The sequence below is a fragment of the Nostoc sp. genome, assembly GCF_036917975.1.
Classification (GTDB): domain Bacteria; phylum Cyanobacteriota; class Cyanobacteriia; order Cyanobacteriales; family Nostocaceae; genus Nostoc.
The window spans coordinates 173,015-217,765 of sequence record NZ_JBALEJ010000009.1 but is presented as its reverse complement, the minus strand read 5'-3'; the positions used below and the strand labels follow the sequence as shown (position 1 = coordinate 217,765).

The window sequence follows — 44,751 nt, the reverse complement described above, 5'->3', positions numbered from 1 at the left end:
TGGCGACCTTCCTGGCGACCTTCCTGGCGACCTTCCTGGCGACCTTCCTGGCGACCTTCCTGGCGACCTTCCTGGCGACCTTCCTGGCGACCTTCCTGGCGACCTTCTTGGCGACCTTCCTCTAAGCCATCTTCTTTAATTGATTGATACATCCTTGTGTTTTTGAATTCGTCATCTATACCCAACATTTCTGCTAACTCCTCTCGGCTTAACCGGGTAAATTTGTACAACAGAATAGTCTCTATCAATTCTACAATTTGCTTGCTGGTAGATTCATCTGCCAGTTGTTGCCTAGCCTGTAAAATCAATTCTCTACCTTTATCAATGGCTGTCTCTTCCCTTTCGATAATTAATTTAACGATCGCAACTTGCAGTGAGTCCTCTCTTGTATCCAATTCATCTAGATAAATGCGTTGCACTTGTGAACTGTCTAGAAGCAACTCATACGGTAGGCGATCGCTTGGATCTAAACTCCTTTGCGGATAGATAACCACAGCACGCCAAAAATTGACTGATTCGTTTTGACGAAAGTAAGTGAAGATTTCAGCAAAGAAGCGTCTATAAAAAGTTGAGTCTAATTGAAACTGGACTTCAACAAAGTAAAGTGGCTGATTTGTAGTTTCACTTGTGGGGATAAATACCCCATCAATCCTAAAAGCATTTTCTTTTACTTCAACTGAAACAAATTTGTAGGCGTTGGCATCAACAGTATTATCGCCAATTATTGCAAAAAATATGCTAGGGAAAGCTTGAAATAAGCTATAAAATATTTTGTCAGTTTTCACCTGGATTTAGTAAAGCAAAAATTGGATATTGAAAGTCTATCAAAAATTGTGTAGACGCGTCTGATTCAGGATTAAAAAAAGCAGATGGAACCATCTGCTTTCATAAAAGATTTATTATCTTATTTACTTGGATACCAACTGATTAACTGGAGCAACCCCAGCTAAATCTAAAATTGGCGCGATCGCATCTTCCCGCTTCACTGCCATCATGTGAACTCCTTGACACAATTGCCGTGCTATTTGCACTTGCTCGGCGGCAATTTTCATCCCTTCCTCAAAAGGGTCTTTGGCTTTTGCCAATCTATCAATAATATGTTGGGGAATCTTTACACCCGGAACACACCTATTAATAAACTGGGCATTTTTTGCCGATTTCAACAGAAATATTCCTGCCAAAATCGGTTTTTTATAACCAGCAGCGATTGTGTCCATAAACTTTTCTAGCAGATCAAAATCGGTAATCAACTGACTTTGAAAAAACTGCGCCCCGGCTTCGATTTTGCGTTCAAATCGACTTTGCAAACCCGACCAACTTTTACATTGCGGATCTACTGCTGCACCAACAAATAAATCTAATGCTCCATCAGTTAAAGGTTTCTCATTAAAATCAACACCTTGATTCATCTTCCGAATCAGTTGCAGCAGTCGCACAGCTTCTAAGTCAAACACTGCTTTAGCATCTGGATGATCGCCTGCTTTTACTGGGTCGCCAGTCAAAGCTAAAATATTACGAATGCCCAAAGCATGAGCGCCCATCAAATCAGCTTGTAAACTGATGCGGTTGCGATCGCGGCAAGCAATTTGACAAATCGGCTCTATACCATTTTGTGATAAAACCACCGACGCGATTAACGAAGACATCCGTAACACGGCGCGGCTACCATCAGTAACATTGACGGCATGAACCCTCCCCTTAAGAGTCGCCGCCATTTGAATCATGTGCGTTGGATCTCCCCCTTTCGGCGGTGCTACCTCAGCAGTAACTAGAAACTCACCTGCTTGTACAGCTCTCTGGAAAGCCGTGGGGCTATGGGTGTGGTGCATAAAATTAAGAATCTCAATTTCTTAAATGGTATAGCAAATCACACCTCAAGGTGAAAACTTATAGAGGCAGAGAATAGCCTAAAGCAGCTTTGACTTGTGATAAAGTTTGGTTGGCGATCGCTCTGGCTTTTTCCCCCCCATCCCGCAAAACAGACTCCAAATAACTTTTATCGCCCGTTATCGCCTGATATTTTTCTTGGATTGGTTTCAGAGACTCAATAATTGTGTCCGTCAGCAATGGCTTGAATTGTCCCCAGCCCATATCTTGACACTCAACTGCTACATCTTCCTTTCTCTGCCCAGAAAGCAATGTATACAGTGTTAACAAATTATTGCACTCTGGACGCGCTGGATCATCAAAAGTCAGCCCACGAATCGGATCGGTTTTACAACGCTTAATCTTGTATTGAATCTGTTCCGGTGAATCTAGCAAACTGATCCGGCTTAAATCGGAAGGATCGGACTTCGACATTTTGCGTGTACCGTCCGCCAAACTCATCACCCTTGCCCCTTCCTTGCGAATCAAAGGGTCTGGTAACTTCAAAACTGGTTGATCTGGTTTACCAAATTGGTGATTTAACCGGGCTGCAATATCCCGTGTCAATTCCAAATGTTGCTTTTGGTCTTCACCCACTGGCACTTTATCAGCTTGGTAAAGCAAAATATCAGCTGCCATCAGCACAGGGTAATCCAATAAGCCTGCACTGACATTTTCTCCCTGCTTGACAGCCTTTTCCTTGAACTGGATCATATCTTGCAGCCAGTTTAGAGGTGTAATGCAGTTAAGCAGCCAGGTGAGTTCACTGTGGGCCGAAACGTGGGATTGTACAAAGATGGTGGAGTGATTTAAATCAAGACCACAAGCTAGATAGAGAGCAGCAAGAGTGTAGGTATCAGCTGCCAACTGTTTGGGATCATGTGGCACTGTAATCGCGTGCAAATCAGCCACAAAAAGGTAATTTTCGTATTCGCTCTGACCTTCTACCCAGTTGCGAATGGCTCCCAAATAGTTACCTAGATGGTAATTGCCGGTTGGTTGAACTCCAGAAAGAACACGTTGCTTGCCCATAAATTTCAAGTTAGTTATCTCAAATCCGCGCTATGTCAAGTTGCTTGCGCCTACGCAAAACTCATTTAATTTTGACATTTTCCAGCGCAACTCGCTGTTTAAATATTGGAGTTGACTCTGCTACATAAAACCTAGATAATCCTAGACATTACTTGGCGTTTCAACGGGAGCATAGCAGCAATAAGTGCCTAAAATTACAGCCAGCTACTTTTCAAACAACTTCTTAGCAACGGTGAGAGTCGAACCTATCTTTGTGCAATCTCTTGGTGAGTAGTGCTTACCACATAATAGCAAACATCAATTTATATAATTTTGTAATTCTCGATGATAGCGCAAGAAACAGACTTTTCTCCTGCCCAATCAGTAAAGGTATCTTCATTTTTGTAATGTCTTGGCGTTTGCATAAGCAAGTGCCAAGCATCTTTGGCATCTAATAAATTTAAACGTTTAGGATAGTGGATCTTCAACAATTCTTGCACTAGGGGATAATAGTCAGAGTTGATTCCCGGAAAAATATGATGTTCTGTATGATAAGAAAAATTTAAATGCAATTTGTCAAATATTTTAGGAACACGCAGCGAAATACTATTAACGAGTGGATCGTTGACGCTTGTCATCTGACAAAGCATGTGGTTTGTATAGACGTAAAATATTGCTCCAGCGTAACCAATCCCAATAGGCAGAAAGTAACTCAACGCGATTTTTAGGAAATTAAATTGTAAATATACCAAGATACTCAAATGAATCATGACAATTACAAAAAGTTCACCTGCGATTAACCAACGCTCTTTAGTTTTGACTGTAAAGGCAGCAGGAACAAAACTCACAGATTTACTATTAAAGAATAGTACAGATGCCAAATTTCTAAGATTATGTGTTCCCCATGCAGTTGCCATTCCCACTATTAAACTGATGGGATTAACCTCCGCAGAAGGTACGCATACATTTTGAATCCATTTACCCCAAGTTTTCGGCTGCTTGTATAAGTAATTGCGATCAGGATCTGCTAAGGAATTAGTTTTATTATGATGTTCTCGATTATGTACTGCTTTCCACAAGGTGGGTGGCATCCATAACATTGCTAGCCCTAGCAAGCTAATAATTCTGAGTAGTATATGAGAGTTTCTAATTACGCTACCATGCATCAGATCGTGGGAGCTAAATAGCAAGACAATAACACTATTACCCATCACTATAGCTAAAGGCAAATAAAGCCATAAAAGATATAAATTCCACCGATCTAGATAAGATGCGATCGCCCAGCCTAGAATTAAAATTGCCCAATTAATTAATAGAATCACTAATTTACTTGGATCGGGAAGAAATGCTTCCGCAGGAAGTAGGGGACGCAATGTTTTTGCATATTCTGCTTGGCGAATTAACTTTTGGGCGTTACAAACTTCCATAAATATTGATTATTGAACTTTGTTTAAGTTTTATTAGAAGAAAAAGTTTCAAAAATTAATGTAATTTCTACCCTAATTTTGCTATTGCTATTATAGCTGAATGCTGAAAGTAAATTAGGAGTTTAAACATGGTTTCTCTCAACACACTACAATCTCTAGAAAAGTATATACCTTTAGTAGGAGATTTGAATATTAAAACCCCACTAGCATATACAGCAACGCGTGGGGCGGTAGAGGTAGTTAACACAATACAAATGGCAATAGCCGAGGCTTATATCAATGGGTTAGAAGTTCCCGATTCAGTATTAGTATCTCTTTTCGATACTTGTATGCCTGTCTTTTTTAAGTACTTTCCAGGACTTTTGGCACCTTATGAATGGGTATTAAAAGAAACTGATCATCTTGCTGAAGGGCCACGGGATCTGATGAAAATTCAGTATGATTTGCCTCAAGGGATGCTGAATAAGATGTTGGGCGATGGGAAACTCATTTATCCTAAATACAGCATGGGATTGTGGGAAAAAGGAGCATTAAACCTTGAGCAATCTCAGATAGATATGATCGATGATGTGATTCAGAAGTTAGACATTAAAGATGGAGACAATATCTTAGACTTTGGCTGTGGTTGGGGATGTGTGCCAAATTACATTCTTTCCAAGTTCCCCAATGTCAAATTTGTCGGTCTGAATTTGAGCCACGAGCAATGTGAATATATGCGCCAGAAGATGCAAGATCCTGAAAGCTACCTCAGTTCCGGTCGATTCACGCTGTATGAAGGAGATTTAAATGATGCAACATTTGAGACAAAATTTGATAAAATCCTTACGATTGGGGTTTTTTGTCATGTTGGTAATTTAACTAACTCTTTTCAAAAATTAGCTAGTTTGCTGAAAGATAATGGCAAGGTTTTTATTCATATCATTACAGTTCGTACCCCTAATAATATATCCAGTGCTTTCACGCACAAATACATTTTTCCCCACGGGAGGTATTGGAATTACGATGCAGTTCCCAGCCGGAATAAAGACCTAAAAACAATTGAGAGATGGTATCTAAACGGTTCCAATTACTCTAAAACATTTGCCAACTGGCTAGATAATTTTGACGAAAATCAGGTAACAATTAAAGACTTGAATTATGGTATGGATTATGCCAAGTTTCGTCGGATATGGAGGTTTTATTTAATATGGCTTGGTCGGAATTTCGCTAGTTGCGATGGTGAATACAATGGGAACGGTCAGTACTTAATGGTTCATGCTTAATAGATTAAGAGTAGTAGCATAGGCGTAGCCCGTCGTAGACATCGCCCTCCAAAAACCGCATTTATTGTAGATTACCTCGCAATACGGTTCGGTTAAGCTCTAAGTGGTGTTATGTACAGAGAAGTTGAGTGTCTCAATTTTGGCTCCGGCTCCCTTGTGTATAGGTTTCTTGGAGGGAAATTTAGCTCTAATTTTTTTTACAACTCGCGGGTTACTTCTTCCTTCACGTTCTGGTATCTGTTCGTCCAGAATTTCTGTCATAAGCCAAGTTAAAAAAAAGGTATTTCTTCTAGTTCGATACGCTGAAACTTGGGTATAGCACGACGTACTACATTAAGCGTTCCGGTAAAACTTAATCGTAAAGGAGATATTTGAGCGCGATCGGCAACTTCAAAACATAAGCGATGTCTACGACGGGCATTAGTGTCAACTTAAGCTGGAAATAGCTTATCTGTTGGCTTCCATGCCCGCCAGGGAATGAATAAATGAGTAATGAGTAATAAGTAATACTCATTACTCATTTATTACTTATTACTTCAAAAATAAATTCCCGGCGGACGAGCGGTTTCACGTTAAGTTGACACCAATGGTAAAAGCCCCGCCCCTCTCTACGAGACGCTGCGCGAACGTGGGCGGTCTTTTAACTCAGCACTCTTCATTTCACTATTCCTGACAGTCTCAGAACCTCACCCGAATGGGTGAGAAACAATTCAACCAATCGGGTGAATTAAACGCAGGAGGTTAACGTTTATAACAAAAGAGACACTGTTAATAAAAGAAAAAATTAATTCAATCGCACCTACCTAAATTAGGTTAAGTAAGGATAAACCTATGAAACTTGCAACTTTGATCAATTCTGGAATTCTGATTGCTTCAGTTGCCCTCACATCTGGAATTGCTAACGCTCAACCAGCCACAAATAACAACTACGGTAGTGCTAGTGTTACCAGTGATGCAAAGAATGAGCCAATAAAAACTGCGATCAATTCTAACACTTTACTCAGTAATTCCACGAGTAATCGTTATCTTGAACCCTTCAATCTTGTTTCTCTTGCTTACCAAGGTGGTTTAGAGCAGCAGGGCATTCCCAGTGCAGGAACTCTAATCTTTGAACGCCAGAACCGAAAGATTCTTGCGGAAGATTTAGTTAAGGCTGCTGTCAGTGCTAACAAATTACCACCGCAATTTTTGAACGATCAAAATTACCTGAGTGCTGTCAGGTCAGAGTTAACCTCCTTATCTAGAGATTCCTCTAACTAAGTACATGTCACTGTAAGAGGATGTTTGAAAAGTTTTGAGCGAATATAATTCGCTACTACACTGGCATTGTCCGCCTCCGCTGACTAACACAAAATCAAGTTCTTCAACCCACGGAGGTGGGTTTTGTCTGTGTAGCCACGATTTCTAATCGCCAGGGCTGGTATTAAATTAGACTTTTCAAACAGCCTCTAAAAGGTGTTTGGAAATATCGAGGGTTGATGTTGGGTTTTACTACATTCCACCCAACCCTTTGTGTATAAGGTAAAATAACCCCATTCCCGATAAAGGAATGGGGTTTTGATTGATGTATATGCGTCGGTGTAGTCTGCCGCAGGCATCGAAGATTTTAACCAAACATTTCAAATGGAGGTTAGCGGACTCGAACCGCTGACATCCTGCTTGCAAAGCAGGCGCTCTACCAACTGAGCTAAACCCCCATAAAATTAAAATAGTAGATAGCTTTTATTGTCGTTGCTATTCTAACTTATATTGTGCAATTACCAAAGGGATGAAGCCAGAAAAGCTCCAAGTTGTCGCAACACTGTATAAATTTGTCAAACTGCCAGATTTTGCCGAGAAACGAGATCCTCTACTATCTTACTGCCAAGAGCAAGGTGTCAAGGGGACAATTTTGCTGGCACTAGAGGGGATTAACGGTACAATTGCTGGTTCGCGCCAGGCCATTGACTCTGTTCTCTGGTTTCTGCGTTCTGACCCTCGTCTAGCAGATATAGAATCCAAAGAGTCCTATACTGAAACCCCACCCTTTGAGCGGATGAAGGTGCGGTTAAAGCAAGAAATTGTGACTTTGGGGTTGCCGGAAATTGATCCAAGTGAGCAAGTTGGGATTTATGTCAATCCCCAAGAATGGAATGATTTAATTTCCGACCCAGAAGTAACCGTGATTGACACCCGCAATGATTATGAGGTGAATATCGGTACTTTCCAAGGGGCGGAAAATCCCCAAACTGAATTATTCCGAGAATTTCCCGATTATGTGCTAAATAATCTCGACCCAACTAAACACAAAAAGGTTGCTCTCTTTTGTACAGGGGGCATTCGCTGTGAAAAAGCCTCATCTTTCATGCTTGCCCACGGCTTTGCAGAAGTTTATCATCTCAAAGGTGGTATTCTGAAGTATTTGGAGGAAGTTCCAGCACAAGAAAGTTTGTGGGAAGGGGAATGCTTTGTTTTTGATGAGCGGGTAGCTGTGAGTCATGGGTTAGAGGAAGGGAGTTGTGAGCGGTGTTTTTGTTGTGGGCGTCCGATTTCTGAGGAAGATAAAGCGTCTTTCAAATATGAGCAAGGTATCTCTTGTCCCTATTGTTTCGACAATCTCACCGAAGAGAAAAGAGCGCGTCAGCAGCAAAAATGGCGGCACTACCAAACCCAAATTGGTAACAAAAATCAGGATTTGAGTTGAAGAATAATTCATAATTCAGAAGTTTCCGTCAAGGATAATTCGGAATTTAAAGGCAAAGTTACTGTAAATATGGTACCGACTTCAACTTGGCTGGTGACACTGATTTGACCCCTATGGGCATCAACGCACCTTTTAACGATTACTAATCCTAATCCAGTACCCTTAATTGATTTGACATTTGAGCCTCGGTAGAATGATTCAAATAGTCGAGGTTGGTCTGCTTCGGGAATGCCCATACCTTGATCTTGAATATGGAAAATTGCTACTTTCTCAATTGGATCGCATATTAAGTCAAACTGAATCTTGCCACCTCTGGGAGAATATTTAAGCGCGTTTGAGAGAATATTGGTAAACAGGTAATGCAAGAGTACTTCATCCATGACAGCAGACGTATTTTCACTATGACAGGTAAAAATAATTTCATACACGTTGCTTTCAATAATTGAAAAATCTTCGATTAAGTCTAGACAGAATTGCTCTAAATTAAGGGGAGTAGGGTTGTATATGAGTTTTTCTGCTTCCACTCGACCCATAAACAACACTTCTTCCATGAGCTTTTCCATAGATTGCACAGCACCTTGAATTCGCTTTAAATAAATGCCTCTTTTTGCATCGGTCAAATTTGCTCCTTGCATTTCTATGAGTTCTACTGCCGTTTGAACAACAGTCAGGGGATTACGAAATTCATGAGATACAGTGGAGATAAATAATGACTTGAGACGGTTAAGTTCTTGCTCCTTCTCCAATGCTTGCTCTAGCAATTTGGTTTGCCGTCGTTCGCTAAGATCCCAGAAAACAACGACTACACCATTTATCTGGTCAGGTCGTCCCTTTAGTGGTGAAGCACTATCACCAATTGGAACTCTTTTGCCGTTTTTTGTAATTAGAGATGTGAATTCCCCTAAATAAACAACTTGTTGTTCGCGCAGCACTTTTGTTACAGGGCTTTCTAATGTCGTCTCTGTCACTTCATCGACAATATGAAAAATTTTCGCTGCTTCATTTCCTAAAGCATCTTTTTGCTGCCAGCCAGTCAGTGCCTCAGCAGCAGGATTCATAAATGTTACTTTTCCCTGCCCATTTGCGGCAATTACAGCATCACTCATTGAGTTTAAAAGGGTTGCTAACTGATCTCGATTCTCCCGTAGTTCGCGTTCTAACTGGTGTTTTAAAAGACCGATTTCGATCGCTATTCTTAAATCTTTTGTAGTAAATGGTTTAACGATATATCCGAAAGGTTGGGTAATTTTCGCTCTTTCTAAAGTATGCTCATCGCCATAAGCGGTTAAATAAATTATAGGTACATCTAACTGCTCGCGAATCTGAATAGCAGTAGCAATCCCATCCATCTCACCTTTAAGAATAATATCCATTAATACTAGTTCTGGTTTAATTTCCCGTGCTTTAGCAATGGCAACTTTTCCAGATGAGGCGGTACCTGTAACAATGTATCCTAGTTGACTCAGTTGGCTGGCAATAGTTCTAGCCACAATCACTTCATCTTCAACGACTAAAATCCTAGCTTGACCCATTTGATATTTACTAATGCAAAGTTAACTGCGTGAATTTGATTTTGAATACTGTTCCATGATTGCGTTCTAGAGTGATATCGCCTTCCAGTTGTTCTGTAACCAAGTCATGTACTAACGATAGACCTAAAGAATCAGTATTTCTCCAATCTAAATTATCTGGTAAACCAATTCCATTGTCTCGGATAGTCATTTCGATAATATTGCCAGCATTACGTAAAGCAATACTGATTGTGCCTACTTGTTGGTTGGGAAAAGCGTGCTTGAGAGCATTAGAGATTAATTCGTTTATCACCAATCCACAGGCAATAGCTTGGTCAACGTTCAAATTTAATGGATCTATATCAGTTTCTAAAGCGATTTTATTAGGCCATATTTGATAGGAGATTAGTAAGCTTGCAGCCAAATTATGGATATAATCAGCAACATCAATTTGTCCAATATTCGCTGAAGTATACAAATTTTTATGAATTAGAGATATTGACTCAATTCGATTTTGACTTTCTCGCAGAACTTTGATGACTTCTGGATCTTTGAGTGTTTGTGACTGAAGTTGTAATAAACTAGAGACAATTTGCAAATTATTTTTAACTCGATGATGAACTTCTTTTAAGAGAACTTCTTTTTCAGCTAAGGCAGCTTTTAACTTGACTTGAGCTTTTTGTCTTTGAACAAGTTCAGTTTGAGCTTGCTCTAAGATGCTAGATTGTTGAATTGCGATCGCTAATTGCACTGTGAGATGATCGAGCAAATCTAATTGATTTTCTTCCCACTCACGAAAACCAGAGCATTGGTGAGCAACCAGTAAACCCCAAAGGTGAGAGCCAGGGTTTTGAGAGCCTGCTTCTAGTAAAATAGGCACAACTAAATTTGCTTTCACCTCAAACCGTTCTAGCAGGCGAATATGGCAATCAGTTAGTCCAGCTTCATAAATATTAGCGATCGCTCGCTTGCGTCCCTGATAATACTCTACTCCTGTACCTGTTTGAAAACACGTATCATGAATTTCTACACCCAAAGAAACTGTCCATCCATCTTCCACTGATTCCGCCATAATTGTGCCGATCATCTCTGAGTCAAACTGATAAACTACTACTCGATCGACACCAAGTAAATCTCGTACTTCTTGAACTGTTGCATTCAGAATATCTTGAAGATTCAAAGATTGACGAATTCGTTGAGCAACAGTTCGCATTAATTGCTCCCGCTCGGCTTGAGCTTTTAGAGTTAGTTCAGTTTGCTTACGTTCTGTGATGTCTTGCCCAATACCGATAATTTGACCATTTGAAAGATAAACATTAGTCCAAGATGTATCGAGTAAACGACCATCGCGCACCTGAGTTTTAAAGTCACCCCAATTACGTTGTGCAGACTGAATAAAATTAATTACATACTGTCGATATTCAAGATTAGGATATAACACTTCCAAGACATCACGAGTTTGGAAATCTTGAAATTTCCAACCAAGAATATTTTCCCATTCTTGGTTCACCCACTGAAGTTTACCATTAGCGTCAAAAAGGGCAATCATTAAAGGTATACTCTCGAAAATTGTCCGCAAAAACTCATTTTGCTCTTGTAGTTTTGTCTCAACATTTTTGCGGTCATTAATATCATTAAATACTGTTAAAATTGCTGATTCATTATTAAAGGTTAAATATTGCAATGAAGCGATCGCCCAGAAATGAGTTCCATCTGCCCTTTTTAATTGGAGTTCATAATTATGAATAAAGCCCTGTTGATTAAGAATCTTTAAAAGTGCTTCTAAATCTGCCAAGTTATGATATAAATCTAAAAAAAATTTACGATTAACTAAATACTCTGGAGAAAGCCGAAATGTTTGAAGCAATTGTGTATTAGCGTATAATATCAATCCATCAGACACACGTGAAATAGTGAATGGAACAGGAATAGCTTCAGAAATAACTCGAAACCTAGCTTCACTTTCCTGAAGAGTTCTTTCTATTTGTTTGTGTTCTGTGATGTCTCGTATATTAACTAAGCGAGCATTATAAGTGCCATAGTCTATTGTCTGTGTGAAAATTTCAACATCAATAATCTGTCCGTCTTTTCGCCGATGTCGCCATTGTTTCGCAAAATGTAAGTTAGAGTAATTTTGTCGTAAATATTCCAGCAATAAAGAAACATCTTCTGAAGGGCGAATGTCAGTTATTCGCATTTGCAAAAACTCTTCTCGTGAGTAACCGTAATGGAGAACAGCAGCTTCATTCACATCTAAAAATTGTAGATTATTCTGGTCATATACCCACATTGGGTTAGGATTTTTAGAGAAAAGGAAATTAAAACTCTTTTGACTTTCATTCTCAGGAAATAGCATTGGTGATTCTGTGACAAAATTTTTGTTAAATGCCAGATTTAATTTGTTGAAATTTAAAAAATTGAGTTTTTGTAAAATCTGCAAAATAAAAATCGTATTTTTCTTAACGTTTGTAATACAACATTAGATTAGCTAGTACAACATGGCGTAAATAAACCACCCATTTAAAATAGCCAGAATTCTTACAAAAGAAGCATTCTTTCTTTTTACTTCTGCCTTTTTACTTTTGCCTTCTTGTACTAGTACCGATTACCTGTGAGGTTCCATAGAACAGGTTGCTTAAGTAACTTGTCTCATCAAGCCTGATATTGTAGAGTTTCACAAAGAATTGCTCTAAAGCATAGACTGAAATGAAGCAATGTTTTTACTTTGTGAGATTGTTAAGATATTTATTTTTTCGTAGGAAAAGTTTACTCCATTTGAATGAGTACTTGGGGTTGCTTAAGGGTGGGTTTTAAAGAAAAACTATATTCATCATCAGTATTCTTAGCAAACTATGGGCAGTTTTTGCAACCTCATCGATTGAAAAAATGCAAATAGCGCATACTCTCATGGAGAAGCTACGCACAGCTTATCGCAAAGAAAAACGCAAAGAATCTTTGTGGAATTTGTATTATTTGCGGTAGCCTGCGCGATCTTTTATCTAGGGCGTCCCAATGTAGTTATATATAAAACAGCTTCATCAGCAGGAATACCTAAAACTTCATTTACTTGATCGTCAAAGAATCCACCGATACCACTGACGCCTACATTCAGGTGCATTGCGGCTAAATTCAGGCGTTGCCCCAAATGACCGGCATCCATGTGTAAGTAACGGTAAACGCGATCGCCATATTGTGCGATCGCAGATTTCAAATCGGCTGTATGAAACAATACTGCTGCTGCATCCCGCCCTAATTCTTGTCCTAAACAGAGAAAATGTAACTCTCGGCGAAAGTTTTTAAACCGAATTTGGCGTAATTCTTGGGCTTTCGGTGCATAATAATAACAACCCGCCTCCAATCCTTTGACTCCGCAAACAGCAATGAATGTTTCGATTAAATTTAGATCGAAGTAGTCTGGAGAAATATCTAAACTTTGGTCGATATAATTTTGTGGCTGGTAAGTGAAATCGAGTAAACTTTTCAATTCATCGAAGCTTAAATCATCACCATTGTAAGCGCGGGTAGAGCGTCGCTTGTACATAGTGATTTCCAGTTCTGACAGCTTTTTTCCCCAATCTATAGGTGCAGTATTGGTGGGAATTTTTAAACAGAAAGGAAAATTGTATTTATCCTCCAAAGATTTTTCTTGTTTAATAGTTGGTAGATTGAGATTGCCAGTTACACCTGATTGGATCTGGGTGTGTCGATGGAAATATGTTAGTAGTTCGCCATCGGGGATTTGGGGATAACTAGTTTCGGTAGCGGAAGGTAAAGCAGTACATCCCAATGGTAAATTTTGATTAATATCTAACAAGTCTGCCAGAGGTAAGACCGCGATCGCACCTTCTTGTTGCGGATCAACATAAAGTAGATCGTTAACCGATTCATCTACAAAGCCACCGATTAGATGGGGGCGATAGTCAGTAATCGCACCAGCCAATTCGATATTACCCAGCAGGTGTCCCGTATCCAGAAAAATCCGACGGTAAGCCCGATCTTCATAGCGCCACGCAGAACGATAGAAAACCGCAGTCACAATAATTGCTAATTGGGTATTTTCTAAAGAAGGATGCCAAAAACAAGCTACTTGGAGATTTTGCCAAACATCATTTTCCCAATAATGCATGAGAGAATGAGTCCGACACTGGTAGTTATACAGACCAGGTGGTAATAACGACGTACCACGGGAAACCACATACACCTCAGCAGGGTATAATCCGCCTGCACTGGGAGCAGCACGTAAATACACCGCACTGCCCATAGAAGGCATTTTCGCCGTTAATCCATAACTGCGAAACAACAGCCGCGAAAGTCTTTGCCACCATTGAGCATCCGGGTTATTAGCATAAGCCTCTGGTTTTTCTTGGATATAGGGTTTGAGATCAAAAGTAGAGCCAATTTTGTACTCTTTAAAGGGCACTGGCTGCTTAGTCAAGTCTAACCGTTGACTTTTAGAGGCGAGAGTCTCAGGGTTGTATTTAGTCCGTTCGTGATAATGCTGGGCAATTGATTGGTGTAATTCTGGCATAGTACTTTTAATATCCTTGGGGCATCCTTTTCTTGATCTTGGCATTCATTAGCCTCATTGTTTCGTGTCAATTGCTACAATCCTCAGAGTCATAAAGTGGTATTTGGTAACAATTGGATTGGGGATTGGGGATTAGGGATTGGGGATTGGGGATTAGGTATTGGGGATTAGGGATTAGGGATTAGGTATTGGGGATTAGGGATTAGTTATTCTCCCTTGTCTCCCAGTCCCCACTCCCAAGTTCCAAGTTCCAAGTTCCCCAGTCCCTAGTCCCCAGTCCCCAGCCCCCAGTCCCCAGCCCCCAGTCCCCAGTCCCCAATCCCCAGTCCCCCAGTCCCATCTTCCGCGATACGATATAAGCGCAAAAGTATACTACGGCTGAATGTGCAATGATGCCTGTACGTCAAACTTTATCAAAGCCTGATATCCAACTTTCTTATTTAGAGTGGAATCAAGGTCAAGAACCTTTATTACTGTTGCATGGCTTAGGCGACCATGCCCTGGTATGGTCTAGTTTAGGAGATTACTTGGCGGCAGACTACCACATCGTTGCGCCAGATATGCGCGGACATGGCCAAAGTAGTAAACCAGAAATAGATTATGGCTTTGAGAGTGCGATCGCAGACCTTGAAGCACTCATGGATCATCTTGGATGGAATTTTGCCCACATTGTAAGTCACTCATGGACAGGCAAATTAGCGGCCATCTGGGCAAGACAAAACCCAAAGCGTTTACGGAGTATAATTCTAGTCGATCCGATTTTCATCTGGAAAATGCCCAGCCTTTTCAGGTTAACTTTTCCAATGTTGTATCGCTTCTTGCCTTTTCTCAAAAGTATGGGCCCCTTCCCTAGTCGTGAAGAAGCTGAACAACAAGCACGGCAATTAAAGCAATATGAAGGATGGAGTTCCTTACAGCAGCAAGTCTTCCAAGCAGGAATAGAACAAAAACCTGATGGGAGTTGGGGCAGCAAATTTACCATAGCCGCCCGCGACGGGATTTTTGAGGCAGTAATGCAAGTGCCCGGTTTTACAATTCCCCTTAACACCCCTGCCCTATTCGTCCAGCCAAAACAAGGACTGAACCGCCAAAATTGGCAAATCCAACCCTACAAAACCTATCTTCAAAACTTACGTATCTGCCAAGTTCCCGGCAATCATTGGCCATTTTTGACACAGCCAGAGGCTTTTAATCAAACAGTGGCAGCTTTCTTGGCAGAACACAGATAAAAAATCTCATCATTATTGGACGGGATTATCATACACCAACCGAAGAATTAATAGGGGCATTGGGCATTGGGCATCGCTTATTCCCCCTCATCTCCCCCATCTCCTCCACTCCCAAATCCCCATTCCCGACTCATGAGCCTTTGTATCAATCCCATTTGCCCCAAACCAAATCACCCGAATAATCATCAAAACCGCTTCTGTCAAAGTTGTGGTTCCCATCTGGAATTGTTAGGGCGTTATCGGGTGAAGTCTCTGTTGAGTGACAAAACAGGTTTTAGTAAAGTTTATGAGGCATACGAAAAAGATACCCCCAAGATTCTCAAGATACTCCAAGAGGATTTATCAGGCGACGCCAAAGCAGTAGAACTATTTCAGCAAGAAGTAACCGTGTTGGGACAATTCAAACATCCCGGCATTCCCAAAGAAGATAGTTACTTCCAGTATCAAACCCGAAATGGTTTAGTACTGCATTGCATCGCAATGGAAAAAATCGATGGCTACAACTTAGAACAGTGGCTAAATCAGCAACAGAATAGCCCCATATCCCAAGAACAAGCCATAGACTGGTTAAGACAGTTAATAGAAATTTTGAATGTAGTACATAGCAAACAGTACCTACATCGAGATATTAAGCCATCTAACATCATGATTAGATCCTCCCATGAGAAGAGTTGGGCAAATCTAGTACTGATTGATTTTGGCACCGCCAGTGAAATTACTAAAACCTACCAAGACCAACTTAGCAATGGCGACAAGATGACAGCACTGATGTCATCTGGCTACAGCGCCCCAGAACAAATGAATGGTCAAGCAGTACCGCAATCAGATTTCTTTGCTTTGGGACGCACCTTTGTATTTTTGCTCACAGGATACCATCCTTTAGAAATGTATGATGTCCAGCACAATTTATTGCACTGGCAAAATCATGCTATCCATATTTCACCCTTACTATTGAATTTAATTGATTGGCTAACAGCAACTGATATAGAAAAACGCCCTGTTAATGCCCAAGAAATTTTGCTTTACCTAGAAGAAATAGAAAGTCAACTAATAAAAGCTAATCCTATAAATATTAATATAAAAAATTTTTCTGAAATAGAAAGTTCACCTGTACCGATTAATGACAACTTATTACCTCCAAATAAGCAACCAGAAAAAGTGCCACTAATAGCATTTTTTGCGGCACTACTATTAGTGTTAGGATTACTGAGTATAGTAGCTTTAGCAATGCGAAACTCAGAAGTTTCTGAAGTCTCAAATTATAGACAATATCCAGAAAAAAAAGGTAATATAGACTATTTTTCTTACAAAGAAGGTAGAGATAGTCAGGGAAGAATCGCTGAGTTTAATATAGCAGTCTTATCACCAGAATATAAATGGCTTTTAGATAGTAACTTTCAAATAAAATATAATGATGAAATTATTAGTCTTGACCTTTTAAAATTGAACCTAGAGCAAGAAGGTATAGAGAAGATAATGGAAGCTCCTAGCGAAATCATCTCTGTAGGCACAGCTTCTTGTAAAAGTGATATAGCAGTTCAAGAACGTGTAGCTTTAGAACGTTCTAAGCAAATACAACTTTTAGTGAAAAAAATATTTACTAATACACCAAATGTCAAAAAATATCGCTTATTGAATTTGGGTCAATTTCAGCGAAGTAATTGTCAAACAAGTCAGGATTTAACTGCATATCAGAGAAATGTTGTAATCATTGGCGTCAAAAAAAAATCAGCAGGTGTGATTCTTGACGAGGCGCTAAGAAATAGGTTAGAGAAGAAGCCTTTTGCTGATTTTAAATTAGAAGATTATTCTTTAGGGTCAGCACAGAAGTTTAAGACAATACCGAGCGACTTGTAATACAATTTATTTTATTTCACTGGTTTTCAGGTTTTATATAGGGTGTATTTTTCCAAAGGTAAAGCTTCCTCAATCAACTCCCATACTATGAGTATAAACGATAACAAGATGTCGAAATATTAGAAGCCTCTGATTAGGAGTTTCGTAAGTAAATTCACTTGACATAATAAATAAGATATCACCTTGTTATTAGAGACAAAAAATTTTGAGCTAGCGGTAACACAATCAACTTTTTCCACTATAGTTCAAGCTGCTGTAAGCACCCGATATCAATTGCAGTATACTTTTTGTGATTAATCACGTTATGGCTTTTTTTGCTACCTTCGTATTAGACAGTGCTTTAGTTCAGCAAATCATGAGGTGGGATATGGCAATATTACGCGAATCTCCCTGGTATCAGCAAATTTTGAGATAAGGGGAAGAACGAGGACGGCGAGAAGAGATACTGTCAGGTATTTAACTCGCTTTGCAGATAAAATTCGGCACTGAGGGATTGCAAGTGATGCCAGAAATATCTCAAATTTCCGATTTAGATAGATTAAGAGCAATTCAGCAGGGAATTAAGAGCGTGAATACTCTAGATGAATTACGGCAATTCATTTGAAGAAGAATTCAGGAGTCAGAATCAATAGGTGAGGGTCTTGAACCCGTTTATTCATTTGCCAGTTGTACAAAATTAATTCTGTTAGCGGTAGCGGGGCGTTTAGCCCATTCTGACTCCTGACTCCTGAATTCTATTTCGATAAATTGTTCATGCTCCCATCCCAGAATACCGCTTCAAACCCATACGCCAAAGCCAGCGATTCGCACCCAAAAATACTAATATCCAACCCACCATTGACCAAAAGCCCCGCCCTATATCCACAGGTAGCCCTATCAAAAGACTCGCAGGAAAATCAATTAAATAGGGAAAAGGTGTAAACATAACTATTTTTCGCACTGGTTCTGGAAAGACCTCTAAAGGTGCTATCAAACCAGATAAAAATAGATAAAATAACAACCAGAAATTTTCTAATGCGCTAGCGCGTTCTGTCCAAAAGGCGAACATAGCAAAGGTATACTGAATCAAAAATCGCAAAGCAAAAGCTAGCGCTACCGCCAATATAAAGAGCAAAAATCTATCTAAACTTGGTATCCAAAAAGCTTGGGGATAGAGAATAAAAAATAATCCCACTAATAAAAAAGCAAAGCTTAAACGAGCAAATCTTTCAGAAATATGCCCTGCAACGTGATGCCATACTGGGTCGAGCGGTTGTAGTAACTTGGGCGAAAGCTTGCCTTCCACAACCTCTTTTTCAAAGTCCCAAATTACCCAAACAACAGTTAATTGTCTGACAATAAAAACTGTAATGAAATAACGAGCAAAATCCACAGGTGATAGCCCAAACTGTCCTCCTTGTGCTGCCTGTATCCAGACACCCATGAGGATAATCGGTAAAGACCCAGCTAAAACCCATAAGATTAGTTCCGCCCGATACTCAACCATATAGGCGTAGTATACTGATAGAAAAGTTAGGGCTTTTCTGATTATCTGCTTCATTTATTCACTTCCCACTACAACAATTATCCAGACATTCTCCACTCTTATAAAGATATAAAGACGCGATAAATCGCGTCTCTACAAGAGATTAATCATGTCTCTACTCCACAACACCTGCCTGAAAAACTCGTCCAATTACTTCTTCCACAGGCGGTTCGGTGACAGTTAAATCAATTACCTCCAAATCCGCTAAAATCTGAGATACTGTGCGGGTGAGTGCCTCTCGCGATACCATAAAACGCACTGCTCGCCCTTCTAAAAGTTTCACATCACCATAGGTCATAAGTTTTTCTATTGGTAGAGGTTGGGCTAACTCTATGTAGACTTCTCGGTAAGGAGCAAAACGTTCCAGCAGTCTATCTAAGCTGCCGTCATACATCAGCCTTCCTTGGTGAATCAACAGCACCCGTTGACACAAAGCTGTGATGTCAGCCATGTAGTGACTTGTTAATAGCACTGTAGCCTGATAACGCTGATTGTATTCGCGCAAGAACTCGCGTACTGCTGCCTGAGCGTTTACATCTAATCCTAGCGTCGGTTCATCTAGGAATAATACGTGGGGATGATGCAAAAGTGCTGCTAACAATTCTGCCTTCATCCGCTCGCCCAAAGACAGCTTCCGTACTGGTTGGGTAAGTTTGCCTTCTAAGGAAAGCATCTCTGTTAATTCTCCCACCCGCCGCTGGAATTCTTTATCAGAGATGTTGTATACAGCGGCATTAATTTTAAAAGAATCGAGTGCTGGTAAGTCCCAAATTAGCTGCTGTTTTTGCCCCATTACCAAGGTAATTTTTTGCAAAAATGCTTCTTTACGCTGAAACGGAATTTGTCCAGCGACTCTAACTCTACCGCCAGAGGGATGAATCAGCCCTGTAAGCATTTTTAGTGTGGTGGTTTTGCCAGCACCATTTGGGCCTAAAAATCCTACTATTTCACCAGGGGCAATTTCAAAAGAAACATCCTGAACTGCTTTAATTGAGCGGTAGGTGCGGCGAAATAAGTGTGTAATCGTACCTTTAATTCCCGGATTTTTAACTGCTACTGGATAAGATTTACTCAGTTTTTCTGCAATGATGATTGACATATTTTTGATATTAGAATCGCAGATGTAAGACTAATTAGCTATGAGGATGCAATTTAATTAAGCATATACTGGGCAGGCAAGATGCCCACCCCACAAGATTTATGTTTAATTTGATTATGCCAATTAGATTTTTTTAGCTTATTAAACGAACCGCAAATTACACTAATATTAAGTGCAAGTTTAGGGTAAATTAGTACAAATAAATCGTCAAGAATAAATCAAACGATGTTATGTAATACAGTATTAATTAAATGAGTTTGTAGTAAACGGCTTTAAACCTATTTTAAGAGCTAGGACAGCTTACTACAGACCTTTAATTATTTTTAGATTTTAGATTTTTCTTCAATCCAAAATCCAAAATGGTTTTACCGTAAGCGTCCCGATCGCAGTGTACTGATAATTAACCACAAACCCAGTAAACTAGCGACTGCAAACAGGATAGTGCTTAAAAAAGATAGCTGAGTTGTCTGCGCTCTGGTGGAAATAATTGCCGCACCCATAATCAGCGAACCCACTAAAATACTAAAAGATAGGCGGTTAGCGGCATCGTCCATAGTGCGCCGCACACCATCTAAACCCCGCAGCGATAGATTCCACTGTAAGGTTTCTGAGGTAACACGGTCTAATAACAGTTCGATTTGGCGGGGAGATTGGAGAGATAGACTTTTTAGATCCAATGCTGTCCGTAGGAGCGATCGCACTGGATTATCCCCTATTAACTGGCGACGAAACAAGTCTGTAATTAATGGTTTGATTTCATCAATCAGATTAATCTCTGGGTTGAATGTCCGCGCCACACCCTCTAGATTAGCTATGGTTTTGGCATACAAACCCATGTTGCTCGGTAGGCGAATTTTATTATTGCGGGCAACTTGCAAAATTTCATAGATTATCTGACTGAAATTCATCTCAGTCAAGCTGACATTGTAATACTTTCGTAGCATCCGGTCATAATCATTTTCCAGCCGTGATAAAATAACTGGTTGAGCCGAATCTGCTAGCTGCAAAGTTAACTGAGCGCACCTCTGAGCGTCTAAATCAACGATCGCTAACAACATCTCTGTTAATATCTGCTGTGTGCGGGGATCGAGTCTTCCCACCATGCCACAGTCTAAAAGAGCAACACGACCATCTTTGAGATAAAACAAGTTTCCCGGATGGGGATCGGCGTGAAAAAAGCCATCAATATATAGTTGCTGAAAAAATACCCGAAATAACAATGTAGTTATTTCTTTACGCTTTACAGCAGGGTCTTTAACGTTGGGGTCATTATCCAAATCCGCCGACAGGAACGGCACTCCATCTAGCCATTCCATCACCAGTAATTTTTCTGTGGTCAATTCCCAGTTAATTTCTGCAACTACTATTTGTGTGGGATCAAACCAACGACTTTTAGATAAGTTGCGTCGCAGTTGGTCTGTAAAACCCGCTTCCCGTGTAAAATCTAACTCAGCTTCTAGAGCTTTGGTAAATTCTTCGGCGATAGATTTGATTTCGTAGGTTTGCCCAAACTCAGTCCGCGCCACTAAATCGGCAATACCTTGAATTAAAGCAATATCTTGAGCAATAGTAATATCAATTCCTGGACGCTGGACTTTCAGAGCGACTTCTCGACCATCTGCTAGTGTAGCGCGATGGGTCTGGGCAATTGATCCGGCTGCTACTGGAATCGGGTTAACTGTGCTGAAAGTTTCTGCTAATGGACGTTTTAATTCTTTGCGGAGGATTATTTCGATCTCTGACCAAGGAACTGCTGGTACTTCATCTTGAAGAGTTGATAGTTCCTCAATATAGGCGGCGCTCAGTAAATCTGGACGGGTAGAGAGTAGCTGTCCAAGTTTGACGTAAACTGGCCCCAAGTCTACCAGAATATTTTTTAAAACCGCAGGTGTCGGTAGCTGCGGTTCATCAGCTTTACCACCAGTAAGTAACCTTCGCATATAGTCCCAGCCATTGCGAAGGAAGACTTCCAGGATTTCTCGTTGACGGGGAACAGTTTGGGTGAGGAACATTTTTGTAAGTTAAAAAGGTAAGCAGCAGGGGATAACAATACAACGGGAGTCGGCTCTAGCTTTGGTGCAAGTCACAAGTCTTTCTAGCTGCGGCACAGTCTTGAAATCTTTTTATGGATGATTGTACGGCTTCTTGGAGCTTCTGTTCACTCAGAAGAGTTTTGACGTAATTAGAGCAGGAATCCCCGCCGTGTAATAAGCGATGGGAACAAGAAAATCCTTTGGAGGGAGAAATATATTTTTGATACGCAGTAATAGAATCGATGGCCATTGTCTTGGCGAGAGGCTCAAAGCTAATAATGTCCATAACTGTCAGACTGAATAACAGACAGTCAAGTTATAATAGGAAAATAGACTTTTTCGCCTCTGCCAGGGGTTTTAACTTTTATAGCAGGTCGGTAAAACGGGAATCGCTTTGGAGAATTTTGAGGATCTGCTTGATTTCCTGGGTACGATCTTTTTTAACAATGAGGGTGACATTGCGATCGCGCACAATCACCACGTCCTCTAAACCAATAGTAACAACTACATCCTCTGGATTTGATGCATAAATAATTGCCCCCTGGGTATCCAGCCCGATGTGGGTAGCTAGTTCCACATTGGGAGTGTCCTCTGTCTTCAGTAAGCGTTCGATCGCATTCCAATCTCCTAAATCATCCCAACCAAAATCAACTGGCAAAACGTATGCTAGAGTTGTCTTTTCCATTAACGCATAGTCTATACTCTTCTTAGGCAATTGGGGATAGATATCAGGGCCATGTTGTTCTAAAGGTTCGATAATTTCTGGAGCATGGGTATGTAGTTCTTTGAGAACAACCCCTGCCCGAAAAACGAACATTCCACTATTCCAGCTAAAACGTCCCGTAAATAAAAAAGTCTCTGCCGTTTCCCGGTCGGGCTTTTCAGTAAAGCGGTTCACGTGATAAGCTGGCAACTCATTAAAGCTACCTATTTTTTCACCTTGCTCAATGTAGCCGTAACCGGTTGATGGAAAAGTAGGCTTGATCCCCAGTGTAACAATCGCTGCTGTGCTTGCTGCTAGTTGCGTAGCCGCACTTAATGTGTGTGCAAACGCCTTTTGGTCAGCAATCCAGTGGTCAGCAGGGAAAAAACCAATCACAGCGTCTTCTCCATAGCGCTGTTTGATTTCTAAACTTGTCCAAGCAACGGCTGCGGCAGTGTCTCTTCCTTCGGACTCGATCAATAAGTTTTCAACTGGTAAATCAGGTAATTGTTGTCTTACCCCTTCAGCTATCTGACTAGAAGTTATGACCCACAGGGTATCCCAACTTCCTCCGAGTGCTAACAAGCGATCGGCGGTTGCTTGTAATAAGCTTCTAGAGCTACCATCAAGACTTAAAAATTGCTTGGGTCGTTCTTTGCGACTCAGGGGCCAAAAACGTTCACCTTTACCACCAGCAAGGATCACGGGGAACAATAAAGTATTCATGTTGTCATACACGCCTACCGAAGAACATTACAAGTTTACAGTGAGCTTTTCCACTGGCAATATTTGTAGCTTGGATTAACATACTTTTAGGGAGTGGTTGAGTGGGGAGATAATTGTGATAAAACAAGTCGGATGGTCGGAAAATTCGGTTACATCTCAACAAGTAGTAGAGTTTGAAAGTGAAGTGCGATCGTCGCAACTTCAACGGACGGAAAGTCAACTAGCGCCTGCACCAATACCTGACTCAGAGGAGGAGGATGTAGAACTAAACCAGCCGGCGAATCCGAACCGTAGCGTCGTCGAATCAGTGGGCGCGATTCCCAATCAGCTTTCTGAGAGACTGGGCTTAACCATACCTCGATGGCTGTTATTGATTACGACGGTTGTCATTGGCATCATCTTATCTGGATTGCTAGTGTCAACGTTAGCGCTGTGGACTCCTTTATGGAGCAATCTCGATCGAACAGATGAAGATTTAGGAACTGCTGGTAAAGACGAGCAAAAAATTCCCCTACCAGGGGAGTTATGGAGCAAAATCTCCCAGTACCAGCTTTCACGACCCATGAATATTTTAATTATGGGGATTGAACCACTTAGCGGTACCGTTGATGGTTCACCAGAAAGCTTTGCTGGGAAAAGCGATTCCATGCTGTTGGTACGGCTTAACCCTAGTGAAAAATCTGCAAGGGTGCTTTCGATTCCCAAAGATACAATGATCGCCATCCCCGAAAAGGGAGAAAAGGGATTAACTAAGGTATCTGATGCCAATGCCAAAGGCGGCCCAGTCTTGGCTGCACGGGTAGTTAGCCGTACCTTAAATAACGCCCCAATCGATCGTTACATCCGTATTTCTACTAGCGGATTACGGCAGTTAGTCGATCAGTTAGGCGGAGTAGAGGTTTTTGTTCCAAAATCAATGGAATATAAAGACTCTAGCAGTCGGCTGTCGATTAATTTAGTCAGTGGTTGGCAAACCCTCAACGGCGAACAAGCAGAACAGTTTGTCCGATTCCGCGAACCAGGTTTGGGAGATTTGCCAAGAGTGCAGCGTCAGCAAGCACTAACAGCAGCCCTGCTGCAACGCCTCAAGAGTCCTACCATCTTACCCAGGTTGCCTCAATTAACTCGCTTAATGCGAAAATACTTTGATACCAACCTGAAGATGGAAGAAATGATGGCGTTGGTAAATTTCGGTCTCAACTTAGATCGAGATAATTTCCAAATGACCGTGTTGCCTGGTACATTTAGCCGTTTTAGCCAAGACCCTAATAGCTATTGGCTAAATATGACTGGACAACAGAGCCTACTGAATGATTATGTTGGGGTAAATGTACCTGGTCTGAAACCAGATATGCGTCAGGTTCCTAACCTCAAAATTGCTATTCAAAATGCTTCCAATCAACCTCAGCTAACTGAAAAAGTTATTGCTTATCTCAAACAGAAAGGCTTTACTAATATTTACAAAGTTCCTGATTGGCCAGATACCCAGCGCCAAACTCAGATTGTTGTCCAAAAAGGCAACCGACGAGTTGGAGTTGATTTGCAAAAAGTCTTAGGCTTGGGTCAAATAGAAGTGTCAGCAATTGGTGATTTAGAATCTGATTTGACAATCCGCATTGGTAAAGATTGGAAATAGTCATTGGTCATTTGTCATTAGTCAACAAACAGGGAGTAGGGAACAGGGAGTAGGGAGTAGGGAAGACGGCATTGGTCGGGGTCTGAAACCCAGACCTTTGCTATCGTCTTGAAAGACAGGGCTTGTATCGAACGCGTTGCGTCTCGTAGAGAAGAAGGTTGTTGGGGCTAGTTTTTTTCCCCTACTCCCTACTCCCTACTCCCGCCCCAACGGGGCTTGGTCATTTGTCATTAGTCATTGGTCATTGGTTAAATGACAAAGCGCAAAGTCTGAGCGGAGGAAACCTCCGCTCAGAACTTTTTAAGAGAGGACTAATCACAAAAGACTGCTGAAAAATCATAAAGTTATGAAAAAGATTTTACTGCGCTTTTTAGGTTTGATTGTGATTTTGCTACTAGCGTTTGGGTGGATAATACTTAATCCAAAACCAGCTTTTGCTCAAGTAAACACAATCAATTACAACAATATAAATTTAGAAAATCGTGACTTTTCTCATGCTGATTTGGCAGGTGTAACATTTGTAGCAGCAGAAATGCGGGGGACAAATTTTCAAGGAGCGAATTTAACTAACTCAATTCTGACTAAAGGGGTTTTGTTAAAGGCAAATTTGGAAGGTGCAAACTTGAGTGGCGCTTTAGTCGATCGCGTTACTATGGATAGTGCTAACCTCAAGAATGTCATCTTTATGGAAGCAACTTTAACCCGTAGCCGCTTTTACGAAGCTGATGTCACTGGCGCTGATTTTACCGATGCTTTGATTGACCGTTATCAAGTGTCGCTGCTATGTCCAATTCGTTCTCTAAAATCCCCGTGAAGAAGTTCTACGAAATTTATGGCTCACTTCTAGGGCATTAGGCTGTGCGTAGGCGCAGTCCGTCGTACATAGGTGTCAACTTAACGTGAAACCGCTTATCCACCGGGAATTTATTTTTGAAGTAATAAGTAATAAATAATGAGTAATGGGTATTACTTGTTACTTATTACTCATTACTCATTTATTTATTCCCTGGCGGGCATGGAAGCCAACAGATAAGCTATTTCCAGCTTAAGTTGACACCAATGGATAGTATCATGTCCGTACAAAAAGATTTTTCAACCACAAAGGAACTATCGCCGCTTAGGAGGGGCGCTGCGGGTGGTGCGTTTCTCTTCATCTCGGCGACGGCGATCGCGCCAATCTGCCAAGGTTAAATAACCAATACCACCAGTGACTACTAAGAGTAGCAGTACGGCTACTATTGCTAAAATACTCAAAAATGGACTTTCCACAATGCCTCTACAGTCCGTTACGTCCCCACACTACCATTGCAATTGACCAAGTGAACACAACTAACAGCGATACCCAACCTAGTGTCAAAATCTCCATAGTCCCACTTTTCAAGTAATTACAAAAGGTTTCTAATATTTATCATACAGGGATTGGGCAGGCTAAGATTTTTTATCCAATGACATTGGAGCTTTGGCGATCCCACGCCAAGGAGACAACATCTTTTATTGATACCCTAGTACTTTACGTAATTATCAAGACGAATATGAAAGGGAGTGGGGAGTAGGGAGTAGGGAGTAGGGAGTGGGGAGTAGGGAGTGGGGAGTAGGGAAACTAAGAAAGCTTTTCCGAAAAGCGGGGTTTCAACCAATATGCGATACAAGGATTTTTTCTCTGACGAGACGCTGTTCGCGTTCGCGCCACTTGCAGGCGTTAGCGTGTAGCGGGACGTACCCCTACGGGGATCTTGCTACGCGGTAGCGTCTCTAAGAGTTGTACGGCTTTAAACCTAAATCGAGGGCTAATTTCTTCCCCTACTCCCTACTCCCTACTCCCGCCCCGAAGGAGTTGTAAAAAAATAGCGATCGCGCTTTTCCAATTAATGATTTGGGAATACTAGGGTGATGCGTATATATTTCAAATCTCGCAACCCTTAGTATCATGCCGACATTTTTAAACAATTATTTCCAAACTAACGATTTTATTCCCCACGGACATTGTTATCTCTGGCAAACTGGATTAGTTTGGCTGCACATTATTTCTGATGCCGCGATCGCTTTTGCCTATTATTCTATTCCTTTCCTATTAATTTACTTTATTTCTAAGCGCAAAGACGTTCCTTTTAATGGAATATTTCTATTATTTGGTGCTTTTATCATTGCCTGCGGTACTGGACACTTGATGGAAATTTGGACGCTTTGGCATCCAGATTATTGGATTGCAGGTGCTTTAAAAGCTCTAACTGCCATTATTTCAATATATACGGCATTCGAGTTAATTGATCTCATGCCTCAAGCCCTGGCGCTACCTAGCCCTGGCCAATTAGAAGCGATCAATCGAGTGCTTTCAACTGAAATTGTCGAACGCAAGCGCATCGAGAAAGAACTACGCCTTGCAGAAGAAGTCGCTCAAAACTCCAACCAAGCTAAGAGTGAATTTCTTGCAAATATGAGTCATGAACTACGCACACCCCTCAACGGCATTCTTGGCTATGCCCAAATTCTCCAACGCACAGAATCTTTAAGTGAAAAAGGACGTAAAGGAGTCGGGGTTATTTATCAATGTGGTTCTCATCTTTTAACCCTAATTAATGATGTCCTGGATCTCTCCAAGATAGAAGCTCGAAAACTGGAACTGTATCCTGTTGATTTCTTCTTACCTTCCTTTCTAGATAGTGTGACTGAAATTTGTCGCATCCGAGCAGAACAAAAGGTCATTGCCTTTGATGTCCAACTTGATCCTAATTTGCCAACAGGTATTCATGCTGATGAAAAACGCTTACGACAAGTATTGATAAACTTACTTAGTAATGCTATTAAATTTACTAATCAAGGCAATGTCACTTTCAAGGTTCAAGTCATTGAGCAAGAATTAAATACTAATGAAAAAACTAACTACAAAATTCGCTTTGAGGTCATAGATACCGGCACAGGTATAATCCCTGAACAAGCCGAGAAAATCTTCCAGCCCTTTGAGCAAGTCGGAAATCAGAAACGACAATCGGAAGGTACAGGTTTGGGATTAGCAATCAGCCAAAAAATTGTTTTGTTGATGGGTGGTCAAATTCAGGTGCAAAGTGAACTTGGTAAGGGTAGCACTTTCTGGTTTGAAGCAAAATTCTCAGAATCTAAAGACTGGGCAAAGGTTTCGAGAATAGTTGAGCAAGGAACTATTATTGCTTATCAGGGACAACGCCGCACCATTTTAATTGCAGATGACAAATGGGAAAACCGATCGGTAATTGTAAATTTACTAGAGCCTGTTGGGTTTATTGTTGTAGAAGCTAGTCATGGTCAGGAAGGTTGGGAACACGCTATAGCATACAAACCAGACTTGATTATCACTGACCTAGTGATGCCTATATTGGATGGATTTGAATTAATTAGTCGTTTGCGTCAATCTGAAAAGTTTAAAGATATTACTGTCATCGCTTCATCAGCAAGTGTATTTGCAGCCGACCAATATAAGAGCATTGATCTAGGTGCAGATGCCTTTCTACCAAAGCCCGTAGAAGCAGAAGTACTATTGGAAATGCTACGAAAATTTTTGCAACTGGAATGGATTTTTGATGGTAAGGTAGACGCAACTAAAAAAAATCAGGCGGGTGATTTTGCTCAAGAAAATGAGATAATTTTTCCCGCCAATGAGGTTTTACAACAGTTACTCGAACTCATCCAAGACGGTGATATTCAAAAAGTTTTGGAACTGGCTGAACAACTTTCCACATCTGATGAAAAACTAAATATTTTTGCCCAACATTTGAGCCAGCTTGCTAGTAATTTCCAACTCAAACGCTTGGAAACTTTTGTTGAACAATACATCAATTAATTTGAGTTGAATTTTACTTTTAAATGGAACATGAACAAGAAGCAAAATACCGGATTTATTTTGATTGTGGATGATAATCCAACAAATTTATCTGTCCTATGTGAAGCGCTCAATAGTGAAGGTTTTCGTTTACGTGTTGCAGTCGATGGAGAAAGTGCGATCGCTCAAGCCGAACGCAATCAACCAGAGTTGATTTTGCTGGATGTACAAATGCCAGGTATTGACGGATTTGAAACTTGTCGTCGCCTCAAAGCCAATCCTGTCACCCAAAATATTCCAATTATCTTCACCACCGCCTTAGCAGATACAGAGAGCAAAACGAAGGGATTTTCCCTTGGTGCAGTAGACTATATCCCGAAACCCTTTGCACAAGAGGAAGTCATTGCTAGAGTGCGCGTGCATTTACAACTCAAACAATTGAATGAATGTTTGGAACAACAAGTTAGCGATCGCACCAGAGCTTTGCAACAAGCCCAAGTCCAACTATTGCAGCAAGAGAAACTATCAACACTCGGAGAGTTAATCGCTGGGATTGGCCATGAAATCAATAACCCCGTCAACTTTATTTCTAGCAATATTCCACCTTTACAAGAATACATTGCCGGAGTAAGCGAGTTGCTTCGACTGTATGAACAAGAGTATCCAAACCCAACAGCTAAAATTACTACTGCTATTCAGAAGTTGGATCTAAACTTTGTTCTCGAAGATATGGTAAAAATCTTAAACTCACTCAAGCTAGGAAGCGAACGAATTCAAAATCTTTCTAATTCACTCCGCAACTTCTGTCGCTCGGATAGTGATACAAAAATCTCTGCTGATTTGCACCAAGGATTAGATAGTACACTCATGATTTTGCAACACCGCCTTAAAGCTAATGGCGAGCGTCCCCAGATTGAAATTATTAAAAATTATGGAGTATTACCACATATCAACTGCTATTTAGGACAGATGAATCAAGTATTTATGAATATTCTGGCAAATGCAGTTGATGCCCTTGATGAAGCTATCATACAAGGTAAAATCAGTAATCTAATTCCTCGGATTAAAATTACAACAGAAATAGATTCTGAACAATTGGTTATAATTCGGATTGCTGATAATGGGATTGGTGTTCCTGAATGGCTGAAAAAACGCTTATTTGAGCCGTTATTTACCACAAAAACTGTTGGTAAAGGTACTGGACTTGGTTTGTCGATTGCTTATGAAATAGTTGTAGAAAAACACAACGGTGTATTAGAAGTGAATTCTCAACCAGGTAGGGGAACCGAGTTTATCATCAAATTCCCCAATGAGAGCATTTAATTAATTACAATTATTTGAGTGAGTTTATTGAAGCAGTGAAGGCAACTTTAGATCCTCAATTAATGGCAGAGCGCCTAGAATCCCTCAAGGCTGGAATAGTTGGAGGTTTTTCGCTATTTTCTGCCTTCGCAATCGCCAGTCTTTTGAATACTTTCGTACTAGCAAAGTATTTTCAGACACTCGTAAGTCTGCAAGGTGATGTGAATTGGCACTTGTGGGTAAGTGGTGCGATCGCAACTTTTATTGGTTTCCTATTTGGTGTTACCTACCGCTATATCATCCGCACAGATCAAAATCCTCAACTCAAAGCTGGCGGTGTATTGGCTTTTGGCTTGGTGCGGGGATTAACTCAGATAGAACTTGGCTGGAATTCTAACAGCACAATTTGGCCTTTTTTGGTGTTAGCGGCAGAAAGTTTATTTTGGTTTGCGTTGGCTGCGATCGCTCTCGATCTCGCTATTCAATTCCGTTGGGTTAAACCTTTTTCATCAATCTAAATTCTCTTTGTTAAGTAGTTTTGTAGTTAAGTAGTTTTGTAGGTTGGGTGCAGCGATAGCGTAACCCAACATAAAATTTGGTGGTAATGTTGGGTTGCGTTTCACTCCACCCAACCTACGTAAATATATCTTTTAAAAAACTCTAGGTTTCAACATAGATGAGGTTTAAGTCCTGCCTTTTTTGTAAGCATCACGCTTTTGTATTATAATAAATACAATAAGTTACAGTAATTTATGTATTTAAAAAAATACGTATAAATAATAACTAGTGCTAATTATCAATACTCAATTACATAATATGAATACTAAAATATCCCACTATTATCTGATAATCGATCTTGAAGCTACGTGCTGTAACAGTAAAACTATTCCCCGTCACGAAATGGAAATCATCGAAATTGGTGCGGTGATGCTCAATCGAACAACGTGGGAAATTGATTCTGAATTTCAGCAATTCATCCAACCTGTGAGACATCCACAACTGACAGATTTTTGCACCGAATTGACTAGTATTCGGCAGCAAGATGTTGACGAAGCACCAAAATTTTTAGAGGCAATTTCTCGCTTCCAAGAATGGATTTATTCATTTCCCAATCATATTTTTTGTTCTTGGGGTAATTACGACAAAAAGCAATTTATTCAAGATTGCGCGTTTCATAATTTCTCTTATCCTTTTACTTCAGAACACATAAATATCAAAGAAGAATTTTCAGAATATCTTGGCGTGTCTAAAAAATTTGGTATGGCACTAGCTCTCAATGAATTAGGAATAGAATTAAAAGGCACACACCATCGTGGTATTGATGATGCCCGCAACATCGCAGCTATCTACAGACAGATGAAGGAGGCAGGAGGCCGTTCGCGCAGCAAGGGATATAGCAATACTAAGCAAGTGTAGGGGCACGGCATTGGTCATAGGTGTCAACTTCAGATGGAAATAGCTTATCTGTTGGCTTCCATGCCCGCCAGGGAATAAATAAATGAGTAATGAGTAATGAGTACTTGTTACTCATTACTCATTATTTATTACTTCAAAAATAAATTCCCGGCGGACAAGCGGTTTCACGTTAAGTTGACACTAATGGACTGTCTTCTGCCTTCTCCACGCCATCCAGTAGACCGGAGTGCAAAAAGGGCAGATAATGATTCTGCCCTTAAGACGTTAAAACTTAATTTTTGATCTTAAAGCGATCTTTAAAGTTTAGTAGCGACTATTTCTGTTGTATCCACCGCCACCACCACTGTTGCCACGGTTTCCACCACCAAAAGAACCACCTCTATCTTCCTTGGGTTTAGCCTTATTCACTTTCAGGTCACGTCCCATCCACTCAGCACCATCAAGAGCATCAATGGCAGCTGTTTCTTCTGCTTCTGTGCCCATCTCTACGAAAGCAAAGCCCCGTGGACGCCCTGTTTCGCGGTCAGTAGGTAACTGAACCCGTTTTACAGTACCGTGTTCGGCAAAAACAGAATTGAGGTCTTCTTGTGTGACCTCGTAGGATAGATTACCTACATAAATTGACATGCGTTATCTCCAAAATCATAGGTGTGTAGAGATTTAGATTTCGGAGACAAGCTTGTTAAGACCAAAAGGGAAAAGCCTGTCAATACTAAAAACAAACACTGCAACCGAATTTTATTCTCACATGATTACCTTAGCACATCATTCAGTTCTTACCCACCGTAACCAAAAATTGGGGATTGGGGATTGGGGACTGGGGATTGGGGATTGGGGATTTGGGGGTTGGGTACGGGGTCTGAAGAGTTACAGGTGTAAAGGAAGAAAGGGTTCAGAGAAGAAGAATTTTCGCTCTGCGTCCCTAGTCCCTATCCCTAGTACAACACGGCGTAAATAAACCAACCATTCAAAATCAATGAAACGCTTAAACTGTATTAATTTTGAATTTTGAATTTTGAATTTTGAATTTTGAATTCCGCCTTGCGGTACTAGTCCCCAGTCCCCAATCCCCAGTCCCCAATCCCTCATAATAATTAATTAGCAGAAATTCCCCAAATAATTGCAAAATAAATGCAGTTCGTCATGTGACTACCTGGAAATGCCGACTACACTTGCTGAAGCTCAAAATTTACTTTCTGACCTCATCGCCCGCTACTCTGGGCGTGTTGATTATCTAATGATTCGCCTTGAAGAAGCAGAAGGGACTGATATCTTGTTGCGTGGCGACAAGGTAGAAACTCTCAGTGAAGGCATCTCCATTGGTGGTCATATTCGCGCTTGTTATAAAGGCGGATGGGGGTTAAGCTGCTTTAACCAACTGGCAACAATCCAAGATCGGATTGAAGAAGCGATCGCAGCTGCGCGGATGGTTGGTGATGAAGAAACTTTACTTGCACCCATTGACCCGGTGCAAGCAGTGTGCATTCTCCCCCTAAAAGGTGCAGATCCCCGAAATATCCCACTTTCACAGAAAAAACAGTTGTGCGATCGCTATGCCCAATTGCTCAAAAGTGTTGATCGGCGGATTACTACTACTTCGGTACGTTACGGTGATAGCGCCCAAAAAGTGATCATCGCTACCTCAGAAGGTACTTTGATCGAGCAATCTTGGGTGGATATGGAAATGCGCTTTGCCGCCACCGCCAGAAATGGCGAAACTGTCCAAACTGGACGAGAAACTACTGGCTCTCGCAAAGCTTACGAAGATTTAACTGATTTGGATGAACAGGTAAAAGGTGCTGCTCAAAGAGCGATCGCTGCTTTATCTCTGCCATCAGTAAAAGGCAATACTTATACCGTAGTCATTGACCCAATTCTCACGGGTTTATTCGTCCACGAAGCTTTTGGACATCTTTCTGAGGCTGATATGGCTTACGAAAACCCCGATCTGCTGGAAGTCATGACCATTGGACGGCGGTTTGGCCCAGAAGAACTCCAAATTTTTGATGGTGCGGCTCCAGAGGGACATCGCGGTAGCTATTTTTACGACGATGAGGGCACACCTGCTACTACTACTCAACTAATTAAAGATGGGGTTTTAGTTGGACGTTTACATTCTCGTGAAACTGCTGGCAAATTGGAGGAAGCGCCTACGGGTAACGCTCGCTGTCTCAACTATCACTTTACTCCTATTGTGCGGATGACAAATACCTGGATTGAACGGGGTAAAACACCAGTTGCAGATTTATTCACCGATATCAAAGAAGGAGTGTATGCCCGTAATTGGTTAGGTGGGATGACGAATGGAGAAATGTTCACCTTTAGCGCTGGGGAAGCATGGATGATTCGGAACGGCAAAATTGCTGAACCAGTGCGGGATGTAACGCTTTCGGGAAATGTATTCCAAACATTAGCGGATATTGAGGCTCTTGGTGATGATTTCTACTGGGATGAATCCGGCGGTTGTGGTAAAGGAGGACAAAACGGCTTGTCAGTAGGTTGTGGTGGTCCTAGTCTCCGAATTCGAGATGTAGTGGTTGGTGGGGAAACGTGAACTATCCGCCGTGATAAGTAGGTGGGCGTAAATAATTATCGTTGGAAAAGGTCAGGGGGCAGGGAGCAGGGGGAGAAAGGGTTTGATCCCGTCTTGATTCTGACCGGAGGCGGAGCATCTCCGGTTCCGCTCCTGAATTCTGAATTCTGAATTCTGAATTCTTCTTCAATATCTTTCCAGAGTCCGAAACAGATGAAACAACTAGCAACCGAATCACCATCCACTTGGCGTTTCATCCCAATGCTTCAGACATCAGGAGGAGTGCAAATGGCGATCGATGCTTGGTTGTTCAACCAATATGAAAAGGGGCAGCATCCGCCTACCCTGCGTTTTTATACCTGGTATCCTTATGCTCTCTCTTTGGGATATCTGCAAAAACAATGGCCTGCCCAGTGGCATAATCTGATTTACCAAGGACAGGCACTCGATCTCGTTCGTCGTCCAACAGGAGGTAGAGCTGTTCTCCACCAAGGAGACTTAAGCTACACCCTAATTACCTCAGCTAGTACTGGCAAAAGCTGGGGTACTTATGAAAAAATTTGTAACTTTTTAATCCAAGGCTGGCAAACCTTGGGTATTGAGTTAAATTATGGTTCTGCTGGACGAGGTTACATTCACAATCCCAGTTGCTTCAACACAGCAACCGCAGCTGACTTAGTTACTGCCGATGGAAGTAAATTTATTGGTAGCGCCCAACGCAAGGGGAAAAATACCATTCTTCAACACGGCTCGATGATTTTGTCTACAGACAAAGGTTTATTTGAGGAAATCTTTGAACAACCAGCACCGTGGAATACCTCACTTTGCAACACACAAGAAGAGGATGGCTGGATTGTCAAGATTGTGGATACCTTGACAGAGACAGCAAAACAGTACTTTGGTATAGAACTAATTACCCAACCATTCACCGATCTCGAATGGCAAGATATCCTCAAATTGCGATCGCTTTATGAAGTGCGTTAGCCTATCTGACCGTAGGTATCCCCTATTCCAAAACTTGAGGTTATGTAAGAAACACGTAGAAAGCCAAAGTTTTTTTAGAGTAATCACACCTTTGAGAGCGATCGCAGATGAGAACATTGAATCAGAGCGAGATTAAATATCCTGCCAGTGTAGAAAGAGGCTACTAATTATATTTACAATCAAACTCGCACAAAGATGACTGTTAGAATGCATCCCGATGCATTGGCATTGCAAGGAAACGCATTAACAATGCATCCCGATGCATTAGCATTGCAAAAAGACACATTAACAATGCATCCCGATGCATTGGCATTGCAAGGGCACGCATTAACAATGCGGTCGATGTATTGGCATTGCAAGGAAACGCATTAACAATGCGGTCGATGTATTATACCAATTGGAAAAAAGAATGCGACAAATAGACCATTTGTAGAGACGCGATTCATCGCGTCTTTACCCAAGGATCTGTTGCAATCATTAATTGAATTGGTATTAGCATTGCAAGGTATTACCAAATTTGATTCCCTACAAATTAATGAAATCCTGTACTTACAGCAGTTTTCATGTATTTGAACCACATCTATCGTAAGGGCACAGCAATGCTGTGCCCCTACCGTGTGGTCTATTTACCTGAAAATAGCTGTAACAAGCCAAGGTTATAACTGCAACCTAAAACTTGAGTTTATTGAGCTTGCTCAAACCCAAGAACAAGCCCAAAGCTGCTAAAAACAGTGTGAGTGACCGAACAAGGCAAAAGTAAAAAGTAAAAAGGCACTCATAAAGAAAAAGAAAAATGGTCACAGAGCAACTAAATTTATTTATGGAATGAAATAAAAACATTTATTTCGAGACGTACCCCTCGCCTGGGTTTGGCTACGACCACTCAAAGCGAGATAATTTGAGCAGAGGACAGGCGACGTTATAAATTAATAAGTGTATCTGCAATACCGGACTTGTTCTGGCTTAGTTTCAATAGCAAAGGTTTGGAGATGTTTACTTTATCAGAAACTTCTATCCTGGCGGCAATCCTACTGGTAGCTTTAGGGATTTTGGGCTGGGGCTTTTATCGTGCTAGACCTTTTGGTAAGCTGGGAATCTTAGCCTGGTTACAGTCGGTGGTGTTGATGACTCCCTGGCTCCTGTTTTTTGGATTGTTTGCCGCAGGGATTTACATTAATATAGCGGGTATATTGTTCTTAGTGGTGACATCCGCCGGATTGTACGTCTATTTGGGCAGACAGTTACGCGCAGCTGGGCAAGATGCCATCCTCAAGCAACGCGCAACCGAAAGACTTGCTGCTGCTTCCTCACTTGAAGCAAATTCCCCACAACTAGCAGTTGCACAACTGAAAGCGGAGATCCCGCCAATACCGGAAGATGACTTGAATGCAATTAAAGGCATTTTTGGTATCGATACATTTTTTGCCACAGAAACCATCGCTTACCAAGATGGAGCCATTTTCAAAGGCAATTTGCGGGGAGAAGCAGAAGAGACTCACAACCGTCTAACTGCAAGTTTACAGCAACGCCTTGGCGATCAATATCGCCTATTTTTAGTCGAAAATACAGATGGTAGACCTGTGGTGATTGTCCTACCCAGTCGCAATGATCCCAAGCCGATGTTGCGATCGCAAAAAGCTTTTGCAGGTATTTTGTTGATAGCAACCATTGCCACCAATTTAGAAGCAGCAGGCTTGTTGCTGAATTTTGATTTCTTTGGCAATCCAGGGCGGTTTCAAGAAGCTTTGCCCATAGGTGCTGGGATATTTACGATTTTAGTAGCTCACGAAATTGGTCATTGGTTACTTGCCCAACGTCACCAAATCCGCCTTAGCTGGCCTTTCTTTCTACCCGCAGTCCAAATTGGCTCTTTTGGTGCAATTACCCGCTTTGAGTCTCTGTTGCCCAACCGCAAGGTATTATTTGATATCGCCTTGGCAGGGCCAGGCGCAGGTGGTATTGTCTCTTTGTTAATGCTGGTGATAGGCTTGGTGCTTTCCCACCCCGGTAGTTTATTTCAATTGCCCAATCAGTTTTTCCAAGGGTCGATTTTGGTGGGAAGCTTGGCGCGAGTTGTCCTTGGTTCGGCATTGCAGTCACCCCTCGTAAGTGTTCATCCCCTAGTGGTGATTGGTTGGCTGGGGTTAGTTATCACCGCTTTGAACTTAATGCCCGCAGGACAACTAGATGGTGGCCGCATTGTTCAGGCGATTTATGGACGCAAAACCGCAGGAAGAGCAACGATCGCAACTTTAATTTTACTGGCACTAGTGTCTCTTGGTAATACTCTTGCCATGTACTGGGCGATCGTAATTTTCTTTTTGCAACGCGATCAAGAACGCCCCAGCTTGAATGAAGTCACTGAACCAGATGATGCTAGAGCCGCTTTGGGGCTTTTAGCTTTATTCTTGATGATTACTACACTATTACCCCTCACTCCCGGCTTGGCTGGGCGTTTGGGAATAGGATAGTGCTTATGGAGCTAACACCCAAACAAGCAATATCTGCAATTCGGGTGTGCGCTCATTTTCCCTCACCCCCAGCCTAGGCTGTTGACTTTGTGGGTTTTTGAGTGATTTTTTTCATACAATAATGATGTCACCCCTTCAGAGAGGGGGTAAAAGTTAATGGAATTCAAAAGCCCAACTAGTAGATTAGCCCGTTTATTTCGTGCAGGTCGAGATAATTGGAAACAAAGAGCTTTAGAAAAACAGAAAAAACTTAGAGCTTTAGAAATAAAAGTAAGAGATTTATCAGCATCACGAGAGTATTGGAAAAACCGTGCTATCGCTGCTGAACAAGGAGTACCTCAAGAGAATGGGGAGGTGTTCACAGAGGGAAAAAAGATGAATTAGACGCAAGTTCGTCTAAATTAGAAACAACTAGAGAGATAGAAGATTTGAATGCTAAAAATCATCACTATACAGTTGATATAGTAGTGATAAGTATACAACTTTTAATTAAATGTGGCATAAGCTTTAGAGGGATAGAAAAAACCTTAGAGTTATTTAATAACTTAGAAAAGAAAACTCCCAGCTTTACTTGTATAAGGAAATCGCTAGGGCGGATTGGATTATACGAGCTGAATCGTGAAAAAGAATATCGAAGCGATTGGATATTTATCGTCGATTTTACATTGGAATTAGAAAAACAAAAAGCTCTTGTAGTTTTAGGTGTTTCACAACAACATCTGATTGAACAAATTATTCCTGATGGACGAGGAGTTTCTCACGCAGATGTAGAGCTTTTAGGGCTAGAAATTATGGATTCGACAACAGGAGAAAATATCAAGAAGAAACTGGATGAGATTAGCTTACGGGTTGGTAAACCCATACAAATAGTGGCTGATAACGGTAGTGACCTGGCTCGGGGAATAAAGCTTTATAAACAGGAGAATGAAGACTTAATTTACACTCATGATGTAACTCATGCAATGGCTTTACTTTTAAAATATGAATTAAATTCTGATGATAAATATCAATTATTTATCCAAAAATGTAACATATGCAGGCAACAGTTACAACAAACTGAATTATCTTTTTTAAGCTGTTCCACATCTAATTTGCATAAAATGTAAATTAGATAAACTCGTATATTTACTGCTATGCCTGCCAAAGGATACCTAAGTCAATTGCAGAAAGAAAGTTTACAAAAAGCTCTATCAGAGAGCAAAAATCCACAGTTGACACAGAGAATATTAATGTTGTTACTGATGGATGATGGTAAAACTTACCAAGAAATTAGTGACTGGTTAGGCTGTAGCTATAGAAGTGTAGCATATTGGTGCGTTCACGGAGATCCAGATAAATTAGAGAGTCTTCATGATGGTAGGAATCAGGGTAATTATCGAAAAGCAACTGATGAATATATTAATTTATTAATGGATTTGATTGAAAAAGAACCAAGTGAACTGGGATACGAATTTGGACGCTGGACAACAGCAAGATCATCCACCTATATGGAAGAGCAGACAGGTATCAAACTAAGTGGAGAACAAATTCGGAGGATTCTTGAATCTTTAAAAGTACGCTTACATGCAGGGCAAAATACAGTCTAGAGGACAAACAAGATCCAAAAAAGAGGGAAGCATTTAATATTAGTTACAAGGATACTTAGAAGCATCAAAGGTAAGCCCAGAAAAGATTCAGGTCTGGTTTTGGGATGAGAGTGGATTTAGTTTAAGAGTAATTCGGCGAAAAAATTGGGGCAAAAAAGGTAGTCCTAAAAAAGTAACGGGACAACGGAGTCGTGGACGAGTAAATATCATGGGAGGGGTGAGATTTAACGATAAAAAAAGGATGTGCTATTTCATCGAAAAAGGAACAGGTGAAAGTTTTTATGAACAGCTAAAACAGTTAAACGATTTTGTCAAATCTGAATGGATTGCTCAAGGTAATACTGAATCAGATTTTCAAATAAGCGGTCCCAAAATCTTGATAATTTTAGATAACGCTAGTTACCATAAAAAGAAAACTACCCTGGCTGAGATTGAAAAAAACTTACCAAATATTCAACTATATTTTCTGCCTGAATATAGCCCGGACTTGAATTTAGCAGAACTCGTATGGCATTCGGCGAAAGAATACATATCTCATCGATTATTTAAATCGGTAGATGAACTCAGTAATTTATTAGATAGGCTGTTAAACCAGGGAGATTTAATAATTAAATGGGGGAGAAAAGTTAAAAATAAAGGTAACGCTGCTATTGCAAACTAAATGTGGAACAGCTTATCCCTGCTGTGGGGAGTGTACTACCCAATCCCAATGGAGAAATCCCGCGCGATCGCAATATATCTGAGCCAGGTAGTACCGATGATCAGCACTCCTTTCGAGTTGGGTACGATCTTGAACATCGCTTCAGCGATAACTGGCAATTACACAACACATTCGGAGCTTCTTGGGCTCGACGGGATAGGGATTTTGTTTATAGTACTGCATTAGCTGCGGATGACCGTACCTTGAGTAGAGTCTACGCTTTGGGTGGTGATGACGCGAGATTCTTCAATGTTGACACATACCTCGTGGGTAAGTTTGCCACTGGCAGCATTCAACATCAACTCGTCGCAGGATTTAATCTGAACAGGTCGGAGTCCGATATTAAGATTACTAACCGCCAAGCAGCTTCCTTGGATGTGTTCAATCCTGTATACGGGCAGCCATTTGGTGCTTTTGTCTCTAGTTATAATGCTTACAACTCGACAGATGCACTGGGTGTTTATGTTCAAGATCAAATTAACCTTGCCGAAAATCTGAAATTGCTGGTGGGCGTGCGGTTCGATACCGACAACCAAACCTCAGAAGACCGGGATGCCAATACGAAACAAAATCAATCGGATAATGCATTTAGTCCCCGTGTGGGTATTGTCTATCAACCGATTCAGCCCATTTCACTGTATGCAAGCTATAGTCGAGCATTTACCCCAAATAATGGCACTAGCTTTGATGGCAGTGTCTTTCAACCGGAACGGGGCACTCAGTATGAGGTGGGGATCAAAGCAGATTTAAACGCTCGACTTTCCGCAACACTTGCGTTTTATTACTTAACCCGCTCAAACGTCTTGACCACTGATCTAGTGAATCCTGACTTCTCCATCCAAACCGGAGAGCAGCGCAGCCGGGGAATAGAACTGAATATTGGCGGCGAAATCTTGCCGGGATGGAATCTCATTGGCGGCTATGCTTACACCAATGCCGAAATCACAAAAGACAATACCTATGCGGTTGGCAACTTGCTGAATAATATCCCCAGAAACAGCTTTAACATCTGGACAACCTACGAAATTCAGTCTGGCGGACTCAAAGGGTTGGGTTTCGGGACGGGACTGTTTTATGTGGGAGAAAGAGAGGGCGATTTAGCCAACACGTTTGAATTACCCAGTTATTTCCGCACCGATGCTACCATCTTCTACAAACGAGACAGGTTCAGGGCTGCGATTAATTTTAAGAATCTGTTTAACGTGGACTATTTTGAGTCGGCGACGAACAGGGTAAATGTTTTTCCCGGTGAGCCATTTCTTGTGCAAGGAACGATTTCGTGGCAGCTTTAGGTGGTCAAATGATTCTCTCTGTTACTGGTTTTGTGATGTGGTGGTATCGTTATCGGGCAAAACCGACTACAAAAGATAGGATTTATACGGCATGAAATTGAAAGTGATATCTTCATGCGATCGCAGCATAACTCTAACCACTAGTTATAGCGATCGCCAGGGCTATTTCATAGGAAGTCGGCGGGAAACTCCATCCCCAGGTGTCTGTAGAGGGATAGCCGCCCGCCGACTTGGGGCATAGGGCATAGGGCATTGGGAACTCTTACCCATGCCCCATTCCCCATGCCCTAAAACTCCATCCCGCAAGTGGCGTGGAGTTTTTTATTCTCATCTAGCCCGCCTCAGAATTCATTCTGAGTCTAATAGCGAAAGTCGTCTTTAGACGACTTAAGAATTGGTTATAGTCCGTTTTAACGGACTTTAGCTATGAGCCTCTGAACTTCAGTTCCGGGCGGTTTATGTCTAGAATGAAATAGCCCTGTAGCGATCGCTCAAAAATAGAAACGCGAAATTTTTAATGTAGATTAGAACAAGTATACCATCTACCAATCAATCGATGACCGAGGAACTGTCAAGAGCAGATAATGATAGCCCCTGGAAAGAAATATTAGAAGCATACTTTCCCCAAGCAATGCAATTTTTATGACCCGAAACAGCAGCATTAATTAATTGGCAACGTCCCCACGAATTTCTTGATAAGGAATTTCAACAAATTGCCAGAGAATCCGAACTTGGTAGGCGATATGCAGATAAACTAGTCAAAGTTTGGCTACTTCAAGGAGAAGAAATTTGGCTATAAATCCATGTCGAAATCCAAGCCAAACCAGAAGACAATTTTTCTGAAAGAATGTTTTCCTACAACCTGCGGATTTTCGATAGATTTGGCAAACCTGCCATAAGTTTGGCGATTTTATGCGACAACGACACCACATGACGACCCAATCAATATAATTATAATTACCCCAATACCAGGCTGAACTTTGAATTTGGCATCGTCAAGCTGCTGGATTATCAAAATCGGTGGGCAGAATTAGAAACCAGCGATAATGTGTTTGCGACAGTGGTGATGGCACATTTGAAGACACAGCAAACAATTAAAAAGCTAGGAGAGCGAAAAGCTCTTAAATTTACTTTGATTCGGCGATTGTATGAATTGGGCTTACCAGAAAGAGATATTCGTAACCTGTATCGATTTATTGACTGGGTGATGATTTTACCAAAAGCCTTGGAAGCAGAATTTTGGCAAGAGTTTAAGGAGTACGAACAGGAGCGGACTATGAGCTACATTACTACAGGCGAGCGCATTGGCTACGAGCGGGGGAAGGAAGAAGGAAAGCAGGAACAAGGACAAGCACTCGTGCTACGGCAACTACAAAGACGTGTAGGAGAGTTACCGCCACAGGTTCGGGGGCGTATTCAAACTCTTTCCCTAGAGCAATTAGAATCACTTGGCGAGGCTTTGTTGGATTTTACAGCCCTTGAGGATTTACTTAACTGGTTGGCAGCGAATCAAACAACGTAGAAAGTTTCTTGCTCGTCATGGTTTTGTCAGAGCGATGAATTAGACTTACCAATAACTCTCCTACCTTCCCTGCTTCTATTGCTCCTCCTGCTCCTCAACTACTTTGCTCCCCATGCCTATCAATGTTTAATTTCCAAATTCAGTATGTAGCATCCTAATTGGACTTTTTCTGCCCACAATTCATATTCCAAACGCAAATGCTCCGGCAAGGGATGTCCGTTGAGAGTTAGGCTACTAGTAAAATTTCTTAAACGAATAGGATTGTTAGGTTGCAATGACTCAGTTGGCAACCAATAGCGACTAATGCCATAAACGCCCCGTTCCCAAAAATGACGGTAACTCACTTGGCCATTACCTTGCATAGTCATAATTACCCGATAAGGAGAAATCTCCAGCCACAAAATTCTGGGACTGTTAGGGGTATAAGCTTTGCTCTTACTTTGGGGTAGTGTGTCTTCTGGACTCAGGACACTCTCTACTTCGCAGCTAATTAGAGGCGGTGCGGTCAGCAGTAAATGGAATCTATTAGTATCTTTTTGATACAATGTCGCGGCGGTTTCGACAACAGACCAAATTGGTAGGTCAGTGGAAATAAGTGATAAGCACACGGGCTTGCGGTGATGGGTCAGCATGGGAGCGATAAGGGCTAAAAGCTATTGAACAAAATGAAATGAACACACTAGGCAGTCTAATAGGTCAGGGTAAGAAACTAAATAGTAAAGCAGGCTTAATATTAATGAATCCGCTGATTTGTTAATAAGCTACACAAAGCCGCATAGAAACAGGTAGAATATCAGCTTACACAGCAAAAACGGTATTTTTTCTAGAAAGAGCTAATTCGTAAGTAAAGCTTGTAAATATTCTAAAGCTATAGCCTCACAGCAGGAGTCGTTCTGGTGTATTCAAAAGCCAGTGTATCCTAATGTCGGCTTTTGTTAGAACCGTAGAAAGTCACAAAGACCTTTCTCATAAGTTAATTAGACATCTCCAGAAATTAAATATGCGTTATCCAGAATCCTTGTAGAGACGTAGCAGTGCTACGTCTCTACATTCATTTTCACTCCTATGTCTATTATTTAGCGACCCTCTTTTGACTGTCTCTAAGGGGTTGCATCTAGGCACTTGGCATAAATTTATCTTTGACTGTGCTTTGATGTTGGGCGCTTTAGCTCAAGGTTAAACGATATAACTCTGCGACACTACTATGATGATTTGTCACATCTCAACTGAGGCTATTAATCAAACTGATTAGCTCTTTATCAGTCAAAGCTTATAAAAAAATAAACCCAGCAGGAGCCGTATTACAAGACTGCCTGCCAGGAAGGTATAGTATATTCCGGCCATGTTTGATTAGGTTAGCGCTTATTTGTAAAAAATAATTGCGTATCCCTAGATACAATAACTAAATACTTTGGCAAACACAGTTAAGAAAAGTTACTAAATAGGTTAATTTCCAATTAAAATTAACAATTTCTCGAATGAGGGAGCAGGGAGCAACGGAGAAGAGTTTTCCCTCCACCTTTAATACTGCTCGGATAAGCAGAGGAGGCAAAACTCCTCCCCTGCCTCCATTTCTCCCCCTACTCCCCCTGCTTGCCTCAACCAAGAAATTCCTTAACCTACGCAGTATTGCCTCTGCCTCTTTTCAATACCCAATGCTCCATAATATAAGAAAGCGCTTCACACTTCTTAAATAATCAGCTTTATTAGAACAATGGCGAGAGACTTGCGGGGATTCATTAAAATTTTGGAAGAGAAGGGACAATTACGGCGGATTTCAGCTTTAGTTGACCCAGATTTAGAAATTGCTGAAATTTCCAACCGGATGCTGCAAAAAGGTGGACCGGGGTTGTTGTTTGAAAATGTCAAAGGCGCTTCATTCCCGGTGGCGGTGAATTTGATGGGAACGGTGGAAAGGATTTGCTGGGCGATGAATATGCAGCATCCAGAAGAGTTGGAAACTCTGGGAAAAAAATTAAGTATGCTGCAACAGCCAAAACCACCGAAGAAGATTTCCCAGGCGATAGATTTTGGCAAAGTGCTGTTTGACGTGGTG

36 protein-coding genes, 1 tRNA gene and 3 pseudogenes (1 of these 40 running past the window's edge) are annotated in these 44,751 nt (G+C 41.2%); 21 read left to right on the top strand and 19 right to left on the bottom strand.

All coding sequences use genetic code 11. The features are described 5' to 3' along the window. From V7K76_RS03375 to V7K76_RS03360, 4 genes are all read right to left on the bottom strand, one after another. Positions 1 to 785: Rpn family recombination-promoting nuclease/putative transposase (locus tag V7K76_RS03375; protein ID WP_334951651.1), on the bottom strand; the 785-nt coding region annotated here is incomplete at its 3' end. Between the two features lie 123 nt (positions 786 to 908). Further along, positions 909 to 1,829, bottom strand: coding sequence for a methylenetetrahydrofolate reductase (locus tag V7K76_RS03370; RefSeq protein ID WP_334777226.1), 921 nt, complete (start codon positions 1,827 to 1,829; stop codon positions 909 to 911). Between the two features lie 58 nt (positions 1,830 to 1,887). Then, on the bottom strand, positions 1,888 to 2,898 hold the full coding sequence (trpS, locus tag V7K76_RS03365; protein ID WP_334777225.1) for a tryptophan--tRNA ligase: 1,011 nt from the start codon (positions 2,896 to 2,898) through the stop codon (positions 1,888 to 1,890). A gap of 302 nt (positions 2,899 to 3,200) precedes the next feature. After that, a complete protein-coding gene (locus V7K76_RS03360) occupies positions 3,201 to 4,304 on the bottom strand; it encodes a fatty acid desaturase family protein (protein WP_334777224.1) in 1,104 nt (367 codons plus the stop codon). 128 nt (positions 4,305 to 4,432) lie between these two features. On the opposite strand from V7K76_RS03360, the gene V7K76_RS03355 reads away from it, so the two are divergent. After that, a complete protein-coding gene (locus V7K76_RS03355; protein WP_334777223.1) occupies positions 4,433 to 5,566 on the top strand; it encodes an SAM-dependent methyltransferase in 1,134 nt (377 codons plus the stop codon). 99 nt (positions 5,567 to 5,665) lie between these two features. Here the strand turns inward: V7K76_RS03355 and V7K76_RS03350 are convergent, their stop codons facing one another. Continuing rightward, the gene (locus V7K76_RS03350) at positions 5,666 to 5,827 is read right to left on the bottom strand and encodes a hypothetical protein (RefSeq protein ID WP_334777222.1); all 162 of its coding nucleotides are present in this window, start codon (positions 5,825 to 5,827) and stop codon (positions 5,666 to 5,668) included. Between the two features lie 570 nt (positions 5,828 to 6,397). On the opposite strand from V7K76_RS03350, the gene V7K76_RS03345 reads away from it, so the two are divergent. After that, positions 6,398 to 6,826: a hypothetical protein gene (locus V7K76_RS03345; RefSeq protein WP_334777221.1), complete on the top strand. Its 429-nt coding sequence runs from the start codon at positions 6,398 to 6,400 to the stop codon at positions 6,824 to 6,826. 364 nt (positions 6,827 to 7,190) lie between these two features. On the opposite strand, the gene V7K76_RS03340 is transcribed toward V7K76_RS03345, so the two are convergent. Then, positions 7,191 to 7,263, bottom strand: a tRNA-Ala gene (locus V7K76_RS03340). A 71-nt stretch (positions 7,264 to 7,334) separates the two neighbouring features. Here V7K76_RS03340 and trhO point away from each other — a divergent pair. After that, positions 7,335 to 8,249 carry an oxygen-dependent tRNA uridine(34) hydroxylase TrhO gene (gene trhO / locus V7K76_RS03335; protein ID WP_334777220.1) on the top strand — a complete coding sequence of 305 codons (915 nt, stop codon included), beginning with the start codon at positions 7,335 to 7,337 and terminating at the stop codon, positions 8,247 to 8,249. 8 nt (positions 8,250 to 8,257) lie between these two features. On the opposite strand, the gene V7K76_RS03330 is transcribed toward trhO, so the two are convergent. The 3 genes from V7K76_RS03330 to V7K76_RS03320 all read right to left on the bottom strand — a co-directional run bounded on the left by V7K76_RS03330 (position 8,258) and on the right by V7K76_RS03320 (position 14,288). Continuing rightward, positions 8,258 to 9,781 (bottom strand): hybrid sensor histidine kinase/response regulator, encoded by a 1,524-nt coding sequence (locus V7K76_RS03330; RefSeq protein WP_334777217.1) that lies wholly within the window; start codon positions 9,779 to 9,781, stop codon positions 8,258 to 8,260. 10 nt (positions 9,782 to 9,791) lie between these two features. Beyond that, on the bottom strand, positions 9,792 to 12,116 hold the full coding sequence (locus V7K76_RS03325) for a PAS domain S-box protein (RefSeq protein WP_334777216.1): 2,325 nt from the start codon (positions 12,114 to 12,116) through the stop codon (positions 9,792 to 9,794). 639 nt (positions 12,117 to 12,755) lie between these two features. Continuing rightward, positions 12,756 to 14,288 carry a SagB/ThcOx family dehydrogenase gene (locus V7K76_RS03320; RefSeq protein ID WP_334777232.1) on the bottom strand — a complete coding sequence of 511 codons (1,533 nt, stop codon included), beginning with the start codon at positions 14,286 to 14,288 and terminating at the stop codon, positions 12,756 to 12,758. 392 nt (positions 14,289 to 14,680) lie between these two features. Between V7K76_RS03320 and V7K76_RS03315 the strand changes: the two genes are divergently transcribed. From V7K76_RS03315 to V7K76_RS03305, 3 genes and pseudogenes are all read left to right on the top strand, one after another. Then, positions 14,681 to 15,517, top strand: coding sequence for an alpha/beta fold hydrolase (locus V7K76_RS03315; protein WP_334777231.1), 837 nt, complete (start codon positions 14,681 to 14,683; stop codon positions 15,515 to 15,517). A gap of 132 nt (positions 15,518 to 15,649) precedes the next feature. Continuing rightward, positions 15,650 to 17,374 (top strand): serine/threonine-protein kinase, encoded by a 1,725-nt coding sequence (locus V7K76_RS03310; RefSeq protein WP_334777215.1) that lies wholly within the window; start codon positions 15,650 to 15,652, stop codon positions 17,372 to 17,374. 301 nt (positions 17,375 to 17,675) lie between these two features. After that, positions 17,676 to 17,978 (top strand): annotated as a pseudogene (locus tag V7K76_RS03305) (transposase); the annotation flags it as partial. Between the two features lie 147 nt (positions 17,979 to 18,125). Here the strand turns inward: V7K76_RS03305 and V7K76_RS03300 are convergent. The 5 genes from V7K76_RS03300 to V7K76_RS03280 form a co-directional block, all read right to left on the bottom strand. Then, on the bottom strand, positions 18,126 to 18,914 hold the full coding sequence (locus tag V7K76_RS03300) for an ABC transporter permease (protein ID WP_334777214.1): 789 nt from the start codon (positions 18,912 to 18,914) through the stop codon (positions 18,126 to 18,128). A gap of 100 nt (positions 18,915 to 19,014) precedes the next feature. Continuing rightward, positions 19,015 to 19,998, bottom strand: a complete 984-nt coding sequence (locus V7K76_RS03295; RefSeq protein ID WP_334777213.1) for an ABC transporter ATP-binding protein — start codon at positions 19,996 to 19,998, stop codon at positions 19,015 to 19,017. A 365-nt stretch (positions 19,999 to 20,363) separates the two neighbouring features. Continuing rightward, complete coding sequence (locus V7K76_RS03290; RefSeq protein WP_334777211.1) at positions 20,364 to 22,010, bottom strand: ABC1 kinase family protein; 1,647 nt, start codon at positions 22,008 to 22,010, stop codon at positions 20,364 to 20,366. 55 nt (positions 22,011 to 22,065) lie between these two features. After that, complete coding sequence (gene yidD, locus V7K76_RS03285) at positions 22,066 to 22,281, bottom strand: membrane protein insertion efficiency factor YidD (protein WP_334777230.1); 216 nt, start codon at positions 22,279 to 22,281, stop codon at positions 22,066 to 22,068. Between the two features lie 114 nt (positions 22,282 to 22,395). Further along, entirely contained in the window at positions 22,396 to 23,460 is a 1,065-nt protein-coding gene (locus tag V7K76_RS03280) for a mannose-1-phosphate guanylyltransferase (RefSeq protein ID WP_334777210.1), read from the bottom strand. A 115-nt stretch (positions 23,461 to 23,575) separates the two neighbouring features. Between V7K76_RS03280 and V7K76_RS03275 the strand changes: the two genes are divergently transcribed. Both V7K76_RS03275 and V7K76_RS03270 read left to right on the top strand, forming a co-directional pair. Next, complete coding sequence (locus tag V7K76_RS03275) at positions 23,576 to 25,096, top strand: LCP family protein (protein ID WP_334777209.1); 1,521 nt, start codon at positions 23,576 to 23,578, stop codon at positions 25,094 to 25,096. 346 nt (positions 25,097 to 25,442) lie between these two features. Next, positions 25,443 to 25,910, top strand: coding sequence for a pentapeptide repeat-containing protein (locus V7K76_RS03270; protein ID WP_334777208.1), 468 nt, complete (start codon positions 25,443 to 25,445; stop codon positions 25,908 to 25,910). 293 nt (positions 25,911 to 26,203) lie between these two features. On the opposite strand, the gene V7K76_RS03265 is transcribed toward V7K76_RS03270, so the two are convergent. Together V7K76_RS03265 and petN are read right to left on the bottom strand one after the other, a co-directional pair. Next, positions 26,204 to 26,365 (bottom strand): hypothetical protein, encoded by a 162-nt coding sequence (locus V7K76_RS03265; RefSeq protein WP_334777206.1) that lies wholly within the window; start codon positions 26,363 to 26,365, stop codon positions 26,204 to 26,206. 7 nt (positions 26,366 to 26,372) lie between these two features. Further along, positions 26,373 to 26,462, bottom strand: coding sequence for a cytochrome b6-f complex subunit PetN (gene petN, locus V7K76_RS03260; RefSeq protein ID WP_012408302.1), 90 nt, complete (start codon positions 26,460 to 26,462; stop codon positions 26,373 to 26,375). A gap of 561 nt (positions 26,463 to 27,023) precedes the next feature. Here petN and V7K76_RS03255 point away from each other — a divergent pair. The 4 genes from V7K76_RS03255 (at position 27,024) to V7K76_RS03240 (ending at position 31,607) form a co-directional block, all read left to right on the top strand. Next, a complete protein-coding gene (locus V7K76_RS03255; RefSeq protein WP_334777205.1) occupies positions 27,024 to 28,910 on the top strand; it encodes an ATP-binding protein in 1,887 nt (628 codons plus the stop codon). Positions 28,911 to 28,940: 30 nt separating this feature from the next. Next, positions 28,941 to 30,212 (top strand): sensor histidine kinase, encoded by a 1,272-nt coding sequence (locus V7K76_RS03250; protein ID WP_334777204.1) that lies wholly within the window; start codon positions 28,941 to 28,943, stop codon positions 30,210 to 30,212. A 62-nt stretch (positions 30,213 to 30,274) separates the two neighbouring features. Continuing rightward, positions 30,275 to 30,709: a hypothetical protein gene (locus tag V7K76_RS03245; protein ID WP_334777229.1), complete on the top strand. Its 435-nt coding sequence runs from the start codon at positions 30,275 to 30,277 to the stop codon at positions 30,707 to 30,709. A 298-nt stretch (positions 30,710 to 31,007) separates the two neighbouring features. Beyond that, entirely contained in the window at positions 31,008 to 31,607 is a 600-nt protein-coding gene (locus V7K76_RS03240) for a 3'-5' exonuclease (protein ID WP_334777203.1), read from the top strand. On the opposite strand, the gene V7K76_RS03235 is transcribed toward V7K76_RS03240, so the two are convergent. Together V7K76_RS03235 and V7K76_RS03230 are read right to left on the bottom strand one after the other, a co-directional pair. After that, on the bottom strand, positions 31,594 to 31,722 hold the full coding sequence (locus tag V7K76_RS03235) for a hypothetical protein (protein WP_334777202.1): 129 nt from the start codon (positions 31,720 to 31,722) through the stop codon (positions 31,594 to 31,596). The genes V7K76_RS03240 and V7K76_RS03235 overlap by 14 nt on opposite strands. Before the next feature lie 188 nt (positions 31,723 to 31,910). After that, a complete protein-coding gene (locus V7K76_RS03230; protein ID WP_179064326.1) occupies positions 31,911 to 32,234 on the bottom strand; it encodes an RNA recognition motif domain-containing protein in 324 nt (107 codons plus the stop codon). Positions 32,235 to 32,766: 532 nt separating this feature from the next. On the opposite strand from V7K76_RS03230, the gene V7K76_RS03225 reads away from it, so the two are divergent. The 8 genes and pseudogenes from V7K76_RS03225 (at position 32,767) to V7K76_RS03190 (ending at position 42,695) form a co-directional block, all read left to right on the top strand. Beyond that, complete coding sequence (locus V7K76_RS03225; protein ID WP_334777201.1) at positions 32,767 to 34,161, top strand: TldD/PmbA family protein; 1,395 nt, start codon at positions 32,767 to 32,769, stop codon at positions 34,159 to 34,161. Between the two features lie 192 nt (positions 34,162 to 34,353). Further along, a complete protein-coding gene (locus V7K76_RS03220; RefSeq protein ID WP_334777200.1) occupies positions 34,354 to 35,124 on the top strand; it encodes a lipoate--protein ligase family protein in 771 nt (256 codons plus the stop codon). 989 nt (positions 35,125 to 36,113) lie between these two features. Continuing rightward, positions 36,114 to 37,595: a site-2 protease family protein gene (locus V7K76_RS03215; protein ID WP_334777199.1), complete on the top strand. Its 1,482-nt coding sequence runs from the start codon at positions 36,114 to 36,116 to the stop codon at positions 37,593 to 37,595. 156 nt (positions 37,596 to 37,751) lie between these two features. Continuing rightward, a complete protein-coding gene (locus V7K76_RS03210; protein WP_334951665.1) occupies positions 37,752 to 37,979 on the top strand; it encodes a hypothetical protein in 228 nt (75 codons plus the stop codon). A gap of 44 nt (positions 37,980 to 38,023) precedes the next feature. Then, positions 38,024 to 38,701, top strand: a complete 678-nt coding sequence (locus V7K76_RS03205; protein WP_334777196.1) for a hypothetical protein — start codon at positions 38,024 to 38,026, stop codon at positions 38,699 to 38,701. Between the two features lie 27 nt (positions 38,702 to 38,728). Then, positions 38,729 to 39,842: pseudogene (locus V7K76_RS03200) on the top strand (IS630 family transposase). A gap of 2 nt (positions 39,843 to 39,844) precedes the next feature. After that, complete coding sequence (locus V7K76_RS03195; RefSeq protein WP_334777194.1) at positions 39,845 to 41,173, top strand: TonB-dependent siderophore receptor; 1,329 nt, start codon at positions 39,845 to 39,847, stop codon at positions 41,171 to 41,173. 664 nt (positions 41,174 to 41,837) lie between these two features. After that, a pseudogene (locus V7K76_RS03190) lies at positions 41,838 to 42,695 on the top strand (DUF4351 domain-containing protein). A 119-nt stretch (positions 42,696 to 42,814) separates the two neighbouring features. On the opposite strand, the gene V7K76_RS03185 reads toward V7K76_RS03190, so the two are convergent. Beyond that, entirely contained in the window at positions 42,815 to 43,327 is a 513-nt protein-coding gene (locus tag V7K76_RS03185) for a hypothetical protein (protein ID WP_334777193.1), read from the bottom strand. Between the two features lie 1,082 nt (positions 43,328 to 44,409). Here V7K76_RS03185 and V7K76_RS03180 point away from each other — a divergent pair. Further along, positions 44,410 to 44,751, top strand: the 5' end (the start) of a protein-coding gene (locus V7K76_RS03180) for a UbiD family decarboxylase (protein ID WP_334777192.1). It continues 1,167 nt past the right edge of the window; the window shows 342 of its 1,509 coding nt (coding positions 1–342); it begins with the start codon at positions 44,410 to 44,412; its stop codon lies off the right edge, out of view.

Excerpts from the sequence above, each read along its gene's own strand:
- V7K76_RS03355 (WP_334777223.1), top strand. The coding sequence starts at position 4,433 with ATGGTTTCTCTCAACACACTACAATCTCTAGAAAAGTATATACCTTTA.
- V7K76_RS03300 (WP_334777214.1), bottom strand. The coding sequence starts at position 18,914 with ATGAAGCAGATAATCAGAAAAGCCCTAACTTTTCTATCAGTATACTAC.
- V7K76_RS03225 (WP_334777201.1), top strand. The coding sequence starts at position 32,767 with ATGCCGACTACACTTGCTGAAGCTCAAAATTTACTTTCTGACCTCATC.
- V7K76_RS03330 (WP_334777217.1), bottom strand. The coding sequence starts at position 9,781 with ATGGGTCAAGCTAGGATTTTAGTCGTTGAAGATGAAGTGATTGTGGCT.
- V7K76_RS03185 (WP_334777193.1), bottom strand. The coding sequence starts at position 43,327 with ATGCTGACCCATCACCGCAAGCCCGTGTGCTTATCACTTATTTCCACT.
- V7K76_RS03245 (WP_334777229.1), top strand. The coding sequence starts at position 30,275 with ATGGCAGAGCGCCTAGAATCCCTCAAGGCTGGAATAGTTGGAGGTTTT.
- V7K76_RS03310 (WP_334777215.1), top strand. The coding sequence starts at position 15,650 with ATGAGCCTTTGTATCAATCCCATTTGCCCCAAACCAAATCACCCGAAT.
- V7K76_RS03350 (WP_334777222.1), bottom strand. The coding sequence starts at position 5,827 with ATGACAGAAATTCTGGACGAACAGATACCAGAACGTGAAGGAAGAAGT.
- V7K76_RS03295 (WP_334777213.1), bottom strand. The coding sequence starts at position 19,998 with ATGTCAATCATCATTGCAGAAAAACTGAGTAAATCTTATCCAGTAGCA.
- V7K76_RS03370 (WP_334777226.1), bottom strand. The coding sequence starts at position 1,829 with ATGCACCACACCCATAGCCCCACGGCTTTCCAGAGAGCTGTACAAGCA.
- V7K76_RS03270 (WP_334777208.1), top strand. The coding sequence starts at position 25,443 with ATGAAAAAGATTTTACTGCGCTTTTTAGGTTTGATTGTGATTTTGCTA.
- V7K76_RS03215 (WP_334777199.1), top strand. The coding sequence starts at position 36,114 with ATGTTTACTTTATCAGAAACTTCTATCCTGGCGGCAATCCTACTGGTA.
- V7K76_RS03325 (WP_334777216.1), bottom strand. The coding sequence starts at position 12,116 with ATGCTATTTCCTGAGAATGAAAGTCAAAAGAGTTTTAATTTCCTTTTC.
- V7K76_RS03280 (WP_334777210.1), bottom strand. The coding sequence starts at position 23,460 with ATGAATACTTTATTGTTCCCCGTGATCCTTGCTGGTGGTAAAGGTGAA.
- V7K76_RS03255 (WP_334777205.1), top strand. The coding sequence starts at position 27,024 with ATGCCGACATTTTTAAACAATTATTTCCAAACTAACGATTTTATTCCC.
- trhO (WP_334777220.1), top strand. The coding sequence starts at position 7,335 with ATGAAGCCAGAAAAGCTCCAAGTTGTCGCAACACTGTATAAATTTGTC.
- V7K76_RS03315 (WP_334777231.1), top strand. The coding sequence starts at position 14,681 with ATGCCTGTACGTCAAACTTTATCAAAGCCTGATATCCAACTTTCTTAT.
- V7K76_RS03250 (WP_334777204.1), top strand. The coding sequence starts at position 28,941 with ATGAACAAGAAGCAAAATACCGGATTTATTTTGATTGTGGATGATAAT.
- trpS (WP_334777225.1), bottom strand. The coding sequence starts at position 2,898 with ATGGGCAAGCAACGTGTTCTTTCTGGAGTTCAACCAACCGGCAATTAC.
- V7K76_RS03320 (WP_334777232.1), bottom strand. The coding sequence starts at position 14,288 with ATGCCAGAATTACACCAATCAATTGCCCAGCATTATCACGAACGGACT.
- V7K76_RS03345 (WP_334777221.1), top strand. The coding sequence starts at position 6,398 with ATGAAACTTGCAACTTTGATCAATTCTGGAATTCTGATTGCTTCAGTT.
- V7K76_RS03290 (WP_334777211.1), bottom strand. The coding sequence starts at position 22,010 with ATGTTCCTCACCCAAACTGTTCCCCGTCAACGAGAAATCCTGGAAGTC.
- petN (WP_012408302.1), bottom strand. The coding sequence starts at position 26,462 with ATGGAGATTTTGACACTAGGTTGGGTATCGCTGTTAGTTGTGTTCACT.
- yidD (WP_334777230.1), bottom strand. The coding sequence starts at position 22,281 with ATGGCCATCGATTCTATTACTGCGTATCAAAAATATATTTCTCCCTCC.
- V7K76_RS03210 (WP_334951665.1), top strand. The coding sequence starts at position 37,752 with ATGGAATTCAAAAGCCCAACTAGTAGATTAGCCCGTTTATTTCGTGCA.
- V7K76_RS03230 (WP_179064326.1), bottom strand. The coding sequence starts at position 32,234 with ATGTCAATTTATGTAGGTAATCTATCCTACGAGGTCACACAAGAAGAC.
- V7K76_RS03235 (WP_334777202.1), bottom strand. The coding sequence starts at position 31,722 with ATGAGTAACAAGTACTCATTACTCATTACTCATTTATTTATTCCCTGG.
- V7K76_RS03220 (WP_334777200.1), top strand. The coding sequence starts at position 34,354 with ATGAAACAACTAGCAACCGAATCACCATCCACTTGGCGTTTCATCCCA.
- V7K76_RS03240 (WP_334777203.1), top strand. The coding sequence starts at position 31,008 with ATGAATACTAAAATATCCCACTATTATCTGATAATCGATCTTGAAGCT.
- V7K76_RS03360 (WP_334777224.1), bottom strand. The coding sequence starts at position 4,304 with ATGGAAGTTTGTAACGCCCAAAAGTTAATTCGCCAAGCAGAATATGCA.